This window comes from Mesorhizobium sp. M0854, assembly GCF_040319815.1.
Lineage (GTDB): Bacteria > Pseudomonadota > Alphaproteobacteria > Rhizobiales > Rhizobiaceae > Mesorhizobium.
This window is the reverse complement of the sequence record NZ_JAMYOL010000033.1, coordinates 1-57,671: the sequence shown is the minus strand read 5'-3', so window position 1 is coordinate 57,671 and position 57,671 is coordinate 1. Positions and strand designations below refer to the sequence as shown.

Here is a 57,671-nt window from a genome sequence, read left to right as displayed (position 1 = left end):
CCCGCAGACTTCTCCATCTGCGCTTGGATGGCCGCCACGCCGGTTTCGATCTCGTCGAAGACCAGAGCGTACTGCTCCTCGCTCAGCGCACCGGCCCGCAACCTTTCGGAGCGGCTGCCGAAGCGCGACCGCTCCAGCATCTTCACCACCGCCGTCAGTCGTGCGATCCGCTCCTCGGCGCTCTTGTTGACCAACTCGAGATGCGTATTGTGGGCTTCGAGATCGGCATTACGCTCTTCCAGACCGGCGGCTTTTTCGGCCATGGCAACAACCATCGCCTTGAGCGCGTCAACGTCGTCCGGGAGCGCGAGATCGGGTGCCGACATGGCCAAAATCAGAGCATATTCGCGGGCAATTTTCCCGCGTTTTCAGGCCCCTGATTCATCATGCCGCAGGGTTTTACCCAACCGATTGCGGCCGCCTGACGGTCTCCGTTCGAACCCGTTTCCAGTCCATTCCGTCAACCAGAGCCATGAGCTGAGCATGATTGAGCTGGACCCGGTGGTGGCCGATCCGCGGCCAGCAGAACTTCGCCTCATCCAGCCGCTTGGCATAAAGACACACGCCGCTGCCGTCCCACCAGACGATCTTGATCCTGTCCGCTCTTTTGGCGCGGAATACATAAAGTGCGCCGTTGAATGGATCCGAGCCGGCATCGCGCACCAGTGCCAAAAGGCCGTCGGGACCTTTTCTAAAATCGACGGGATGACTGGCGACCAACACCTTCACGCCAGCCGGGATCATGCCTGGCGAACCGCCCGGATAATCCGCACCAGCTGCTCCTCATTGATATCGGCACCGGCGCGAATGACCACGCCACCCAGCTCGATCTCCACCGACGCGGACGCTGTCGGCGTGACCTCGACAAAGCCGAGCCGCTCCGCATCCCTGTGTGGCGTGACCGCACCGCTCTTGATCGCCTTGCTCCGCCAGCCGAACAGCTGGGCCGGCGCCATCCCCGCTTGTCTGGCAATGGCCGATACATTCGCGCCCGGCTTCAGTGTCGCCTCGATCAGCCGCGACTTCGCTTCCGCCGACCAGCGCCGGCGCGGACGCTGCGGGCTTGCCTCCAGTCGGTTGGCAACCGCTTCAAGAACATGGAAACTTCTATCATCAGGCATAGGCGCAGACATAGAAATTGACACTGCAAGCTCCTCGGCTCCTTGCTTCAGTGTCAGTATGTCTCGCTCATCACCTCAAGCCGCGCCAGATGGGGTCAGCTTGGCGCTTACGATAAACAAGCCAAAGTACCTGAACTACTCCGACTTCGAGACCCTCTTGCTGGCGCCGCTCGACTTCATCGAGCGCAACCGCGTGCGGTGCACGGCCTTCGGGCAGCGCATCTCCTACGAAGACATCGCGCAGGCGGTCCCTCTGTTCGGCGATGCGCTTGCGGCGGAAGCTAGCCTCGGCCTGTCAGAATAATAAACCGGGCTGCTCGCCAGAGAAGAATCTCGAGCCTATGCCGCCGAGCAGGCAGTGGCCCGGAATGAGGAAATCAGAATCTGGGTCGGGACCGTCCAGCCGCCATGGGAATGTCGCACGGCGTGATTCGAGGGATTGTGCTTGCTGGACAGCTCTGCGGATTCGGAGACCCCGACCAGGCGGCAGCTTATTTGTAGTCCTGACCCAATAGCGGACTAACAGCTTTCGGCCCTGGCATACACGCATTTGATCGCCGCTGCAGGCGATGACCGCTGTTGGCGCATGCGCGATCTTGGAACTGCAGCAAAGGCGGACGCAGTAGGCAAACTTCGCCTAAGATCGCCACACCACCATCTGGCTGTCATGATCATGCCGACGACGGAGTCTCCCTGACAAATTGGCGATGTGGCTTGCCGCGGAATGCGGCGCTGCACCTGCGTCGAAGCTTCGGTCGGGGCCTTCATAAACCAGCCAGCCGAAACCTTGGTCGAGATCAACAGTCAGCTTCCGGTCCGACTCGTACACGAGGATCAGACTTCGCTTGTGGGGTGGCTGGCCAACTGTCAGCTTGACGTCGAGATTCCGACGGTCGCCATAGGCTCCCGCAAAAGCGTCCAACATGTCGTTGTCGGTGATGTCAGAGGCGACCTGATTCCGCGAATACCCCGAGTCCTTGTCCGATGCGGTCTCGATCGACAGAGGTATCGTCTCGCCTCCGGCGAGAACTGACACGGTATCAACGAGGAGACGAAGAACTAGCGGTGACCGCGCGAAGCGATCACGGTAGGAAACTTGGATAGGCCGGTCCTTCGCCGAGACACCGCAATCAGCTGCAGCCGTGCGGATAGCTTTCGACATCTTCTCGCCGAAGGCGCTGATAGGGCCGTCAAAGGTTCGATCAAGGATGACCACTGCGGCACCGCTCTTCGGCGCCAACCGTTCGGGGCTGACCGTCGCTACCCCAGGCTCAAGTTCCAGGGGCGCGCGTGCAACGGGAAGACTGTGGCTGGCGCCCCAGTCGGGTGCGGCCAATTGGATCGCTTCGTCCCGGCTCGCCCAGGCATGACCCCCCTGCCCATCCGTCGCATAGGCAAACAAGATGCCACTATTGCTAAAGCGTACGGTTTCCCCCTCGGCGATAACAACCTGATGCCTCGAACTGTAATCCCGGAGATAAAGAAGTTGAGACGCGTCGAGCGCGTCGACAGTGCCTCTAGGAAGGACGAGCGTGACTGCCCGGCCGTTGCCTGCCCAGCGCCGGAACAGAGAGGTCGGGGGCCAATCCTCCAGTGCTACCAAATCGCGCAACTGCGCCCAGAAAAAGAGTTTCGATTGGCCGTGACCGTTCAGCCATTCGTCGATCTCGGCGAGCGGTCGCCCGGATATGTCGGCACGCGGCGCGAAAACGTCCTCTGGGCTGATCATGTCCGGAAGGCAAAGATGCGCATCCATAAAGGTAATGGCCTTCATTCGGTCGAGTTCCTCCTCTTTCTCCGGCGCATCGGAGACGAGGACGCAAGATGAGCAGGCATGGGCACACTTGCGCGGACAGTCGAGTATTGCGCGAGCACTCTTCAAGATCGCACGGATGTCATCTGCCGCGCGTACCACATAGCCTGCACCTCCTGCGGCTCGGTCGTAGAGGAAGATGGAAAGCGTGGTGCTGGTCATGGCATTGCGCGACGCGCCAATGCCGTAACCCATCTCGTCCGGATCGATTCCCAGGTGCCGCGCAAGCGCTTCGCGCATGGCGATCGCGAGCGCATTTGCGGCACCAATGTCAGGTGTCGCTGCCGGTTGTAGTTCCAGAACATCCGTGTGAATCTCATAACCCAGATGCAGGCCAATCTTGATGGTGAACGGCTTTTCGTTTCCCTCGCAGGGCTCCATGAAATTCTCCGGCGAGCGAAGCGGCTTATGGTCATCAAGCCCCGAACACACCATTTCGCCTGGCTTCATCGGTTCCATGCGGCCGCAATACAGGCATAGCCCATAGCCGGAGGGTTGCGAGCCCGGCCCTTTCGTATGGTAGTATACGGTTCCACGGCGGTTGAGCCTCAAACGCCCCGCGGTCGGCTTGGTCAGGGCTTCCCATGGGGCGGATCCGGCCGAAATGCGCGGCGGCTCGGGTCGAACATAGGCGACTTGGTCGATATCGGCATGCGTCTCGATATGGCTGTCGCGAAGAAAGCCGGCTGGCTTCAGGTAATCGTCGACTTTAATCGCCGCGTCCGCGCAAGTCCGGCACTGTTCGGGCCACGAGCCGGCACCCGTCCATGAATCGCCGCAATGTGCGCAACGGGCAGCCCAGCGCAACGCTTGAATCTCACGCATGCCCTGTTCGCTTGAAGGGCGATGCCAATTCAGCGTGACCCCGCCAACACGATAGACTTGCCCGTCAACCACCGTCTCGGAACCCGGAGCGTAGTCACGGATGGCGATGTCGAGCGGTCGCTTCGGTCCGCCGTGACGCTGGCCGATTCTGCCATCCGGCACATCCTCGTCAGGGAGAGAACCGCCAAGCTCGAAAGAAACAATGTTGTTTGGAAAGCCATGCCCAGGCAGGAATCCTCGATCTGCGAGATCAGACAGCAGGAACTCGCCGCACAACCGTTTTAGATGGAGTTCAAGCGATTTCGCCGCACCGATTTCCGTCGCCCCCGGCAATTGTTCCTGAAGCGCACGCCACTCGTCGGCGAACTCGGATTCCACCGCTGCCATAGCTTCGGCGGTGAGCTCAGCAAGGTCCCGCCGACCGTCGAGCACGGTGCCCCGCACAAGGCGATGGAGCGCGGCTTCGTTGTCATTTGCCGTCGTAGCCAAACTCAGCCAATCTAGAAACCGCGCGACGGGCCGTTCCGCCTTGACAGCGCGAGCGGCGCGGGGTGCCTCTGGACAGCCTAAGAAATCGCCAGCAGCCATTTTCAGGGCGTTGCCGCTATTTGCCTCTAGGAAGCGACCGAGAAAGAAGGCTCCCACGTGGCGCAGCACGATAGGTCGGCTGTCCAGTGCTACTCTAGGCGCTGCGATTTCGCGCTTCAGATAGACCGCTGGATCGCGGAAAGCCTCACGATCCAGCGGTCTATCCTTCGCAAACGTGAAGGCGAGCGATAGAGGCTGACCACGCCGGCCAGCACGGCCGACACGCTGGCGGTAGTTGGCAATGGATGGCGGAACATTCGTCATCAAGACCCCGTTCACCGAGCCGATGTCGACGCCCATCTCCATCGTCGTCGAGCAATTCAGGAAGTTGATCTTTCCGGCTTTGAAAGCTTGCTCGTAGCGCCGCAACCGTGCCGGCGAGAGCTGAGCCGAATGTTCGGCGGACCGAGCATAGGGCGAGAACAGCGCGATGCGGTCGTGGAGGTCCGTCCAGAGACCTCGCGCCCGCAGTTCCGCAACAGTCGCGTCGTTTTCCGTGAATGCGCGGCGGATCGCCTCATCCCCGTGAACGGGACAGGACGGCAACGTAATAGGCTCGGCGCGATCCCTTGCAATGCGAGCATACGGGGTCAGCCCGAAAGGTGCGACGTCGACGATACGTCGCGTGACGGGACAGAGAAACGCGTTCTTGAGCGGTGCAATCTGCAGCAGGTCAAAATCCAGCGCACGCTCGCCGCTTTCATTCGCCGGGAAGAGTGGAAGGAGCTGGTTCCACGCTTTCTCCAGCCAATCGTTCATCTCCATCCGGTCTTCCTTCGAACCCGGATTGAGACCAAGGCCCAGGCGAAGCAACTCAACTACCTGAGGGATTTTCGCCGACGTGGAAGCACGTGGCCAGGCCTGTTGTCTTCTCGCCGGCTCAAGGCCTGGCGACGAGAGTTTCTTCGGAAATCCCTTGCGCGCAATCCAACGGAGAAGATCACGTGACACGGCGACCGCAAACGGTGACCGCACGGCGAATACCAAAATGCTGCCAAGCCAGGCCTTCCAATCCTCAAGCGTGGCGTCTCGTTGCAGGAACCCGCGCGGGGCGTCTACAATCCTCTCGACCGTTGGATAGACGAGCCGCGCCAGCCCCATGGTCTCAGGCGTGTTCGCCATGCGTGGACGTCGTAGCAGTTCACGCAGCAGGAGCGCGTTCGCCAACTGCGAAGCAGGCGACGACCCGGAGGCCTTGAAGATGTCAGCGCGATCACCCCAGACCTGCGGCAGCCATTCTCGTATTTCAATCCGGTCAGCCAAGCTCGCGCGAAGGTCGGGCCAGCTGATAGTCCCGCCGCCAGACTGCTGCGCAAGCTCCTTCTCCCAGCCAGCCACGAGGGATGCGAATAAGGCGTCGTCCTGCCATCCCTCGCGTTCCTTGACCCGAGCTATGTTCCCGCGAAGTTCTATCGTTTTCTCGCTCTCCCCGTCACCCGCAGCCTTCAGCTGAACAGCCTGGTAGATGAACGAGCGGGCGAAAGCTCGCTCCGACTCGATCTGCAGGCGGGCGGCCATGCGAGCGGTGCCTTGGCGGCTGTCGGTAAAGCTGATGAGTTGGCGCCCGCTGGCTGGAAGGTCCGGGGGTGTTTGCGGCAGAAGAGGCACGACCACCTTATCGGCAGGAGGCATGGCCGCAAGCAGCATTGGAGCCGCGTTGCCAATGATGAAAGGAGCGCCAAAGCGGAAAGGATAGAGCTTGTCACCTGACTTGTTTCTGGCGCTGCACGAGGGGCAAGGTCCCGTTCCATCGCCATGAGATGTTAGACGGTAACGGCCCTCGCTGCCTGAATCTGCCGTACGGCCAGTCGCCTTTTCTATGAAAAGGGGCAGCAGACCCGCATCTTGCAGCGAAAAACAGTGACGAACCGACGGCATGTCGAACGCGGACACTTCCTCGATAGCCTCATCCTCCCCATCAGCTTCGACTTCGCGGATCGCTTCGAAAAGGAACTCGTCAGAGGGCGGCAGATTGCGTGGCGGAGTTAGGCGATCGCCTTTCTCCTCGGCAATCATGAAGGCTTCGCCGCACTCATTGCATGTGAACAGCTCGGCGACGGGCATGCGGCATGACGGACAGGTTTCCTCGCGCTCGTAAAGAACCCTTCCGGCCGACCATCCTTCGCCGATTTTGGCAGGACAATCTGGATTGGTGCAGCACCAAAGGCCCGGTGAGGCGCGATGGAAGGAATGGACGCGCAGAGGCGCCAATGTTTCTCCATTTGCATTCTGGGCGCGCGCCAGCGCCATTGCCAGTGTTTCGCCGTTCACCCCAATCGCGCCGGCCAGTCGTTCGAGCTCTGCCGATGGAACCGATCGATCCTTAAGCCTTTCCACCAGCGACCACACAGGATTGTGGCTGCCTAGCACGTCGAAGAGAGCTTGCGGAGACAACGTCCCGAGATCGGCCACTTTTGGCGCGACGCCGCCCGCTCCTGGACGGCGCGGAAGCCGGCGATGTCCCGTGATCATGGTCACTTGGTCGAGCGGAATGCCGCCTATGTCTGCAAGGAAGCGGCGCAATTTATCTTCAACGTCGGCACCCTCGCCGATGGTCGCCGAAGTGGCAACGAAACGGACCGTCGTGGGGCCGACCTCGAAGGCTTCCATGACTCGACGTAAGAGCAACGCAACTTCTGCTGCCGCCGAGCCGACCAGTGTATGGGCCTCGTCCAGCACGATCCATTTCAGTCGACCGCGAGATGCTTCCAGAATTGGCCTGTCCTGCGGGCGGACGAGCATGTACTCAAGCATCGTGAGGTTCGTCACGAGAAGCGGAGGCGGATCTCTGCGAAGCGCCTGGCGGTCCGGCACATTCTGCGGCGCGCGCGACAATGCCTCTCGTTGTTCGTTTGCCTTCAGCTTCTCACGCAAGTTGCCGTTATATAGGCAGTAGCGGATGGCGCCATTGGCCGGCTTCGTCCAGGCGTCGAGGCGTTCCTGTTGGCTGGCGATCAATGCGTTGAGCGGGTAAAGCATGATGGCTTCGACACCACTCACACGCGCCCTTCTCCTGTAGAGGCTGTCGAGCATAGGGACGAAGAAGCATTCGGTCTTGCCCGAGCCCGTACCTGCGGAGATGATGGCGCTCCTTGGTTTCGGATCTCCTAATACGCGCCACGCCTCAAGTTGATGCTGATAAGGAGAGCGCTTCTGCGGAAAGGAATAGCCTTCGCCGCTGTTGTCTCCGGCAAGAGCTGCGACAGTTCCTTCATCGAGAAGTCTCCCAGACAGTGCCGCCAGCGTCTCGTCGGCTGTGACGAATGGAAAGGCGCCTTCCAGCACGGGTGGCGGTATGAGTGCGCCTTCATGGTGCGGGTTGGACAGCGTTTCTCTTAGATGAGCCGTCAACGCCGGATGCCGCAGACCTGATTGGGCTATCACGGCTTCCACCATGCGCTGGCGCAAGCGGCTTAGGGTCTCGAAGGGTCTGATGGTCATTTGGAAAGGAACTCGAGGCAATGAGGGTAAGCTGTCGCGATGTAGGTGCTATCGAAGTCCAGCGCGTTCCGGAGGCCCGCCGCCACATCCGGCGTCATCTCCAGTTTTCCGCAAGCAATGCCGGCGAGACAAAGCGGCATCAGTAGCATCGGGAAGTGATTGTAGTCGAAGCCCTGGAGCCCGGCCGGTGCGCCCAGTCGAGCAGCGTATTCAGCAAGGCTGCGTGGCAGATTGTCCACTTGGTCGTAGCGAAGGCGGACATAATTCTGGGCGACGGACCGAAGGTCTTGAGGCAGCGTCTTTCCAATGCCGATTGAACGTGACACACCGGCAAACCATAAGGTGCGCTCAGCCAGGGTTTCAAATCGCTTCTGCATCTGCATCGTGGCTTGTTTCGACGCTTGGGCGGAATCGAACACAGTCGACAATTCCTGCACAGCGCGATCCCATTCGGCGCCTGCGGCTTGTTTCCATGCGTCCACAGGCAAGGCCATCCAGAGGAACGGCAGATCGCGTTCCAGCGTCAGGATTGCCTCTAGTCTTTCGGGGCTCGCGGCCAACAGCAAACGACACAACAGCTTGGGACAGGAAGGCAACTCCCGCGTGAGGTCGAGCGCTCGCGGACTGAGCCCCTTAAGCGACGCGACAACACGGATAAGGTGAGAGAGCTCCGCGCTAGATGCCGTCCGATCGGCAATGCTCGAAAGCTCCTCCTGGATTGCCAGTCGCCGTTCGTCTTCCTTTGAGATCAATGAATTCGCCTGCAGGCGCGTTGTGGTCGAAGAGCTGCCACCGGCTACAGGAGCGTCAATCAGCCATGGACGTGTCACAACTGCGTCGCCTTTACGGCAATACACGAGATAGGGGCCATCCGGCTGGGTTGGCAGCTGGAATAGTCCGGAGCCGATCTGGGTGAGGGCCAGCTCGGTTTCAGGATGGAGGAGTGACCTTGCCACTGCGAACGCATCTGCAGCCAAACTCGCGAAGAGGGCCTTGCCGTCGTTGACAAACGGCACGGTTTGACTACGGCGGATGGTGCATAGCGGCCGATTGCGATCGTCCCTGATCACCACGCTGGGGCCACGTTCGGCCGACAGGCCCAGCAGGCTTTCGGCCAGCGCACCAAACTTGATCATTGGCGTCTCGCCTTCGACACGGCGGGCGATCAAAGCGCGCGCACTCGCCGCTCCTCGCAAATCGAGATCGACCGTCACCGCCCGACCGGTGAGGAGAACGGCTCCGCGCAAATTGGCAAGCGATAATTCTGGCGCGTCCTTGCGGATCCTGCCTGATGCGTCGACGAGGACGGTCTCGTTAGCCGCCAGGTCCAACATGGCCATGACCGCAGATCCATACGGATCGATCAACCTGATGCGCAGTTGCGCAGTGGGTTGTCCCTGCCATTGCGCGACCAAACCGGCGTCGAGGCGCTCGGTCTCGATTTGCGTGCCAAACGCATCGACTGCCCCAACCTGCCAGCCCTGCAATCCTTGCCAAGACACACGCGCGCCGCCAGTCTCGATGCGGCCCTCCAGACTAAAGCCCAGAGGCAGGGCAAGAACCCGAGCCCGCTCGATAAGAAATCCTTCGTCATCAAGCCATTGAACGGTAACGAGGCCTTCCGCGGCTCCTCGAGCATTGACCTCACGTCCTTCTCTGAGAAAGCGCAAGCGCGGTTCACCGCCGCTCCCGCGAGTTCGCGGCCGCAGAGGTGCGGCCACAGGTTCAATTGATCCGTCTTCGAAGGACAAACCAGAAACGAAGATTGTCTCCAAATCGAGCCGCCGCTCGTCGTCCGACGAAGCTCCGGCCTGCACACGATAGCGCTCTCCCTCTTCCGTCTCGACGAGCGCCATGCCCTCGACGCGCCAGAGCGCCCGCCCGTCGGATTGCCATAGGCACTCTACCCCACCACCGTCGTGGCCCAGCACCCTCGATTGTCCCGAAACCCATACATGGAGCACTTCGGCGGTCGAGCGGACAGATCCGGTACCAACGAGCTCGAGGCGATCCTCCCTCTCAGTTGACCTTAGCACGTGGCATGCGGAAGCGACGGCGCGGCCGCCTGGCCAGCAGACGGTTGGCAGCGTCCGGCCTTCTCGCGAGAGCGCGACCGTTGCCATTTCCGAGAAAGCAAAGGGGCCAACAAACCCAGGATGGCCGAGCGACTGTGACGTTACCTCGAACCTGCCCTTGGAGTCAGTTTCCGAGCGGTAGATCAGTGCGAATTCCCTTGAGGTCAGCCGCGCGGCGCTTCCTGCGAAATAAGCGCGGAATCGGCCCTCTTGCTGATCGCGCAGTGCATCGAACTGGAGCGGGCCGTCCGCGTGAACGACGAACCCTTCACGCCATCTGCCCTCCGGATCGCGTGCGAGCAGGCGTCTGAGGCCGATGCCTCCACTGCGAGACTTTGGCTCAACGGTCAGCAGGTCGTTGAACAGCCGACTGCATGCCGCCTGGTCTTCGGGAAGATAGATCGGAAGGCTCTCGCGCCAGCCTTTTGCATGAGCATCGAGCCAGCCAGCCGGATTGTTGTTCAGCTGGTCCTTTGGCAAGGCGCGACGGCACTCGATCAATCCTGCAATGAGCTCCGCAGCTAGGTCGAGAATGCCGTCGTCCTGGTAGCTGACCGGCAAACCTTCTGCATGTCTACGTGCGATGGTCAGGTAGTCGGCGTGGGCGGAAGGCCAAGGTAACGCGAGCGAGTCCGCCATGACATTCTCGAAGTAGGCGCGCACAGCATTTGCCCGCTCACCCACCAGCAGCGTCGACGGAAGCCCGCCATTGCGGGCGAGCGTCATCAAATACTCGTTACGGGTACGTTGAGGCCCTTCGGTTACGATGAGCTTCAGGCCCCACCAGCGAAGCCCGGCGAGAGCGATGTCATTCCGTTCGCTGACTGAAATCGTCTCCGGCACCACGCCAACATCCTGCCAGCGCCGCCATAAAGTGTCGGCCTGTCTCCGGAACCATTCAGACGTGACGAGCGCGAAAATTGCGCAAAGCGGGCGGTTCTTAGGGTCTAATAGTGCAGAATTCCTCTGTACCAGATCAAGACCACAACGATACTGAGCATCACTGATACGGTAGCGATGCAACGGGCGACCATCAGGCGCCTCAACTCCACTTTGTGTAAGGAGCTCGTTGAGAAAGCGGTGGGTAGGCGATACACGTACGCCGGCGCCGTCCGATGACGGGCCTCGCTCAAAATTCATGACGACAATTACACCCCCCGAATCAAGCCCAACTCAATGAACTGCTTCCCACGGAAGTTGTCTAGTATATTAATAGCATACGCACCTGACGTACTCTCACAATCGCTTCTTGATCAGAGCCTTGACTTGAATGGATGAGATCAGCCTCGTCCGCTTGTGTTGCATTCGCGTCAATTCGCCACCCCTGGCATAAGTCACGAAACAGTCGCGGCGGTTGATCGCGAGGAGATTGGCGTCCATTGTCCGAGGGAATCGTTCCGGGGGGAACATGACCAAGCCATTCTATTCAGAACCTATCCTGAATTCTCCATATCTGCCGCCGACCAGTCATCATGCGCTTGATGACGAGGGGCAGCCTTTGGACCTGCCGCCAATCGACGGAAGGAGGACGTCGAAGTACCTTGTTCCCGTGCCGCGCGGGAAACGTTCGAAGGCGACGGCCGCACAGCGGGCGCTCGATCTGGATGAGGCTGGGCACGAAGCAGGCAAGTATTCCCCGAATGCGCTGGTCAACGAGTTGCGGCGGCATCTGGAATCCTGGCGCGCCATTCCGAATCCTTCCGATTGGGGTGTGACGCCCACAACCCAGCGACTGCTCCAGCATTGGCGGCATCACAAGTTTTCCAATCAGCAGCCGTTCTTCTGTCAGGTTGAGGCAACCGAGACGGTCATTTGGCTGACCGAGGTCGCTCGAAATCGAAAACAGTATGCCCACATCTTCAGGTCTCTCGAGGCGGCAAACAGGGATTCGAATCCCGAACTGTTCCGGCTAGCGCTCAAGCTGGCGACAGGCGCGGGCAAGACGACAGTCATGGCGATGTTGATCGCCTGGCAAGCGATCAATGCCGCCCGCCAGCCTAATTCGAGCCTGTTCTCCCGCGGTTTTCTCCTTGTTGCCCCCGGGATCACGATCCGCGACCGGCTTCGCGTCCTCCTGCCGTCGGATCCCGACAACTATTATGTCACGCGCGAGTTGGTGCCGCCGGACATGATATTTGATCTCGGCAAGGCAAAGATCGTTATCACCAACTATCACGCCTTCCAGCGCCGCAAGGCGCATGACCTCAACCCTGTCGGCGAACGCCTCATGCAGGGACGCACGGGAGCCGCAATCGAGAAACAAGAAACCGAGGGTGAGATGCTGCAGCGCGCCTGCGGCGAACTCCTTCCCCTCAAGAACATCGTCGTCATCAATGATGAGGCGCACCATTGCTACCGGGAACGGCCTGGCACGGATGAAGAGGCGGAAGCCAAGGGCGAGGACAAGGAGGAGGCAAAGAAGAATAACGAGGCCGCTCGCCTCTGGATCTCCGGCATCGAAGCCCTGAAGCGCAAGGTCGGTCTTCGCGGTGTCTACGACCTGTCAGCGACGCCCTTCTTCCTGCGCGGCTCGGGCTATGATGAGGGAACGCTGTTTCCGTGGGTCGTGTCCGACTTCTCCCTGGTCGATGCGATCGAATGCGGTATCGTCAAGCTGCCCCGGGTGCCCGTCGCGGACAACGCGGTCAACGCGCCCACGCCGATCTACAGAAACCTCTGGGATCACATCGGCAAGAAGATGCCGAAGAAGGGCGCCGGCAAGTCAGGGGACCTGGATCCTCTTAGTTTGCCAAGTGAGCTTCAGACGCCCTTCATTCGCTTTATAGCCACTACAAGGAGACGTACGAGGACTGGGAACGCGTCCCAATCGACGTGCCGCCCGTGTTCATTGTGGTCTGCAACAACACTGCGAGTTCGAAGCTAGTCTATGAGTGGATCGCCGGATGGCAGCGCGAGCGCCAAGGCGGGATGCAAACCATCCACACGGGCCACCTCGACCTGTCCCGAAACTTCGACGAACGCACGGGCGAGCCCCTGCCCCGTATGAACACATTGCTGATCGATTCCGAGCAGCTTGAATCCGGCGAGGCTCTGGACCCGAATTTCCGCCAGATGGCCGAAGCCGAAATTGACCTGTTCCGGCGCGAGAAGCAGGAGCGAGAGGGAGCAGCAGCTGGAAGCATCTCGGACTCGGAACTCCTGCGCGAGGTGATGAACACGGTTGGCCAGAAGGGTCGACTTGGCGAGAAAATCCGCTGCGTCGTCTCCGTCTCGATGCTGACCGAAGGTTGGGACGCCAACACGGTGACCCACATCCTCGGCGTGCGCGCCTTCGGCACGCAGCTGCTGTGCGAACAAGTGATCGGGCGCGGCCTACGCCGCCAATCCTACGAGCTCAACCCGCAAGGCCTGTTCAACACCGAGTATGCCGACATCATGGGCATTCCGTTCGACTTCGCGACGGAGCCGCAGAAGGTCGTCCGTATCCCGCCAAAGAAGATTACCCGCGTGCAGGCAATGAAGGAGCGGGAGCGGCTCGCCATCCGATTCCCGCGGGTTGCAGGATACCGCACGGAACTGCCGCCGGACCGCATCTCGGCCTCCTTCTCGCAGGATTCGACGCTCACCCTCACTCCGGAAATGGTCGGACCGACCAGCGTGCGGCTTGAGGGACTCGTTGGTGAAGGCATCGACATGTCCCCTGCGGCGCTCGACGACATGCCCGCGAATACCGTCAGCATGCACCTGACCAAACGGCTGATCGAGCTCTACTTCCGCGACGGCGACCAGGATCCGCCCTATCACCTGTTCAGCCAGGTTCAGCCGATCACACGCCGATGGCTGCGCGAGCACGTCAAGACGGTCGGTGGAACTAGAATCGGCATGCTCACCTATGCGGAGCTGGCAGAAAAGGCCGCGAACTTGATTTACAGCGGTATCGCGCGGGAGGCCGGCGCGGACGGTGCCACGGTCCTCAAAGCGATGCTCGATCCCTACAACCCGGCCGGCACGACGAACTTCGTTGCCTTCAACACGACCAAGGCCAACCTCTGGAAGACCGCGCCGGACAAGTCGCACATCAACTACGTCGTCTGCGATTCCGACTGGGAGGCCGAGTTCGCCCGGGTGGTGGAATCACATCCGGGGACGCTCTCCTATGTCAAAAACCAGGCGCTCGGCTTCGAGGTGCCGTACCGCCTTGGCTCGACCACGCGGCGCTACCTGCCGGACTTCATCGTCCGGATCGACGATGGGCACGGTCCCGACGATCCGCTGCAGCTGGTTGTCGAGATCAAGGGGTTCCGCGGGGTCGACGCGCAAATCAAGGCCGAGACCATGGATTCGCTATGGGTGCCGGGGTCAACAATATCGGCACCTTCGGCCGTTGGGGCTTCGCCGAGTTCCGCGACGCCTTCGCCCTTGAGGAGGAGTGGAATAAATTGATCGATGCGCTGATGGTCGCAAAAGGAGAAAAACACAGTGTTTGACAGCACGAAGCAAACGCTCAAAACGCTGTTGGAGCAGGTGAATGACGGCAAGCTTCAGCTGCCTGATTTCCAGCGCGGATATGTCTGGAACGAAGATGCCGTGGTGAGCCTCCTTGCCAGCATCGCGAAAGCTTATCCCGTCGGTGCCCTTCTGACGCTCGAGCGCGGTGGATCGGTGAACTTCAAGTTCCGACCAGTCGAGGGGACAAAGACTGACAGCGAAAATCCCGAAGCGCTTCTGCTGGATGGTCAGCAACGAATGACCTCGCTCTATCAGTCAATCTATTCGGATCGGCCTGCGAGGGTGAAAAATACCCAGTCGGAAATCGTCGAACGCTACTTCTATCTCAATCTCAAAAAGGCGCTGGCTGACGGCGATTTTGAAGACGCGATTGAAACAGTTCCGCCGAGCCGCATTCGAATGAAGGCCTTTGCGCGGGAAATCGACCTTGACGTCTCCACCCCTGCCCTTGAGTTCGAACAGCACATGTTCCCGCTGAACCGATGTTTCGACGAAAAGGACTGGGTGTACGGATGGCGCGACCATTGGAAGGCGCAAGACGTCGATATCTACGAGATGGACAAGACGTTCGACCGGCAGATACTCGATCGAATCCAACGATACGAAATGCCCATCATCAAGCTCACCAAGGACAACGAGCGCGAAGCCGTCTGCACCATATTTGAAAAGGTTAATGTCGGCGGGGTCAAACTTGATGCGTTCGAACTCGTCACGGCGATCTTCGCGGGGACGGGCGAAGGTTTCGACCTTCGCGAGGACTGGTGGGGAACCAAGTCGCAACATGGGCGCCTCGGGCGCATCCGCGGCAATACCAAGCCCGATGGTGTCTTCGCGAAGCTGGCAAGCACAGACTTCCTCCAGGCCTGCACTTTGCTACACACCATGGACGTGCGTCGGCAGCGCGAGACCAATCCGATTCCAGGCGCTCAGTTGCCGCAGATCACGTGCAAGCGAGACGCCCTGCTAGCGTTGCCGCTTGGAGCCTATCAGCACTATGCGGACCGTATTGAAGCGGGGTTTATTGAGGCAGGCAAATTCCTCGCCGAACAGAACATCGTCTACCAGCGTGATCTTCCGTATCCGCCGCAGGTTGTTGCGTTGGCCGCGCTATTCGCAAGCGTTGGAACCACATTGGCCAACAATGCGACCATACGTGCCAACCTTGCGAAATGGTTCTGGGCCGGCGTCTTGGGCGAGCACTATGGCGGCGGAACGGAGACCAAGATTGCACGCGACGTGCCTCAACTGATCGGTTGGCTGGAGCATAACCAGTCCGCGCCGACCATTTTCCAGGACGTCACGTTCGTATCAAACAAGCTGATGCGTTTGCGACGGCGCCAATCAGCTGCCTATAAGGGTTTTCATGCCCTTTTGATGCGGGAAGGCTGCCGCGACTTCGTTTCTGGGAAACCCTTCGACCTCATGACTCTCTGGAGCGAAGCCGTCGATGTCCATCACATCTTCCCGCAATCATGGTGCCGTAGCCAGGGCAAGGCCATCGAGCAATACGATTCCATCGTGAACAAGACGCCGTTGTCGGCAGCCACAAACAGATACATCGTCCGGGGCGATGCCCCCTCCGTCTACCTGAAGCGGATCGAGCAGGATCACAAGATTTCGTCGCTGGAGCTGGATGCGATCCTCAAGACGCATCTCATTCCGGTGCAGCACCTGCGTGCGGACAACTTCGAGGCGTTTTTCGAAGAACGCATGGCGCTACTGGCCGGCATGGCTGGGAGCGCCATGGGAAAGGCCAGTGTCGACGCCGTCGCGTTCGAGGAGACCGCTGCGCCCGACGACGCGTTGTTTGATGAGATCGAAACAGCGGATGCGGCGTAGGAGCGGCCCAGGAATGACGATCGCGGCGGAGTGACCATGGTCAAATACGGCCCCTACAACGATTTGAAGACCGACGTGATAAAGCGTTTCTGGCAGCACATGATCCGGCGGCACCGCGAAGAGATTCGCCACGGCCTCGCACAGCCTCGTGGCGCGCGCTGGCACGCCATTCCGGAACTGGGTCTGGAGATCAGCATCACCACCGGCATCGACTTCGTCCGCGTCTTAGTCCGCACGATGGAAGGCGGGAAAGCGTCGAAACTGCGCGAGCGCCTGACGCACTGGCAGGAGGAACTGGTCCCCGCACTTGGCGCCCCGTTGAAAAGCTCAGGCGAGAGCGACAGGTTCTTCTCAAGCAGGCTTGATCTTGACATGAACGACGAAGGCAATTGGGACGCCGCGGCCGATTTTCTCTGGGACACCTCGCAGCGCTATGAAAAGGCCCTGCGCGAAACTCTGGGTGGGACCGAAGCATGACCGACCCACGCGAGCCCCACTTCGTGGCACAGGAACGCGCACGTCAATCGGCTTTCTTTAAAGCGCATCTTCCCGGCGAAGGAGGGTTTGAGGGAAGCGCCTATCGCCTTGCTCCTTCGAACCGCCTTTCGAACCTCAACCCCGGTATCCGCGACATTGCTGCGCGCTATTTTTCTGACAACGCCATTGCCTGGCATCAGCACGCCGCTCACGGGCTTTCCTCGCAGGTCTGCTGTCTGAATTTCCTGATGCCTCTCGCGACGCGTCCAGAATTGTTGGCGCGTCTGGTCCAGCAGGCCATCGGCGGTGAGCTTCCGGAAATGCTGGAGGTCGAGAAAGGACCGGACGGCGAACCCTGGTTCGTCGGCTTCGAATGGATCGGCCGCAAGGATTACCTCAACGAATGGCCCCGAACTGGATCGCCGAAGCGCGGCGCCAACGTCACCAGCGCCGATGCTGTTGTGCGCTTCCGACAGGCGCAGGCGGGCCGGGTCGAGACCTTGCTGATCGAGTGGAAGTACACCGAGTCCTACGGCGCTCCGCCCGAACCGAAGCGCGAAGCGGAGCGTCTTCGCCGATACCAGAACATTGCCTTCGCACCGTTCGGCCCGTTGCGCAGCAATGCCGACTTGAAACTTCCCGACCTGTTTTGGGAACCGTTCTATCAGCTATTCCGCCAGCAAATGCTGGCGTCTCGCATGGAAGCTGTCCAAGAGGATGGCGCGGAGCGTGCCCGTGTGCTCCACATCGCTCCCGCAGCGAACAGACGCCTGACCCGTGTCACCTCACCCGCAATGCGTCCGCTGGGCGACAACGCCTTCAAGTCTACCGCTCGCTGCTGATCGAAACCGACGACTTCATCAGCCGCTCGACTGAATCCCTGTTCTCGCCGCTTGTCGAAGATGCGTCGACAGACGATGCCTGGGCAAAATATCTTCGCAGTCGCTACGCCTTCCTGGCCGACCCGGCCAGATCCTCCTGGGATGAAATGACCACGGCATAAATACCACCTTCGACGGGACAGGACTGGGAATCTAAATATTCAGATGGGACCACACAGGGGGAAAATATGGCAAACTACAAGGATGGTGTAGTCCGGGACGGATCTACGATCGGTTCCGGCACCGCATTGGGCAATCTCAGGAATGGAGTCATCCGCAAAGGTGGGTCATTGCCCGGCTCGGGCGTCGCCATGGGCAATGTGAAGGACGGTGTGATCCGGAATGGCTCGTCCGTGGGATCTGGAACGGCGATCGGCAACATCAAGGATGGTATCGTGCGGAACGGATCGAGCAAAGGAAGTGGCTCGACTGTCGGAAAGGTCTCGGACTTCACGATCAAAGGCATCGAGCGCGAACGCGACGATGAGATCGTCGCCGTCTATCACTTCCTAATCAAGAAATTTCTCTGACGACCTGATTGGACTGCCTGATGGCCAAAACGCCAATACAAAAAGCCGTCGATGCCCTTACCCACGATGCCGCGCGGCGCATCAACGTGCCGACGGCCGAGATGGCGTCGCTGTTTGAGCAGCAGCAGGAGATTCTGGGCAATGTCGAGCGCGAGATGGCGATGCCGCGGCCTCGCCCGCTGACCAATGGCGAGACGCGTGAGCGCGATGGCGATCTCGACCCGCAGATCGTCTGGAACGGCGCGAAGATCCGCATCACGAAGGAGCAGATGCGTCAGCTTGCCGAGACGGGCGAGCTCGAGCTCGGCGATGCGCAGCTCGTCTGGCGCGGCAAGGATCGGCAGGACTGGTCCGACCTCGTGGTCAACGCGCCGCCGATCTACCGCCAGGAGGCGATCCACCCGAAGCACCTGATCGACGATCTCAGGCGCATGTCGGACCGCGCCCGCGAGAGTGGGGCCGAGCAGCCCAACCTCTTCGCTGATTTCAATGGCATCACCGATCCGGAGGCGCGTGCCGAGTTCTACCAGCACGCCCAGCACTGGACGAACCGCTTCATCCTCGGCGACAGCTTGCAGGTGATGGCAAGCCTCGCCGAGCGCGAGGCGATGCGCGGCAAGGTGCAGTGCATCTATTTCGACCCGCCCTACGGCATCAAGTTCAATTCGAACTGGCAGGTCTCCACCCTCGCGCGCGACGTGAAGGACGGGAAGAAAGAGGATGTCTCGCGCGAGCCGGAACAGGTGAAAGCCTTTCGCGACACATGGAAGGACGGCATCCACTCCTACCTCACCTATCTGCGCGACCGTTTGATGGTCGCCCGCGAACTATTGACGGAGAGCGGCTCGATTTTCGTCCAGATCGGCGACGAGAACGTGCACCGAGTGCGAGCGGTCATGGATGAAGTGTTCGGCGAGAAGAACCACATCACCACTCTTAGTGTCCAGAAGACATACGGGTTTTCGTCAGATGCGATCTCGAATGTAATCGACTATGTCATCTGGTTTGCGCGTAGCAAAGCTTCAGCCAAGATTCGCCCACTCTATCGAGCAAAGCCCTATGTAGTCGGTGAGGGCAATGCGACCTGGTTGCTTCTCGACGAAAACAGCCACCGCGGCGTGTCGGCAAAGGAGAAAGATGGGGAATCGATACCAACTGATGCGCGACCATATAACCCCGACAACCTTATCTCACAGGGGCGTGCCTCGGATCGTCAGCCGCTGGAGTACCGCGGCGTAAAGGATGACCCATGGAACAAGAACTCTCATTGGAAACCGAATTATCCAGTGGGAATGCAGCGTCTAATACGGGCAAACAGAGTACATGTGGCCGCAAACAGCTTTAGATACCGCCGGTTCCATTCAGATTTCGCCGTTTTGCCATACTCGAACATTTGGACAGACACCGGAACGGGCAACTTCACGGATGAGAAGGTATATGTAGTCCAGACGGGATCGAAGACCGTCGAAAGATGCATTTTGATGGCAACCGACCCTGGCGATCTCGTCCTCGACCCAACCTGCGGTTCCGGCACGACGGCCACGGTTGCTGAGCAATGGGGGCGGCGTTGGATCACCATCGACACTTCGAGGGTCGCTCTGGCGTTAGCGCGCACGAGGCTGATGTCGACACGTTATGCCTACTACCTTCTCGCCGACAGTGTGGAGGGCCGCGATAAGGAATATAAAGTTTCGGGCAAGGTTCAGCCCCAGACATCAAGCTCGGGCGACGTACGTCAGGGATTCGTCTACGACCGCGCGCCACATATTATGCTTAAGGACATTGCCAACAATGCCGCGATCGACGTGATCTGGGAGAAGTGGCAGGAGGTCCTGGAGCCATTGCGCCGTGAGCTAAACGAGAAATTGCAGAAGACGTTCGAGGAATGGGAAATCCCGCGCAACCTCGACCAGTGGCTGGAGACAAAGGACGGCATCGCCAAGGCCGGCCTTGTCAGCGCCCGGGTGCGGGAGCTGCACAAGGGCTGGTGGGAAGGCCGGATCGCGCGGCAGAAGGAGATAGACGACTCGATCGCCAAGGCCGCGGATGTCGAGATGCTCTACGACCGTCCCTATGAGGATAGGACCAAGGTGCGCGTTGCCGGCCCCTTCACGGTCGAGAGCCTGTCGCCGCACCGCGTCGTCACCTCGCGCGACGACACGCTGGCCGGCGAACTATCGGCCACCGAAGGCACCATGCAGCCCGCGCCGAAGAACGTGCCGGACCAGGATTTCGGCCAGATGGTGCTCGACCATTTGCGCTCCGCCGGTGTCCACCAGCAGGAGCGCCGAGACACGATCCAATTCAACTCGGTCGAACCCTGGCCGGGCAACTGGCTGGCGGCCGAAGGCCGCTACACGGATGGTGACGGGCGCGAGAAGCGCGCGGGAATCCTGATCGTCCGGAATTCGGTACTCTGACTCGCTCCAACATCACCGCTGCCGCGCGCGAAGCTTCCGAAACCCGTTTCGACGCGCTGATCGCTTGCGCGTTCAACTTCGAGGCCCAGGCGAGCGACCTCAACCGGCTCGGCCCCCTGCCGATCCTGAAGGCGCGTATGAACCCCGACCTGCACATGGCCGAAGACCTGAAGAATACGGGCAAGGGCAATCTCTTTGTCGTCTTCGGCGAGCCGGACATCGACCTGATCGAAACGCCCGAGGGCCAGCTCCAGGTGAAGGTCAACGGTGTCGATGTGTTCGATCCCTCGACCGGCGACATTCGTTCGACCGACACCAAGGGCATCGCGGCCTGGTTCGTCGACACCGACTATAACGAGGAGAGCTTCTTCGTCCGTCACGCCTACTTCCTCGGCGCCAATGACCCCTACAAGTCGCTGAAAGACGGCGCTGAAGGCCGAGATCGACGAGGACGCCTGGTCGACGATGTATTCGGATACATCTCGGCCGTTCCCACGGCCGCGGACGGGGAGGATTGCGGTGAAGGTCATCAATCACTTCGGGGATGAGGTATTGAAGGTTTTCGGGGTGTGAGGGATGGCGCGGATTGAACCATGATCCGGACGAAGGCTGCGAGTGGCGAACGATGCGCCAAGATTTGCTTTTCCACTCGTGACTGAACCCACAGACCGACAAGTAATGGAGAGAGAATGCGCAGAGAGATAGCCGACGCGATTTTGTCCGGTAACAACTTGAACTACCGTAAGTGGCTTGCTCAAGAAGCCGGTGGGTTGGCGTTGAGGATTGCCAACTTGGATGAAATCCCTCCCCTCGCCATCCTGCCTCTCGCAAAGATCGCCGCGTATGGCGAGGCCAATGCACGCCGATTGGCTATAGCGTGCGACATGGAATTAGATGATCTTCAAGACCACATCGACGCCCTCTGCGAGGTTGGTTTTGCCGAGGAAACTGCCAACGGCTTCAATATTACACCGTTGGGAGAAAGAGCATTTATCGCTGTTGGTAAGAATATGATTATTCGCGAGCGACTTGAACTAAAGGGGAGACTAGAACAAATCGGCAATTTGTACGATAAGATGAATAATGCTGATATTGAATTCCATTAACATGACCGTTTGCTCCGTCCTTCGACGACCTATCGGAACGCAACCGTGAGCAATGCCCCTTACAACGGCTACAGCTGGCAACAACGGTCGAGGATTATTCCCGCGCATCGCAAGTTGACAGGTCGGAACCAGCCTTTCGAAGCCGAGCCCTGTGCGATGTGTGGTGATCCCCACCGTCCACCGGGCGAATGGCATTCGGAGGACTATTCCGAGCCGTATGCCTTTCAACCGCCGCAGTCATACCCACTCTGCAAACCTTGCCATGCCAGGTTGCACAAACGCTTCAATGCCTTGCCTGGCGAGTGGGAACTGTTCTGCCTGCATGTTGAGGCGGGTGGATATGGCTCGGAGTTCGTCCAATTGCGAACTCTTCCAGAGCGGCGAGCGCTGGGTGAAGAGATCGCGTCCGGGCACAAGGTAGAGCTGCCAATCATCCGCGCCCGATCGCCTGGACCCTATTGGTGGCGGTCCTTGACGCTCGATCCGGAATCACTGCTGGCGCCTTGGGCACGGCCCCGGCCTTTGCGACCGAGGCCAGACGTCGCCGCGTTCCGCCTCGCATTCGAGGAGGCGGGACTCTCCGATCGCGACAGTGCGTTTCTTCGCGTACATGCCAACGCGCCACGCCGCACCGCTACAATGCGGATGCTTGCGCAAGAAGCCATGGGCAAAGACGATCCGAAGACGGCAAATCTGCTCTACGGCAAACTGGCGGGCCGTCTGACATCCTTGCTTCAATGGAAGCCGGACCTCCGCAACGACGGCTCGCCCGTCTGGATGAGCCTCCTCGCCGAGGGTTGGTATCCGCCAGATCGCGAATACGAATGGACGATGGTTCCATCGGCCGCTGAAGCAGCGAGGAGCCTGGTCGTTGGGAAGTCTGCTTGAGAAAATGGGATTAAGAATGCCGTTTCCAGACAGAGCGCTGGTTATCCGTGAGCCTTGGATAGGACTCATCCTGCGAGGCCGAAAGACATGGGAGATGCGTTCAAGGCCTACGCGCGTTCGCGGAACGATTGGGCTCGTTCGTGCGAAGAGCGGCCTGATTGTAGGAGTCGCAGACCTCGTTGACAGTGTGTCTCCGCTCAACCGGGTCAACTACATGAGCCACGGCGACCTCCACGCTATCCCCGCGTCGATGCTCGATGATGTTATGGCCAATGGTTGGATCTATCCCTGGGTTCTGGCGAACGTCCGTGCGCTGCCTTCGCCGGTTCCATACCGGCACAAGTCCGGCGCTGTCACTTTCGTTACGCTTGAGAGAGAAGACGTGGAGGCGGCGGCTCGCCAACTGAGTGTGCCGCTTGAGAAAATCCAGGCGGGTGGCTTTCTCCCTTCCGGGTCGCATCCCTCAGTGGATCACCCCATCAAGGAAGTCGGGAGCCTTGCGCCAACGACAGCGAGCGCTGGCGTTGGACGTATATCGAGCAAACCAAAGTCGCGCCCGACTGTCTCGGTGACCGTAACTCCGCTTACCGAACCACGCTCGTCGACCAGTCCTGTAGCTGCTGGGCATGCGATCACCCTTACGGACGGCGCAATTCGAAACGGCAACCTGAGTCTCAACTCCATACGTCACCTTATTCCAGCAGGTGGCGTAGGTGGAACCAACAAGCACGATTTGGGCCGTCCTTTCATCGTTCGCTTTGATCCAGGCGGCGTGCACGAAACAGATGTTGCGGGAGATAAGATGCTCCTTCGATGCCGCGCTGCAGTGCGCCACTTCTTCGGACAAGCAGGCGCAAAGGAAGGCGACATTGTCCGAGTCGATCGGCCGGATACCCGCACGCTCTCGTTCACGTTGCAGGGGCGATAACTGATGCCCACGATCCTCGCCGACAGTTTCACCGCCTCCCTCGCCAGGCTCGCCAATGACGAGCAGAAGCAGGCGCAGTTGACGGCTTATACACTGATGACCGAGCCGGATCGGCCCAGTCTTCAATTCCACCGCATCGACAAATCCAGGGATCCGAATTTCTGGTCCGTGCGGGTCAACCGCGATCTGCGCATCATCGTACACAAGACCGGTGGGAGCCTGATGCTCGCCTATGTCGACCATCATGACGACGCCTACACATGGGCGGAACGCCGTCGCATCGAGACGCACCCGGCGACCGGCGCCATCCAGATCGTGGAGGTACGCGAACGCGTCGAAGAGATCCCCTCACCTGCCGCCCCAGCCCAGACGGAAATGACCTTCGAAGCTCCGGCTGCAGTTCCGCCGATTTTCGGGCGGCTAGGAGAGGAACAAATCCTGTCTGTCGGTGTGCCGGAGGACTGGATCGCCGATGTCCAAAAGGCCACGGAGGAATCGTTCTTCACGCTTGCCGGACATCTCCCTCAGGAAGCGGCCGAGGCACTGCTGGAGTATGCCGCAACGGGTATTCTTCCGCCACCAGCGCTGCCGGTTGCAAATCCCCTGGCCCATCCCGACACGATGCGCCGGCTCCGGGTCCTGGAGGGCGTCGAAGAGCTTCAGGCGGCTCTCGATGCACCCTTTGAGAAATGGGCAGTCTTTCTTCATCCGCTTCAAAGGCAGGTCGTCGAGCGCGACTATTCCGGCCCGGTGCGCGTGGCCGGTTCGGCGGGGACGGGCAAAACCGTCGTGGCGCTGCATCGTGTCATGCGAATTCTGCGAAGTGATACCGAAGCTCGCGTGTTGCTCACCAGCTTCTCTGATCCTCTCGCCGAGTCCCTGGAAAGGAAGCTCGCAATCCTTGCGGGCGGCCGACAAGACATCACAGACCGCGTCACGGTGGCGTCGTTCCGGCGCATCGCCGAAGAGCTGTACGCTCTGACCACAGGTCGAAAGGCCCATGTGGCCGACCGGGAGACTGTTAGGAAGCTCGTCGAGATGGCCGCTGCCGACACCGGCGTCACCGGCTTCTCGTCTCGCTTCCTGCTTTCGGAGTGGGAAAACGTGGTCGACGCCTGGCATATCGAGAGCGCGGACGCTTACGCGGACGTGCCACGCATGGGCCGCAAGAACCGGCTCGGCCAAAAGCAGCGCGAGACATTATGGCAGGTCTTTTCGCGCGTTCGCGAAGGACTGCGTCAGCGAGCGCAGTTTACGCCAGCAGCGCTGTTCCAGCACGTAACTGCCACCTATGCGGGGCGGAAAGAGAAGCCCTTTTCCCATATAGTGGTGGACGAGGCCCAAGATCTTGGGGTGGCGGAACTTCGTTTCCTCGCTGCTATCGCGCCGGCGGCGCCAGAAGCGCTCTTTTTCGCGGGAGACATTGGGCAACGCATCTTCCAGCAACCGTTTTCCTGGCTTGGATTAGGCATCGACGTCCGTGGCCGTTCATTCACGCTCAAGGTGAATTACCGCACTTCCCAGCAGATCCGGCAGATGGCCGATCGGCTTCTTCCTCGGATGATCCGCGATGTGGACGGGCTGGAAGATGATCGCCGCGATACCGTGTCAGTGTTCGACGGCATCGAGCCGGAAGTGGTAATCGCCGATGACGAGGTGGCCGAGAGAGAAGCGGCGGCCACTTTCATCCGTAGCTCCTTGGACAACGGTATCGCGCCGCGAGAAATCGCTATTTTCGTTCGCTCTGCCGAGCAGCTTCCGAGGGCACGCGCAATCGCCGAGTCTGCCGGATTGTCGTTCAGGACTGCCACGACGCGTCGGCAGGACGAAGAATCTGCTCTCGTCGGCATCATGCACCTCGCGAAGGGGCTCGAATTCCGTGCCGTTGCCGTCGTCGCCTGCGATGAAGGCGTGCTGCCGCTCGCAGCCCGGGTGGCGGATGTCGCCGACGAATTCGAATTGGACGAGGTAATAGCCACGGAGCGTCAGTTGCTCTATGTCGCCGCGACGCGAGCGCGGGACCGTCTGTTCGTATCTGGCGCACAGCCGGGATCAGAATTTCTCGAAGGCTTCTCGTAGAAGTCGCTCAATTAGCAGCGCTGGGTGGAATCAGCATTTTTTGATTTCCGCTGAGAGCTGACCCGGGGATTGGACTGAACCCCTCGGGCTGGAGCACCGGGACACTGATACGCTCGATAGGCCTTGAACGGGGAAGGCTCATGAAGTCACGAGGTCCATCTTGGTCGACGTTTAATACATCGTTGCAGAACCCATCGTCTGCCGATAGGAAGCGACGAAGCACGGGGCGGTCGCATGGCTTTCACTACAGGATATTTCCTCATCGTAACGAAGTCGGCGGACTTCGACTCGAAGAAGCCGCTTAGGCTCGTACCTTTCAAGGAATACTGGTGCATCGAGGATAAGAACTGGGGCGTCGGCGATATCTTCGTTTGCGAGCGTGAAGATGCGGCCCGGCGGCTCTTTGATTTCAAGAAAATCTGCAGCCGCAAGTATGGCCACGAGACCTCCATGCGGTTCGCCCGGACGCTCACGCGAGCCGGAGCGGCCAAGAAGGGTTTTGCTGGTGAAGGCGAGATCATTGAGTATTTCCGCCCCACACGGGAGGAGGCGGAGCAGTATGCGAAGGAGGACAGGGAAATGGAATTTACCCTGGCCCGTGAGGACCTCGCCAGGTATCGCGAAATGATCGACACGGCGCACAGGCGCTTTCCGAAAATAGATCAGTCCGCCATTCCGGCTCCGTGGCCGGACGATCCCACGCGGGAGGTAATCCACGTCGACCACTACGTCTGCGGGCTGGCCAGGTGCGGAGCCATTTCAGAGGCCGAGATGGTAGAGTTCCGGAAGTCGCTGAAAACCGGATACTCGGATCATCGATTCACCGCACTGGCTGACGAGATCGTCATGGTGCCGAACGACTAGGCTGCCCCCGCTGAGGGTGCCGGCGTCGCACAGCCTGTCGGCAACACATAATGAATGATAATCTTGCATTATCAGTAGCTTAGTCTCTTGTCATTGCCCACGACAAGGGCGGCAACCTCTCGATCCTCGCTTCAGATTACTCCCCAGGCGCGAAACCTTCCTCTGCCCGTCATCTCGCGCAGGCCAAGCTCGCCGATCAGATTGAGCGCCCCCTGTTTTGTCACCTTTAGCCGCTCCTGGATCATGCCCGTCGAGACGAGCGGCCGCGAGAGTACCAGCTCGACCAGGTCGGGCAATTTTGAGCTGGCGCGCCGTTGTTTGAGCCGGCGCTCCATCTGGCTTTTCGCCATCACCAGCCGGTCGTGCTCCTTCAGCCCCACGAGTGCGGCCTCATGGATCGCATCGAGGGAGGCCAGCAGCCGATCGCCGCGATTGCGCGCCCGCCTCCGCTCACGCGGAATGCTTTTGGCGCCGAGATGCAGGCTGGCGAGATGGCTGGCGGCAAGACCCTCCTGGCGCAGCAGTGCAGCCACGAGCAGTGGCCCGAGCCACGTGGCATGCTGCAGCACCTCGATGTCCGACCAGGCTTCGAGCAGGACCGCAGCGCGCAGGACGACTGGTTGCTCCCGCGTTTCCGCGAGCACAGCCAACCATTCGGCCAGCCGTTCTTCCTCATTCCAGTCGAGATCGTAGATCAGGCCGTTTTGCGGCTCCGGCCGGTCGTCCGGCCGCGCCGCTTTCACCCGCACGTCGGCGCCGCTCAGAATCTTCGACGAGCGCGCCAGGACGGCATCGATCTCGGCAAATTCTTCGGCCAGCCGGTTAGCCTCGGCGTCATCGCGATCGTCGGCTTCCACAGAGGCAGTTCCAGCCCCCTCCCCGTCCCGGCTTTTTTGGCCCGCCGCCGGCATGGCGCCGCCGCGACCGGTCAGCGCCAAAAGCCCGTCGCGGCTGAGCGCCCAGTCCGGCTTTTGCGCAAAAATCCGCCGGCGGGTTCGCAGCACCGCGTGCGCCCGGGTGAGTTCGTGGGTCGGGGTGCGGATGTCCATGTGGGCATCGTGCAGCACGAGGTCCTCGAGGTGGACGAGTTCGCCCGCGAGCCAGAGCGCGGAAGCCGCGTCGGCAAAATGCTGGCGCTCGACAAAGCCGTCGCGGACCGGCGATCGGGCGACCCGCTCGTCGAGGCGGACCAAAACCTCGGTGGCGCGGGCAACCGGCCCGATCAGGGTTTCCAGGGGCGGTTTGTCGAGCGTGTAAGCCATTGTTTTCATGATGGCTGATTCGCGTTGGTCAAGCTAGTAAGGGTCTCACTGGACTTACGTCGTGTTTCTTCAGGGAGAAAGATCACTATCGATAATGACCTCTTATCGATAGTGATGGTTTTTGACCCGCAAATCAGCCAGAATCGTCCTCCAGATGACCGCCGGCGTCGTACGGTCGGCGTTCTGGGCGGCCATTTCTGGCCAATAGACCAATAGAGAAGCACCCGGCATGCCCGAGCAAAAAACCGTCCGCCTGCCCGATCCCGCTTCCGTCGAAACCGTGCTCGCAGCTCTGCAGCCGCAGTCGGCCGACGCCGAACTCGCCCCGGCCCTGAACAAGGCTTTTGCGGGCTTCGCCTTTACCGTCGCGAGGATCAAAGACCCCTACTGGTGCAACCCACATGCTGTCGTCGCTGCCGACGGCATGCGCCGCGGCGACCATCGCGCCTGGTGTCGAGCGCGCTCTGGCCGATGTCGGCGGCGACCTCACCGCCTTCTGGAACCGGCATCGCGAGAGCGGCGAAAAATTCACCGAATGGCGGGGAGTGAGCGCATTTGCCTTCGCGCCCACCGGCCCCGGCACCGCCGACTTCGTCCAAATTTCGCTCGGCCGCGAGAGGGAACATCTGGCCGGCCCGGTGGTCGATCGCGACTATCGCCCCACCAGCGCCGACCAGCTGTTCGAACCGACCTGGGTTTCTCGCGAGTCCGCGGTTGAGGCGCGTCAGCTCGCCGGACCGGTCTACCGGCTGCGCGGCCGCACCGGCGGCGGCATCGTCCACATGAGGAGTTTTTTGGCGCGCCGCCGCATTGAGCGCGAGCAACGCGAAGCAAGTCGGCCCGAACTCGAAAACCGCGTCATCCACGAGGTCGGCTCCGTGGGTGTGAGGGACATTCCGTTCCTGGACGCCAACCCGGACTGGTTCGATTTTTTTCCGCGTGAAAACCGCTTTTTTGCCGACTGGGCGCGATCCAGCTCCGCGGCTGCACGCATCTTTGACCACTGGGCCTTCGACATCCACGATTTTGAGGGACGCGGCCAAAAACGCGAGATCGGGTTTATTCCGCGGCCGCTGAAACATCCGGCCGAAAAGTTACTCGCTGGAGAGGGGGTGTCCGTGCACCGGCTGATGGAGCGGATCGAGGCGATCGACGAAGAAGTCGGCCTGCCCTTCGCCTGGCTTTTTCTGATGACCCACGGCCACTGGGTCGATCCGGATGTCGGCTACATCATCGCCGACGGCCTGCGCGCCGGGCGTGTGCGCCTGCCGGACAAGGACGCGGCCGTGCTGCTTGCCTGGGCCGACCGGCCCTATCTTTTCTGAGGGGCGTCATGGACCTTCGCCTGCCAAAACTCGCATCCGACCAGAAACTGCGTCGCGCCGAGGCGCTCGACGCGCTGGAGTCGGTGCTGCCCTTCGACCGCCGCGACTTTTTGGCCGACATCCTCACCGACGACGACGTCGAGACGCTGCGCCACCTGGCAAAGGAGGGGATGGGGGAGAATTCGCTGCGGGCGCTGGCCTCCGACCTCGGCTACCTCGAAGCCTGGTCGCTTGCCGCGACCGGTTTTTCGCTCCCCTGGCCGGCGCCGGAGGCGCTTTTGATCAAATTCGTCGCTCATCACCTGTGGGATCCGGCCAAACGGGAGACCGATCCAGCCCACGGCATGCCCGCCGAAGTCGCGATAACGCTGAAAGCTGAAGGGCTTCTGCGCAGCGACGGTCCGCACGCGCCCGCCACCGTGCGCCGGCGGCTGTCGAGCTGGTCGACCTTGACCAAATGGCGCGGTTTGCGCGGAAAATTCAACGCCCCTGGACTGCAAAGCGCGCTAAAACTGGCGGTGCGCGCCAGCGCCCGCCCGCGCGGCCGCAAGAGCAGGAAGGCGGTGACCGCCGATATTTTGGCCGCCCTTCTGAAAGCCTGTGCCGGCGACCGTCTCGTCGACCTGCGCGACCGCGCGCTTCTCATCACCGCCTTCGCATCCGGCGGCCGCCGCCGCAGCGAAATTTCGTCCCTGCGTGTCGAGCAGCTGGTTGAGGAAGAGCCTGTGCCGGCCGATCCGAAGGACCCGGACGGACCAAAGCTGCCCTGCCTAAAAATCCGGCTTGGCCGCACCAAGACGACACAGGCCGACACCGACGCTTTCGTACTGCTCGTCGGCCGCCCGGTGCTGGCCCTGAAGGACTGGCTCGAGCGCGCCGGCATCAGCGAGGGCGCCGTGTTTCGCGGCATCGACCGCTGGGGAAATTTGGAGAAGCGGGCCCTCACCCCGCAGGCCGTCAACCTGATCCTGAAACGCCGCGTCGCCGAGGCTGGGCTCGACCCGGCGGCGTTTTCCGCCCATGGCCTGCGCTCCGGCTATCTCACCGAAACCGCCCGCCGCGGCATTCCGCTGCCCGAAGCCATGCAGCAGTCGCAGCACCGCTCGGTCCAGCAAGCCTCGAACTATTACAATGACGCCGAGCGGACGCTCGGGCGGGCGGCAAGACTCATCGTTTAGAGAGAAACTGCCGGTTGCGGCGCCGACCTCCATCGCTATCCGCCGCTCGGCGGCAAAGCCCATCATCTCGCGCAAAAGATCAGCGTCAGGGGTCTTCACCACGAGTGTGCGCCGGTTCATCATGTCGTCGGTCATCGGTGGGTCGTTCGAATCAGGTTGGTGTGAGCAACGCGACCTTGCCGGCGAACATCGATGCCCCCGCTACGCCGCTCGCTACAGCGCCGTTGGAGGGCGCGCGCGCGAGCGACTTCGTCACCGCCGGGTACACCATGCGGCGGGGCACGATCGAGAACAACTCAACTCGTGGTACCGACCTGTGATGTGTGGGCTCCACGCCAATTTATATGGGACGCCGAACGTCAATGCCCGTCAGCTTCAAAGACATACTGTTAGCTTTCGAATTCGTCAATTTTGGGGGCACGGGAGAACACCAGGCCTTTCTGTGCAAGCAGTCAGGCGCGTTCTACTGGCATTCCGAATTCACCGGTGATTTGGACGAATTGCCGGATGATATCGACGACAGCGACAAATACGCCCAAATACCTGACAAGAAAGAACTCGACCTGGGCAAGCCGCTCGTACTGGACTTCGCCCGCCAATTTCTGCCTGACAACGTCGGTGACGTTCAAGAAATCTTCAGCAAAAGAGGCGCGTACGCAAGATTCAAGGATCTGTTGCAGCGAAGGGGTGCACTCGATCGGTGGTACGCTTTCGAAGCGAATGCGGAAGAAAGAGCGTTGCGGATGTGGTGCGATCACAATTCGATCGAGGTCGGTGACTGATATCGCCCCGAAAGCGTCGCGCGCCACCAGCAGCCGAAAACGTCCCTGCCCTTCGCGGATGCTTCATCGCCAGGACAGCTGGTCCTTTGGCAGCCGGCCGCTCGGGTCGAATACAGTTACCTTGTGCGGAAGATGCGGACCCCAGTCCCAAAGCACCAGGTTGCGATCCTCGGTCTCGGCACCGGGAGCAAAACTCGGAACCAGAATGCCGGCAATGCCTTGAGGCCGCAGTCGGTCATAGATCGACCATGACGCTGGGCGATTTCCATCGCTGAGAGCCGTCGCCCAGGCGCAGGCCATGTCCTCGAACGTGACGGAGAATTCTCCCCTCGTCTGCTCTGTCGTCAGGTCCGCAATGTCGTCGCAATCGACTTCGTAGGAGCATAGCACGCAAGGGTCGATCCGATGCGCGAAACCCTGGTTGGCTTCCTTGACCGCTGTCATGACGGTCAGCGCCAGATAGAGCGCCGGCACACCCTTGGGATTGAAGCGCGCACCTCTGCTCGCCGCTCCATCACCGGAAGTCGGCTTGAATGCCCAACGTGGATCGTGCGCCCTGTAGCAGGTTCCAGCAAACCTCAAGCAAAGCCGCCAACGGCCATGTGGTCGAGATAATCACGGACCGCAGCGGCCTTGCCCTCCTTCACAAGCGCTTCGGCGGTGCGTCCGCCGAATGCCGGAAGCGGCTGGGCTCGATACCAGGCCATCGCCTGTTCCTTGCCGCCCGCCCAATCCGCCACCCGACTGATGATCTCGAGCATTTCACGCAGGCGTCCCTGTGTCTTTACCGTCCGGCTGCGCTCAGACCGGTAGAGGGTCTCGCGAGCAAGACCGGCGGTCTGGGCCAACTGGCCCTTGGACATGCCAAAACCATCCGCGACCTGCTCGATTGCGATCTTCCCGCTCCGGTCCATATAGGACAAGACGAGAGGTTCGTTCTGCACGGGAATCTTGAGTGCCTGGCTCATAGGATCACTCCACCATATAAACAGCCACGTTTCTTGTGCAAAAAATATGGCATTTTTCGATAGTTTTCAAGTCCAGAAATCGAACCCGCTTGAGCGCCTGCAAGCGGATACCAAGGGGGAGCTGCTCAATGGTCCGCTTCGTCAGTTGAGAACCTGCTCCATCGAGCCCTAAGGCTTGGTCTCGTCGCAGAACCAGTCATCTCGTGACCTAGATCCGAGAGACTTCATCGCCGCCGCAGGGACCGCCGTCAGTTTATAGTCCGCGGCTGACGCTCAACATCTCCGAGCCGCTTGTACGCCACCCAGGCATCCGCAGGGACGGCGCTGCCGGCCCGCGCCAGCCAAGCCGCGCGATCGGCCTCGGTAAGTGAGTTCCACCACACCATCCCGGCGGTTTCATCGGGCGTGGGTTCCCGGTCGTGCTCGTTTCTCATGTCCTCGATCCTCGCATAGGGCTTTCTTGCCGCCAAGCGCTGCAGCCACGATCCACGCCCTATCGCGCGGATCAAACCCTGAGCCCTCGCTCGGCAAATCCCGGTACCCACACACTTATCCGGTCATCCGCGCCGTTGCCCCGTTGGCCTTCAGCGCCGCCATCAGCATCGGTCCGACCGAAAACTGCCCCGCCCGCGCTTTTTTGGTCAGCACCCGCAGATAGCCGCCTGCGGAGTTGATGTGCTGTGCCCTTTGCACAATGCAGGCAATCACCATTGCGGCGACCTCCTGGCCCATCACATGGCAGGCTTCCTCATATGCTGACGGCGAAACGCCAAGGTAGCCCCGCACCTGGGCCGCGGTGATCATCAAATCGCGCCAGTTGCCGATCCCGTCGACGGCGTAATCCGAAAATTCCGGGCAGGCCTTCAGCACAAGCCCTAGCGGATAGGTTTTCGGGGGCTCTGCGGTCCTCGTCCTTGGCTCGGCCGTCGACCCGCTTTTCTCTAAAGCCGGTTCAAATTCAAAAATAGAGTCGGTATTTGAATCAGATTGCTGCCGCTCGTTTTGGTAGTCATTGCCGCTCGGATTCGTGGATTTCATGTGAAATTCCAGCAGCTTATCCACTTCGTCATGCAATGCGGCCAGATCGCCCACGATCGGCTCGAGCTCGACAACGGAAGCTCGGCGCGGAATTGCCTCCACAACGGCGCGGAAACGCTTCCACAGGCCTCCCCAGTCGCCTGGCACATCTTCCTCAACCGCCGCCTCGACCAACTTCTGGATATCCCGGCGGTGCAAAGTGATCCGCTCACGCATAAGCCTGAGCGCCCTGTTGTGGGCGCGAACACGCTCAGCCGCCGCCTCGAACTCGTGAGCACGGGCCAGCAGCGGCGCCAGTGAGAAGCCAAATGCTTCCTCGATCTCCCCTCCCCGGCCCTTGCGCGCATAACGCTTGCCGTTCGGGCTGTCGCGACGGACGATCAGCCCGCAGTCCACAAGGGCTGCCAGGTGCCGTCTGACTGTGGGTTCGGGCATCCCATGAGCTCTAAGGGACAGCTGTGCGTTCGAGGGAAACACGATGAGGCCGTTTTCCTCACTCAGCTCGCTGTCAGGATAGAATGATAGCAGCGCATTCAGGACGGCCAGGGCGCGATCGCCAATGCCGACGATGCTTTTGCCCTCGCAGAGGTCGCGGTAGACCTGCCATTTCTCAACGACCCTGTCCTTGGGGATTTCACGTGAATCGTTTTGCGCTGCCAATATGGCAAGCGACATCGGCCGCCGCCCAAAGGGCGTCGTTGCAATACCAGTTTCCATTTCTTCCTTCGCCTTCAATTAGGCAAAAGAAATTTGCTCGCCGAATCGACGCCTAGACTCTTGACAGTGATTCGCGAAAATGTGATTCTCAGCTTGCTTAAGGATGAGAAGGGCTTCCGCGACGGTGACGTTCGGGGGCCTTTTTCTTTTGCGGGTTTAGTCTCCTGTTGCCTCTTCTTTCGACGTTCTGAATGCCTCGTAAAGGCTGTCCAGGTTCTCCGAAATGTATTCGCCGAACTCGGCCGCGTCTTTCGCTTTCAGCGCCAGACTGAAGGCCTTTCCATTGTTTCTAATCGTCGCGGCGACCGATTTGTCAGCCGGTGCCCAGGTTCTGTCGTTTCGCGGAGCTAGCCCTTTCCTGATTGCCTTATTGGATTTCGCTCCATTCAGAAAATCAAAGAGCAGGTTGAAACGCTCGTCAGAATCCGCAGCCGCGAAATCTTCACTGGCCACATAGCTCTTGGCAATTGGCGTCTTCTTGGGGTTCTCGACGAGTTTCCGAAGATCCAACCACCGGTCGCGTCCAATCCCTTTGGCCGGCCCAATCGCATCAATGACGACCGCGGGGATAGCTTTCGGAATCGTCAGCATCTTAGAGAGGGTCTGGTAGTCGACCGACAGAGCAGATTGGATGGTTTCGCGGCTGAAACCAAGCCCGTCCAGTTGCTGGGCGAACAGAACACGCTCGATAAACGTAAGATTGGCGCGGGCGGAGTTTTCCTGCCCCTGTGCGACAACGTGGTCGATGTCTGCCAGCGTCTTCACCACGGCGCGGACAGGCCTCCCGAGTTGTTTGGCAACTCTCACGCGTCGGTGTCCGAAAACGGCCATGTAGCGGCCTTCGGTGCTGGGATGGGGTCTTACAAGGATTGGGGTATCCTGTCCCCTCTCCCTCACTGCCTCCAGCAGTTCGTGGTATGCGTCGTCCTGATCAACGCTCATGCGGTCGGGCACAAATGACCTGTCGACAAGGTCGGGATCAAGTTCAATAACCGTTTCGCCTTCGGCGAGTTTGGAGGCCTGCCTGGCCAATTCATCGATCGACGATGAGATGGACCTCGCCGCTCCGAATTTGCGAAACCCGGAAGCTGGCTCGCCATCTTCTGCCGTTTCGGGCGCGGATTCCCGCATCAAATTGTCGAAAACGTTCTTTCTTGCCATTTCAGCGTCCCGAAATTTGGGTCATTCATCTGATTTCATTGTAATAAAACCTGACTTAGACGGCCGTCTATTTCGTACGTCCCCAAGCCCCGTGGATCAGTTCTCTGATTTCCGCGTTAACCGCTTCCATCGACTCCATGGCACGGTCGTACGTTGCCCTAATCATCCCGGATTTCTCGACCTCATAAAGCGTCTGCTTCGTTAGCCCAGCATCCGAAATCGCGGTCGATTTCAACATCGGCGTCTTGAGCATTTGTGACGCGAGCATTGACTGCATGAATCCGACCATCTGGGCTTGCGGGACGTCGGTCGGTTCGTATCGAGTGATCAAATATCTGAACCAATCTAAATCTACGTCGCCGCCCGCCTGGCGAATTGTCTTCAGGATGTCGCCGAGCATCAGAAGGAACTGCGACATGGACATCAGGTCGAGCATCTGCGGATGTACAGTGATCAGCACCGAACTCGCCGCCGACAAAGCGGTCAGCGTCAAATAGCCCAGCTGGGGCGGACAATCGATTACGACCACGTCGTATCGGTCATCGACCTCCCGCAATACTTTTTCGATGCGATTCCAAAACGTCTTCCCGACGACGGAATTCTTGTCCTGCATCGCCAGTGGAGTGTCATACTCATATTCCTGCAATTCTAGCGATGCAGGGACAAGTTCCAGGCCTGGAAAGTTTGTCGGCAAGATCACGTCGGTGATGGGCTTCCGCTCGTCGTCGTAACGGATCGCTTCGTAGATCGATGGATTCTTGTCGAGTTCGGGTTGGATGCCGTACAGGGCCGACAGCGAAGCCTGTGGGTCGAGGTCGATGGCCAATACACGGTGCCCCGTTAGCGCCAGATGTTGCGCAAGGTGTGCGGCCGTCGTTGTCTTTCCGCTGCCCCCCTTGAAATTAACAACGGCAACGACCTGCAGTTTCTCGTCCCTGCGGCGGTGAGGAACGTATTTCTTCACATCGGCTCGGCCGTGACGGTCGAGCCATTGACGCAGCTCCATGATCTGCTCTGCCGAATATGTCCGGCGACCTCCGGCATGTATAGTTGGCTCGACACCCTTGCCTTCAAGGTGCAGCTTCTTGAGATTGCTAGTCGAGACCCCGAGAAAATGCGCCGCTTCCCCGAGTGAAAATTGCCGCAAGGTCTTCCTGGCGTTCGGTGGGAAGGTCTCGAAACGAAGCTGGTTCAGCTTCCTGGAAATCTCGCGGCCTTGTGCCAGAATGGTGTCGTCGAAGAGGGGTTTCGACACGGGCGCTAAAACGTTCATGCTTTCCGGAACCTCAAGTGACGGCATTTCGCCGAAATTCTTTCGAATGCCGTCATTATGTCCGATTCGTTTGTCCCGACAAGAAATTTTAAGTTAACAAAAGGTTAACGCTAACTGGCGGCAGAAGGTCATACGGAATTGTTTATTTGAATTTGAAACTCGGCGCGGTCAACGCGTCTGTCCCGGGCAGGTAGCGAAATGCGATCCAACGATTTTCGATGAGGCATTTCTTCGAATCGCACCGCCTACCTGCTCGCCGCTTCACCCCGCTCGATCCCTGATGTCTTCGAGGCGATGTACGCCAAGCCCGAAGTCGCCCGTTTTCAAAGCTGGGAGACCTGCACCGAACTGGGAGACCTGCACCGAAGATGACGGATGCGCATTCCTGGAATCGACGCGCTGCGCAATCCAGGCAATCCGGGATGGTTCCAGTTTGCTCTTGAGCGCAATGAAGATCGAAGGATTGTCGGCGATAGCGGCCTCAAGACATTCGAGGCGGATACTCGGCTGGCGCAGATCGGGTCCACCAGAGGGCAGCAATATTGGAATCACAGTTACGCTACCGAAGCGGCCCGCAGTTTGATCGAATGCGCCTTCTACAATTTCCTCCATTCACCGCAACATTGCGTCCCGTCGACTGGCGCTGTCCCCGTTCTCGAAGAATCCGGCTTGGTGAAAGAGGATCATCTCCGGCTATCTGAGTGGTTCAAAGGCGGGTGGACAGACGACGCAATCTATGCGCTCTCGTCCGCTGGAGCAGGCTTGCGGTAGCGCTCTGAATATTCGAACTGAGACGCTTCGGTCTTGTTGGGCTCCTTTCGACCTCGCGTACAACAAGGTACTGTCAGCTTTCCGATTGTTTTAATTAATTTTTTTGCCATTTAGACGGCAGTCTATTAGAGGCGGCGTCGCGAGTCCGCCGCGCAAATGGCAACAAAGAGAGAGGGGAGGGCGGCGCTCGTCGACGAGCGGCCGTTTTAACCGTCAGCGGGTTCGTGCACCGTCAAACCGAGACGCCTGGCGCGATCGAGCAGATGCTTGACCGACGAGGCCGCCCATTGCCAGCCGCCGCGCGGCGTCCGCTCCCGCATTGCCTCGAGCTGGTGCCGCGATCGCCCGCAGACTGAGATCCGGATCGGCAATGGCAATGCCGGCAACGAGTGTCATCAATCGATCCTCCGGCTGTCGTCGCGGCGCGCGCTGGACAAGTTCAGGCTTTGCGAGGCCTTCCCGCACCAGGCGGTACACCGATCGGCGAAGCCGTTCCACCGTCCAGCTTTGCCCCTTTTGATTCAAAACCCGGACGACATCGTCCCAATTATGCTGGGGGCGCAGCCGTCGCACGATCGGCAACCAGCTTTGTGCCGAGGCGATGAGATCGCCGACATAGGCGCTGTCCCGCGCCGCGGCGACGGCGCGGATGCTTTCTGGCCGTCGCTCGCGCAGCCCAGGATTGCCAGGCAGACGACCACGTGCCTTGGCCGCGGCGATGCCGCCTTTCGTACGCTCGGCGATGAGCGCCCGCTCCAGCTGGGCGACAGCACCGAGCACCTGCAGCGAGAACATCCCCTGCGGCGTCGACGTGTCGATCCGGTCGCGCAGCGAACGGAAATGCGCGCCCGCTTTTCCAACGTCTCGATGACCTCGAGCAGATGGCTGACCGACCGGGCGAGGCGGTCGAGCCTGACGATGACCAGAACGTCGCCGGCGCGAATCTGGCGCATCAGCTTGGTCAGCACCGGCCGCGAGCGCGATGCGCCCGATCCTTGCTCGTGGTGGATAACCGCGCAACCGGCTTGTCGGAGCTCGTCGGCCTGCGCATCGGTTACCTGATCCTCGGTCGAGACCCGCGCATAGCCGATGAGGCGGCGCGGTCTTACGGCGGGGGAGAGGGCCCTTGACCATGGCGGGCTTTCAAGTGTTTTCACGGCGTTTGTACAATATCAACGGCTGTGGTCAACCGCTCAGTTGCAGGCGTGTCTTATCGAGACTCATAAATGGCCGTAGGGGGGCTTTCTGGGGTTTGGACCTCCACGAGGCCGCAAAACTCACCAAATCGCATCCTACGCCATCCGTGGCCGAAAGCGCGCGAAGTGGGGCGGTTTACGACCGGCCTCGCCTTGCAGGGAGTTTTTCAGGGTCTTCGAGGCTGAGGTTTCCGGCGCCTCATTGGACGGGCCGGGCCGTCACCATGCACGTAGTCTCACGAAAACCGATTCAGAGGTGAGTCTCATCCCTGTTCGGCAGCCTGCGCACCAGGCAGTGAATCGGAAATCGTGAGACTACGTGACAAAGCCAGGTGGACCGGCCGTGTGCATCAATAGGTCTGTAAACTCAGGAACTTAAGGCTAGGGGGGTTCGTCGCCATGCAGGTAGTCTCACCAAAACCGATTCAAAAAGGCGGCGAGACTCACGATTTCCGGTCAGCCGACAAGACTGGCGCCAAGCGGCCGAGCGGGATGGCGCTGAAACTGCTGTCCGTGGTGCACAAGCACGGGCTGGAGGTGCTGCAGTAGCGGCTTTTCCGGTATGTCCGATAAGCAAGTTATCGTTCGTTGCCAGCGCACGACAGGCGCGGCGGTTGTTCCGTATGTCGGTTGCCAAAAGCGCCGCCATGATTCATCGTGCTGTCGATGATTCTGCGGCCCAAACCCTCTCCGCGGCACCACGCCACGCTTGCCGGTTCCCCTTCGACCTTGCCGATGGCAACGGTGCCGACGTGGCTGCGCCGCGCCATCCCGGATGCGCAAAGCCTTGCTGGAAAAGATGTTGAGGACGTTGCGTTTGCCGCCGGCGCCGCCATCGGCGCCCTCGACGCGGTGATCCGCCGGCAGCAGCGGTGGGCCGGCGCCTGGCGGCAGCGGCTGGCGCTTGTCGCTGCCGCGGCAACGGCGAAGCAGGGCGGCCGCGTCGAGGATGAAGCAGCACTTCGCGACGCCGTGCTGCTCACGCGGCCGGGCGATTTTTTGTCCGTCGGTCCCGCCGGGCTTTTGCTGCTCGCCTGGCGCCGGCTGGCAGCCCGGCCCCGGGGACGAATTGCTGACGGAGCAAAACCTCGCCGCGGTGTTGGAAGAGTTCGGCTACGCCCCCGACGATGAGGTGGTTAGCGATCTGGCGGATGATATCCGGCAACTCGCGGCCGGCGCTGGCATGGTCGCAACGCTGACCGGCACATTCATGGCCGCCGAACGCCACGGCTTTGCGCGCGCCGTGGGGACCTGGCTCGCCGATGCGCTGCTGGCACAGCGGATGGGCTGGCCACACGCGGTGCCGCTGCTGGGCGCCGAAGCGGCCTTGGGCGCAAGCGACCGCCCGCGTCGATCGGCAGCCAGCTCCGTGGCGACAAGCATTGGGACAAATCCTGAGCGTGCGAAAAATCTGCTTGCCGCGCAGGCGCGCGCCGCGTTGCGCGCAATCGATCTTTCCGCCGAGCTCGAGCGCCGCGCGGACCGGCTGCTTGCCATTACGCCGAAACTCAGGGCCAAGGCAGCGGACGCTGTTGTCGACAAGCTCTTGTCCGACGATGCGATCGTTGCCTCGGAAAAGATCGCCGGCATGAGCGACCGTGGGCTGCGTTCGACCGTCTGGTCGAACTCGGCGCCGTGCGCGAACTGTCCGGCCGTCCGAGTTTTCGTATTTACGGTTGTGATCGATGGTCGAGGCGGCGCGCGCGAGAAGGGGGAAAGGTCGATCAGATGACCGTCGATCAGCTGACCAGCTGTTTGACCGGGAGCTGGATCACCTGCCGCCGGAGGCGCGTTGGCGTGAGTGGATGCACCGCGTCGAGGCAACGATTTTTGCGGCCAGCGAGCCCGTCAACCGCGAAACGCTCGCCCGAGTCGTTGGCAAGACCTGCAGCATTGATCTCCTCATCGACGACATCCGCGAGGAACTGCGCGGCCGGCCCTATGACCTGGTCGCCGTCGCCGGCGGTTTTCGGCACCTGACCCGGCCGGCCTATGCCGACGCCATCCGCAGTGCATTTGGCACCGCCGGTGGCGGCAACGGGCGTGCCGTGGACCTGACGCAGCCAGACGTGCTGGTTCTGATGTGCATCGCTTATTTCCAGCCGATCACCCGTGCCGAACTGTCGTCGTTTTTTGCGAAAGAGATTTCCCGCGATCTGATCGGCCATCTGCGCGGCGCGAAGCTGATTGCGTCCGGTCCGCGCAGTCCGACACCGGGTGCGCCTTATACCTACGTCACCACAAAAGAGTTCCTGCTGGAGTTCGGTCTCGACACGCTGCGCGACCTGCCGGATTTCGAGGCGCTCGAGGATGCCGGACTGCTGAGCAAGGAGAAGCTGCTTGCGGGCGACATCATGCCAGGGTTTTCAGATAGCGATCGGGATGACGTTTCAGAGCCCGACATCTGAAAGCAGATCCGACCCGACCTCGGGGTTTACAGCCCATATCGCCTCTGTCCCGCCTTGGCGCAAGTCGGCCTGGGTCCGTCAAACGAGCGCGCATCAAGCTGCCGTTGCGCGATCCGACCAACGAGGATGGCTATTCCAACGCCGCATCAACAGGGGAAGGAGTCAACCTTCGATGGTCTGAGCGAGATTTGTAAGTCAGCTAGCTCCGCCACGGCGTCAGATCTGAACGTCGAACACAGTTCGATCAAGTCATCTTGCCGGGGCTGGCCAAAGGCCAACCGATAGGTAGCCAGAGACTTTTTCAGATTCCCGTAGCGCTCCACCTCCCGACTAAACGGAGGGATCAGGACCATGCGCTCGATTTTAGCGTCACCGGGGTCGTGCCAGGACCCGGCGCAATTGCCCGATAATGACAGCTGGTCGCTGATCGGCAGGATAATCGGGCTTCTTCTTGCTTCTCGCCAGTTCAGATGCCTCGCGGATTCGCTGGATAAATTCAGCCCCAACAGCAGCCTTGAACTTCTGGAAGATTTCTTCGGAAGTTTTCTGGCTGCGCATCCAATCGGTCCAGCCAGGCCAATTTTCGGCGATGACACCTCCACGGAAGATGCGCTGCACGCCGCCATGCCGGATACCGAGCCTCTTCCTCAGCATCTCATAAATGAGGGCGCGCTCCTTCGCTGTACCAAGCGATCACTTGAGATCAAGCGCTGTCCCTGGCGTCAGGCTGATAAGATTGATAGGCCGTGAAGCGATTCCACCCTCCTGTCCAATCTCGAGCGGCAGCAGCGTGAGGCGGGTGTTTAGCGGTTTGGTCGCCGAACCGATCACATCACATTGAGAGACTTTATGTTCTGTTCGGCGATTGCTTGATTAGAGCAAATGCAGATCACGTCGATCCGATCGACTTTGCCCGTCAGCTCTTCGATCGCCTTCGCAATGACGCCCCGTGCAACCATGGTTTTTCCGAGGCCGACTTCTTCGGCGACGAGAAATTGCCGTATAGCCGACGCATCCGTAATAGACGTCGGAAAACATAGTCCACCGTGGCTCGCTGGAAGGGCTTGAGAAGCTTTAAATGCTCTTCGGCACGATAGGTCATTGGCGTACACCCTTCGAAGCCACGAGCGGTACAAAGCTGGCCCACAGCTTGAGGAACTCCGTTGGGACGATACTTGTGCCGCCATCCGGATGTTCAAGGCGCTTGATGAGCTGGCCGATCTCGATGAGCTCACCGCTACCGAGGCTCAGCGCTCGAACCATCGGCTCGAGAAGGGAAGCACCACCATGGCCGAGCCGTCTCAGCCATTGCCCTTCCCCCGCGGTTTCGCTTTCCAGGAAGCTGCCTTCGCCGAGACTGGCAACGAATCCTGGCGCTTCAAGAGCCGCTCTCAAAGCTGAAGTCCGAAAGCTAATCAGTCGCGCCCGATCGGGCTGTGCAACCCCGACCAGCTTCGCCTCATCGGGCGCTTACCGGCGTGCCTCTCAGCACCGAAAGCTGGGGTCCCTTTTGCGCGAAAAAACAGGGTCCCGATTCCACGGTCATTGACAATCATTGCGCTTCTGCAGCCGGTAAGACTGAACTTCCCGTGGGCGGCTATCATATCCCGATGTTCTTCTATGGACCGGGCCTGGTTAAGCCCGGGCATATCAGCACGCTTGTCAGCCAGATCGATCTCCCGCCGACGATCCTCCGTGCACTGGGTGCGAATGGCGAAAGCCATTTCTTCGGCAGGGCAAAAGACGGGTTCAAGCCCGACAACGAGTGCGCCTTCATCAGCAACTATCAGTCGCTCGGGTACATGAAGAACGGGACTTTGTTCGTCCTGCGTCCGAAGGGTGTGGTCGAGAGCTATCCGTGGATCCGACCACCCTCGCTTCACGTCCCGCCCCAGTGGACGCACAGCTGCGTGACGAGGCGATTGCCTACTATCAGACGGCGTCGCGCGACTTCAAAACAGGCGCACTCCGCGCCGCTTGGCAGGACGTGCCGACGAGATTCACGAATTGGAAATGATCGAATGAATGAGTCCCGCGCGATGGACCTGTCGCACTAGCGCTCCCTTGGTGCCGCGCTCGTTTTCGCATCGCATGTCATTGAAGCGCGGGGGCGACAGCACTATGACCCCGCTTATGACACGAGCAAGGCATATGACACGTCGGCAACGGCAAGGCATTTCGTTTGGGTGGCCCTTGTCGCTGCCCTCAGTGTCGCGTTCAGCCTTGTGCTCGCTTGCGCCACGCCATTCCCGGCCATCGCTACGGTGGCCGGGGCAAACCTCTCCCGTCGTGGTGCCCTGCTGCAACAGGTGTGTCGTGGCTCGCCAATCAGGCGGTCGGTTACCTCCTACTCGGCTATCCGACGACATGGGATAGTCTTGCATGGGGCGGGGCGATCGGTCTCGCCGCCCTGCTTGCGGCTTTGCGGTGCTGGTGCTGCGCGACCGGGTCGGGGCCCGCCTTGTCGCCTATGTCGCCAGAATCCGCAACGGCGTTGCTGTTTCTCGCATCCTTCGTGGGCCGAGGCCGCCTGATGGCGATGATAACCTACGTCTTCACCATCAATCACGTCGCGAAAATGCTCGGAGAGGACCCCGAACTCCTGGAGGCGATCGTCTGTAACGACGACAATCTGTCCTACGGCAGTCTCATCAGCGTTTACGACGGCACGGGCGCCCATGCCCGCCGCTCGACCAATGACTGGAAACGATTTCCTCGAAGACTTCGTCTCAGACCCAGACATCATCGCACGCATCAAAGCGAAATCTCCGCGGTAACAATCGGGCGCTGACACAAGACCACACTGCCGCAAGCTGCTCAGCGCGTTCCAGATGCTGTTCCAGATGCTGTTCCTGACAGGCCGGTTCTCTCGGCAGAATGCTTGGCCGAAATATATCCTCCATGCAGGCAGAGCTCCCTCAGGAGACCTATATTCGACTCTATCCCTAAGTATCCGACCTACCCGCACTGGCCCCTACCAGTGTCGGGTTTGTCGAATCCGCGACACGGTGACGTCTGGCTGGCGTGCCGCCGCGCTATCAGTGAAGCCATTGAATAACATCCAGAACAGTTCTCTGGGTCGCTTCCTGTGCGGTTGGCACGACTCTTGATGTTGGTTGTACGGCGGCAAAAGCCGCTAAATGGCAGACTGGTTCATCTTATTTGATCTCTAGGAAAGGAGACAGCAATGAAGGTCGATCTGTCAGACTATGGTGTGACTGAATTGGCTCCGGAAGAAGCATCCACAATTTCGGGCGGGTGGGCTTTTTTTGCGGCGATAGCTTTCGCGGTGGCGGGATTAATAGGCGTTGTGGCTGCGACTATACTGGATTGGAAGACACACGGTTAGAACATTAGTGTGCAAGCTAAATACCCTTTCTCCTGAAGTTGCCAGCTACACTGCAGAGAGCATTCTCTCCCGACGATCAGGACGATCTTTGATCATCTATCGGCTGATTTTGCTCTCTGTGGTTGCGACGTTGGTGTCGCTGCCACTCATCACCATAGCGATCTCGGTCCAAAGTGCCGGTATCATTCGCCCCACCGTCGAGAAGACGCCCCTGGTCGCACCCGTCTCCGGACGCATCTCCCGTATCCTTGCCGTTGAGAACGATCTGGTTGCCCAGGGGCAGGAGATTCTCGCCCTTGATGATGAGGTGGTTGAGGAAAAGCTCAGGGCGTATAAAGGCGATATTCGCGCTAAGAGTGATCTTGCCCGTGACCTCGAAACCCTGATCTCCTCCGGCACGAAGGCCAAGGACCCGATCCTCCTCCTGACCGAGTCCGCCAAGGCGGAGCGGGCGCATTTTCTCAATCTGCTGCGGGAGAACCAATATGCCAGCAGTAATGCCGCGGCGGAACTCGACCGCGCTAAGCGACTGCTCTCCGCTGCTGCGACCCCCGCAAAGGCCGTTGACGAGAAGGCTTTCGCCCTCCAGAACATTGAGGTTCAGGGGGAGATCCTTGCCCGGCGCAAATCCGCCGAATGGAACCAGCAGCTCTTCGACCTTAACCTGCGCCTCAAGGAACTCACGGCCGCCGTGCATCAGCTCGAGAAGGAACGGGATCTCACCCACATTCGGGCCTCCGTGTCAGGCGCACTCGAGCAATTCACCGGCCTGACCCCCGGCAGCTACATCCAGGCCGGGCAAACCGTTGCTTGGGTTTCGCCGGACGACGAACTGGTGGCGGAAATCTACGTCTCCCCCAAAGACATCGGCTTAGTGCGGGAGGGCCAGTCGGTGCGGCTCCAAGTGGATGCATTCAACTACAATCAATGGGGTCTCATCGATGCGACAGTGCTCGGCGTAGCGCAGGACTTCACCCTCCACGACATGAGCCCGGTCTTCAAGGTCCGCTGCGCACTCTCTCGCACCCATCTCGCACTCAAGAACGGGGTCATCGGTCATCTGAAGAAGGGCATGACCGTGCGGGCCCGCTTCCTCGTGGCAGAACGCACTCTTCTGCAACTCCTCTACAATGAGGCCGACGATTGGCTCAATCCCCTCCTGGCGGGCCACTAATCCTTCCCTATCCAAACAGCCAGCGAGCCGCCATGTCGAGCAAGGTTATCAAGTTCAAGCAGCACGACATCACCGATTGTGGAGCTGCCAGTCTTGCTTCTGTCGCAGCCTTCTATGGTCACAAGCTGCCATTGTCGCGCATCCGCCAGTATGCCTCGACCGACCGCTCCGGCACTACCGTACTGGGCCTCACGGAAGCGGCCCGGAAGCTGGGCTTTGTCGCCAAGGGAGTGAAGGGTGGCTTCGACAGCCTGTACAAGATCCCCAAGCCCGCTATCGCGCACGTCGTCGTCAAGGGGGTCCTTCACCACTTCGTCGTCATCCAGGCGATCGACGCGAGGTGGGTCACCGTCATGGACCCAGCCTATGGCGAAATCCGCAAGCTGACGCACGAGGAATTCAAGACGCAATGGACTGGCGTCCTGGTGCTCCTGGTTCCGGCAGCCACCTTCAAGCGCCGCGACGAGACCATTACGCCGCTTGCCCGGTTCGCGCGTCTGCTTGCGCCACAAAGGGCGGTGATGGCCCAGGCTCTCGCCGGGGCGCTCGTGACGACGGTCCTCGGGCTCTCGACGGCAATCTACGTCCAGAAGATCGTCGATCATGTGATCACAGCGGGCAACCGCAACCTGCTCAACCTGATGAGCCTCGTCATGCTGGTGATCCTGGTGGCGCAGATCCTGATCAATCTCCTCCGGAACCGGCTTATCCTGCAAACGGGGCAGAAGATCGATGTCCACTTGATCCTCGGCTACTACAAGCACATTCTAAACCTGCCCCAGAAGTTCTTCGACAGCATGCGCATGGGCGAAATCATCGCCCGGATGAACGACGCGGTGAAGATCAGGAGCTTCCTGAACGACGTCTCGATCAACATATTCGTTGACGTGCTAATGATTCTATTTTCGTTCGGGCTGATGTGCATCTACTCGTGGAAGATCGCCTTGGTCGTGGCGGTCTCCATTCCGCTGTATCTCTTGGTCTATTGGACCATCAACCGGCTGAATAGGAAGCACCAGCGCGCGATTATGGAGGATGCCGCCAACCTGGAGGCGGAGCTGGTGGAATCCCTCGGAGCTGTCTCCACAATCAAGACCTCCGGCGTGGAGAGTTTCGCCAACTTCAAGATGGAGATCCGTTTCATCAAGATGCTGCACTCCGTCTACAGTTCCGGTCTCATCTCGATCTTCGGGGATAATGCCTCGACTTTCCTCTCGACCCTATTCACCATCGTGCTGATGTGGTTCGGAACGACGCTTGCCCTGGATCAAACCGTCACGCCCGGCGAGTTACTGTCCTGTTATACGTTACTCGGCTATGTCATCCGGCCGGTCGCCAATCTGATCCAGACTAATCGGATCGTTCAGGATGGCTTCATCGCAGCGGATCGCCTGTTTGAGATCTTCGACCTGGAGCAGGAGACAAGCGGCGGCGGCATCGATGCCACAAAGTCCGACCTTGGTGATATTCGCCTGGAGAACGTCACGTTCCGCCATGGTTCGCAGCCGGAGCTTTTCCACGATCTCAGCGTCACCTTCCGCCGGGGCGAGATGACGGCCGTGGTGGGGGAAAGCGGCTCGGGCAAGAGCACCCTTGCGGCGTTGCTGCAGAATGTCTACCCGCTTGAGGGAGGACGCATCCGGATCGGTCCCTTTGCCCTCCAGGATCTCTCAACAGTGTCCGTGCGCAAGGCTATCGCTGCTGTGCCGCAATCGGTCGATGTGTTCTCGGGCTCGGTGGTCGGGAACATCGCCCTTGGCGAGTTCGAGCCGGACATCGAGAAGATCCTGCACATCTGCGATCAAATAGGGCTACGAGAGCTGATCGAGCACTGGCCCGGCGGTCTCCAGACCTATTTGGGCGAGAATGGTATACGCCTCTCCGGCGGCGAGAAGCAGCAGCTTGCGTTGGCTCGGGCTCTGTACCGGGATCCGGAGATCCTGATCCTCGACGAAGCGACTTCCTCTCTCGACTCGATAGCCGAGGGGTTTGTCCTGCGAATCATTGAAGATCTTCGTCGGGCCGGTAAGACCATAATCGTCATCGCTCATCGACTCAGCACCATTCGTAGGGCCGACAAGATCGTGGTCTTCGACAAGGGACAGCTTATTGAGGAGGGGAGGCATGCTGATCTGCTGGCAACTGAAGGTGCTTACGCACGCTTGTGGCGGGCGCAAACCGGATCCAGCTAACCACGACGGTGCCGTAGCGCATCGATCACCGCCAGCTCCGGTCATCGAGACCTAGGAGCGTGGCCTGCAGCATCACGTATGAGCTGACGCGGATCGCATCGTCGCACTCGGTGAATAGCGTCTCGCCTGCCCTGCATAATCGCAACATTCCTCCGCATCGTCTGTAATGCGGCTTGAGCTCGGGGGTCATTCTCGTCAGATTGCCAAGTGCCCAAATACTCACCATCCCGAGTGACGACAGAACCATTACCGAGCAAGTTAATCTTCCAGCGAAGCATTGAACGACGTGTCCCTTTTTGCATGTAGCGAGCCTTGATAGCGTCGAGACGTTGCGTCGGCGGGTCTCGCTCGAAAAGGTCGTGGCCAAGAAGCTACGCATCGCGATCGAAGAGCGGCGGCCGAACGTGTCCGTTCGCGAGCTCTACATGACAGTTCCTTTCACTGGCCGCCGGGTTCGCTGTTCACCGGTTGACATCCGATGGCAAGCGTTCCAACGCGGCGGCGATCTGGCGCTTCGCTGCTGAGGGCAGAGGCAGGATGGGACGCGGGGGGTCGGCGCGGCAAATGTCGAGCAATTCGGCGATTGCATAGACGACGCGAAGGCTCGAGAACTCCTTGAAGAGGCTCCAGAGCGGCGCAAGCGTGGCATCGATCCGTCGTGCTTCGGCCGCATCGCCCTGTTGCGCCGCCGTGACGATCTTCACGCAGACCTCGGGCAGGATGCCGGCGAGGACGCTGTACCATGTGTCGGCGCCGGCGATCATGGCCTCTGCGGCGTTCCAGTCGCCGCTGTAGCCGATCGAGAACCCTTCCGGCACAGTGCGCCTCTGGTCGGCCAGATGGCTCTTGATCGCATCGCCCTTGCCTGTCGGATTCTTGATAGCGACAATCCCAGCCACCTTTGCCAGGCGGCTGACAAGGGGTGGACTGAAATGGAAATGCGTCGTTCCTGGATTGTCGTAGACGACGATCGGCAGGCCACTTTCGCGCGCCACAGTGGAGAAATGTTCGAACACCTCGTCCTCAGTAAGCGGGGTGTAGGAGGCGGCCGCAAGCAGCCCCGCGGCAGCTCCAAGGGCCTTGGCGTCCTGCGCGAATCTCACTGCTTCATCGGTGCGCAACGCGCCCACACCCACCACGACCGGCGTTCGCCCGGCGATTTCGTCCAAGGTCTCGGCGAGCGTCCGTCGCCGTTCCTCGCGCGACAGATACATATAGGTGCCGGTGCTGCCGAGAAGACCGATGGAGTTGTCGGCCGAATTGAGAAACTGACCCCCCCTATTGCCTCACCGAGGCAATAGGGGGGGTCAAATCCTCACTTCGCTTGACAGGAGTCGACCTGAGCGGCGCCAAGCCGAGCAATCAGCCTGCGCAGAGCAACGGTATCGACGCGGCCGTCACGATCGGCGGGCGTGATGGGAAACGCGGAAAGACCGCTCAGGAATGCCATGGCAAGGCTCCAGGTTTGTGCGTGAGCGCAGGACTGGCCGGACGACAGGTCATCACAAGGCGTCCAGAGCCCGCCGCAGGTCGGCGATTAGGTCATCGACGTCTTCAAGACCCACCGAGAGACGCATGAGGTCCTCGCCGACTCCATCGGCCAGATGCGCATCCTTGCGGATCGGCTGACGAGCACGGGTCAGGCTTGCCGGATGATAGATGAGGCTGTCGGCATCGCCGAGGCTGACAGCCCGGGTGACCAGGTTGAGCCGGTCCATCATCCGGCGCGCGCCCTCGAACCCAGCGTGGAGGCCAAAGGCCAACATGCCCGACCCTTGGGACATCTGCTTTCGCGCCGTCACCTGATCAGGGTGCGAGTCGAGGAAGGGATAACTCACCCATGCCACCGCCGGGTGCGCCTCGAGCGCCTGAGCCACCGCAAGGGCCGTGGCGCTGTGCCGTTCCATGCGCACCATGACGCGGTGACGCGCCAGGTGAGGTTTACGCGCAGCTGCATGCCTCCGCCCGGTACTGGGGCTCCAGCCGCGGGCCTGTGCTCCCTATCAAGCACGTACGAAAGGGAAGGACGAACGCGGAGTGGGCCACGTCAAGAAGATCGCGATCGCCGGGCGGCGGTTCGAGAGCTGGGCGGCGTTCGAGGCGCATCTGGACCGGTGGACGCGCGTGGTCGCCGACCAGCGCGAACACGGCACGACCGGTGTCGCGCCGGTGGAACGCTTTGCCGATGAAGCTCGCACGCTTCGCCCCCTGGCTGGGCGTGCCCCGTTCGGTCAGTTGCGGGACCTGGTCCGCAAGGTTCAGGCCGACTGCGCGATCGATCTCGACACCAACAGCTACTCGGTCCCTTGGCGCCTGATCGGCGAGAGCGTCCAGGTCGTGGTGCTGGCAGGCCGGGTGATCATCCGTCATGCCGGCCAGGTGGTGGCCGACCATGCGCTGTGCCGAGGACGACGGCAACGAATCGTGGACCGAACTCATTTTGTCGGCGTTGCCGGCTTCGAAGGCTCGGTACGCGCCGACCCGGTCGAGATCGCGCCGGCCGCGTTGCTGCGGCCGCTTGCGGAATACGAGGCGGTTGCTGGAGGGGCTTGGTGATGACGAACGTAGATCACGCGACCAGATCGACACGCTGAGCGTGCCGCCGCTCGCCGGCATGGCGAGCCTGTCCGATAGGCGTGAGCCCGGCTAGCCGCCGACCGCGAATGTTGCGGATGATCCGCGCGGCTGGGTTCGAGCCCCCGCAAGCGCCGCGTGTGGTCGGCATCGACAGCTGGGCCTGGCGCAAGGGTCAGCGCTAGGGTGGATTCCAATGGACTGGACCCAATGGGCGCTGATCGGGCTTTTGAGCATGACGATGCTGATCGGTAGAGACAAAGGTCAGCCGCACCGGCCGCCGGCTCTCTTCGCGCGTCTGACCGCATCCAGATAACCGGACAGCATTGTGTCCGCTATCGCTTGGCAGTTTGTCAGATTGGCTTCACTGCGCTGCAAATCCTCGATTCTCTAAGCGGCTGAAAAAGCCATAAATTTTATCGCTATCTGTCTACTAGCAGGCCTCTCTGATTGGGTGGCACGAGATTTGCTTCGTTAGCCAAGAGGCCGCGGAGCCGTATTCGTGTTGCGAGGCACAGCGAAGGAAGGAAACAACTTGCCAGATCTGCGACCGAAAACGCTTTATGTGGCCGGCAATATCACCAACGGCATTCTAAAAGATGCCAACTCGAGCGGCGGTGCCGCGCAGAAGTGGTCACATCACGGTAGTGCGCGCCCGAGATCGAGTTAGATAAGAACGAATGCTTCGCTTCTCTGCGCGCGGCAATAGCGGACATGGATTTACATGTCCTTACCGGCATGCCTCCGGTCCAAATAACCATTGCTTGCCTTTCATCGTCGGGGGCGGGCGGAAGCCGCGCTTCTAGGTCAGAACAACGGCCTCCAGCTTCCGCAATAATGACTTTAACCTGTATTCCTGCAATCACAGTTAAGAATAGGATAGCACTATGATTGTGCGTAGCCTGCACGATGTTGAAGCGACCGATCACTTCGTCGATTGGGGCAATGGTACTAGCCACCGCCTCCTGACGGATAAGGACGGCATGGGCTTTAGCATCTGCCACACCGTAGTGCGCGCTAACACCGTCTCGCTTCTGCAATACCGCAATCATCTCGAAGCCTGCTACTGCATCGCCGGAGAGGGCGAGGTCGAGGACATGGACGGTAATGTCTTCCCCATTCGCAAGGGCGACATCTATGTGCTTGACAAGCATGACAAGCATCTTCTGCGCGGGGGCCGGGACAAGGACCTGATCCTCGTCAGCATCTTCAACCCGCCCCTGAACGGAACCGAGCGCCACAAGCTCAACGACCCTGCAGGCTCGACATATTGAGCAAGGCGAACAAACGCCAAATCTCATTTAAACCGCCGCTCATTGCGAGGAACATTCACCTTAGCGACCCAACAACAAAATTTGTTCTCTATCTTGCTCATATCGGCTGTTCAGTTACATGTGTAAAGACTCGGAAGTCCGGCGCGTAACGCAGATCCTGCGTCGATGAATCGAATGTGAAGTGGTGATGACCTGCCATTAAACTTTCATCAAGCGGCGATTTGCGCAGCATTTCCGGTGCTCCGATACCATTCTCTGGACCGCCGGGATTAAAGTTTTCCGGTAGTCAGGCCCTCACCACCGCAAGGCAATATCGGTATCTCCGATGAAGCACTGACCTAGAGGCTGCGAATACTGATCCTGATCAATGATGTCGCAGCGGACATGCTGCCCGCAAATCCTTTTGCCGCTTGAGCAGAAGCTGGGCAAGATTCTGCTCAAGCGGCAAAACGATTCTCGCCTCAGGCGGGTCAAAGCTCAGATGGACGTTATCGATCAACCGCATCATGATGATGCGGTTGATGCGTATTTCAGACGATCGTGAGCACGGATTTCACGGGATCATGAGCAACGATTTCAGGCCATCGTGAGCAACGATTTCAGATGATCGTGAGCACCTTTTCGTGGGTGCGGGATGCTTCGTCCGACAACTCAACCGGTCTACGGGATTGCCTCGTTCAACCAACGAGGAAGCCTGATGCCAACCCAGAGATTGTCGATGCGCCGGATCAGAGAAGTTCTACGTTTAAGGCATGTCCAGGGCCTACCCGAACGGGTCATCGCGCGCATGATCGGGGTGAGCAATGGCGTCGTGCATGGCTATCTGCGGCGCGCCCATCTTGCCGGGCTGAGCGGATGGATGACGAAGGCCTTGAGCTGCTCCTCTTTCCGGCGCCGAGGGCGGCATCGCAAAGCCCCCGTCGGCCGGTGCCCGATTGGAGCTATGTGGAGAAGGAGTTGCGCCGCCGCAGCGTAACGCGGGTGCTGTTGTGGGAAGAGTATCGCGCCGCCAACCGCGACGGCTTTGGCTATACGTGGTTTTGCACGACCTTTGAGGCCTGGAAGGGGCGCACGCGCCCGACGATGCGCCAGACGCACCTAGGCGGCGAGAAGGTGTTTGTCGATTTCGCCGGCGACACCATCGACATCTTCGACGCCGTCACCGGCGAAGCGCACGCCATGAAGCTGTTCGTCGCGGCGATGGGCGCCTCGAACTACACCTACGCCGAGGCGTGCCCGAGCGAGAGCCTGCCCGACTGGATCGGTGTTCACACGAACCTTTTCACCTTTCTGGATGGCGTGCCGAAGTTCGTGATCTGCGATAATCTCAAGGCCGCCGTCACCAACCCCGATCGCTACGATCCCGGTCTCAACCGGACCTATGCCGAGATGGCGAGCCATTACGGCACCGCAATTCTCGCAGCCAGGCCGAGACGCCCGAAGGATAAGGCAAAAGTCGAAGTTGCCGTGCAAATTGCCCAGCGCTGGGTCCTGGCGCGGCTGCGCAACCAGCGCTTCTTTTCCCTGGCGGCGCTGAATGCCGTCATCCGCGTGCTCGTCGCCGAACTCAATGCCCGCCAGATGCGTGGCTTCGGCTCCAGCCGAGCCGAACTCTTCGCCGAGATCGATAGGCCGAAGCTGGGAGAACTGCCGGACCAGCCATACGTCTTTGCGCGCTGGAAGCGCTGCCGCGTCGCACCCGACTATCATGTCGAGGTCGATGGGCACTGGTATTCCACGCCCTACCGCCTCATCCGCGAGCTCGTCGATGTGCGCATCGCCGACAACACCGTCGAGATCTTCCACAAGGGTCAGCGCGTCGCCAGCCACGCCCGTGCGCCCAACCGGCGCGGCCATACGACCGTTGCCGATCACATGCCGAGCGCGCATCGCCGCTACGGCAAGTGGACGCCGGGAGGATTGATCGCAGCCGGCGAGAAGATCGGTCCTTCCACCGCCGCCTTCTTCCAGGCTGTCATCGCTGACCGGCCGCATCCCGAACAAGGCTTTCGCACTTGCCTCGGCATTCTGGCGCTGACCAAGAGCTACGGCAACGCGCGCGTCGATGCAGCCTGCCAACGTGGCATTCTCATCAAGGCACGCTCCGTCGCCTCGATCCGTTCGATCCTCAAGAACGGCCTTGATCGCGCTTTCCTCGACGAGACGCCCGATCACCAACCCCTGCGCCACGGCAATATCCGCGGTCAGGGCTATTTCCACTGAACCAGGGAGATTCCATGCTCACCCATCCCACCCATGAACGGCTGGTCGCACTCGGTTTGTCCGGAATGGCCAAAGCCTTCGAGGAGCAACGACGATCGCCGGATCTCGATGCTCTGTCGTTCGAGGAGCGCATCGGGCTCCTTGTCGACCGCGAAGCCGCCGAGCGCGACACCAAACGTCTCACGGCCCGCCTCAAATTCGCCGCGCTGCGCCAAAGCGCATGCGTGGAAGATGTCGATTTGCGTACCCCGCGCGGCATCGACCGCGCCGTCTTCGCCAGGCTCGTCGGCGGCGACTGGATCGACCGTCACGAGAACTTGCTGGTCACCGGCGCAACCGGCCTGGGCAAGAGTTGGATTGCCTGCGCGCTCGGTCACAAAGCCTGCCGCGACAATCGATCGGTGCTCTATCATCGCGTCCCGCGCCTCTTCGAGGCGCTCGCGCTGGCTCGAGGTGACGGACGCTATGGTCGCCTGCTCAAGACCCTCGGGCGCGTTCAACTCCTCCTTCTCGACGACTGGGGCCTGTCTGTTCTCAACGCGTCCGAACGGCGCGACCTCCTGGAGATCCTCGACGATCGCCACGGTCGCGCATCGACCATCGTCACCAGCCAAATTCCCGTGGAACTCTGGCAAGACGTCATAGGCGATCCCACCCTCGGTGACGCGATTCTGGATCGACTCGTTCACAACGCCCACCGCCTTCAACTCGCCGGAGAAAGCATGCAAAAACACAACGCCCGCACCCACGCTCTTGACGGCGTCTCAAACGCCTGAACAATAACTAGGTCGGCCGAAGCGACCCTCATGATCGCGTAAAATACGTGCTCACGATCGCCTGAAATGGCTGCTCACAATCAGCGAAATGCGCAGTTGATCCAGGCCGATGATAGCCTGAAAGCTCGCTTCGCCCTCCTTGTCTCCATTCTCGGAATTTCCACTGCGACGGCCTTCACGCCAATCATCGAAATGCCAGAACTCGGAGACTCGACGAAAGCCGCAACCTCCTTATGAGGTCTCGCTCCGATGAGCCGACAATCCGGACGATGGACCGAACGCGCTTTCATTGCTGGCGGAAGGGCCATCGTCCGACAAGCGCTCTATATGCCAGCACTTGTTGCAGCCCGCTTCAATCCGATCTCAAGGCCAAGTACAAAGGCTTGTGCCGATTGATAGCGCGCTCAACGGCACGATGTCTGGCGATGTCGGATAAATGACAAAGCAGTATTATTGCTATCATATTGATTGAGAATGACTTCACCTTTTGGCACGATACGTGCGTAGTCTTCTAACAAGGCGCATAGACTGAGGAGAAGTCGCGCGATGATCACGCACACCGGAAACTCAGACGAGGGTAGGGTGGCAGCTGCGATACTGCCGGCGACGATATTTGGTGACCTGGGAGCTTGGCGGGGATTGGGAAGATCTGGCTCCGCCGCGCAAGAGCTTCGTTACCGTCAATTGACGCGAGATTACACTAGCGATCGTAGGCCCCCCGAGCAGATTCGAACCAGTGTGAGCGATTACGGAGGGCGGCGCCTAGGACGGGAACTGCCCAGCTTGGTGGGTGAACTGCGGGAGGGATGAAGATGGCACCTCGGTCTTCTTCGGCGCGCGGAAGTGCCTGCGTACCAGGCGATCAGGATAGGCATCCTGCAGCGCGATCAATCTGCTCGAGTGTCTTTGTTGGCGGTGGTACGCTTGCAGTTAGATGCGCTCAGCTGGCAACGGAGATGGGCCACGTCATTGGTGCGGCCCTGTGTGGCGACGCCACATTCGCAGAGTGGGCGACTCGTGCCAACATCCCCTGCATGGAAAGTGCTGAAGAGCTCTCCTCTTTTTTGAAGGCTGAGCCGGTGGATTGGATTTTCTCCGTTGCCAATCCGTTGATATTGCCACCGGACGTGTTTGGGCGCGTGCGTCAAGGTGCTTTCAATTACCACGACGGTCCATTGCCACGATATGCGGGAACGCACGCGACGTCCTGGGCGCTGCTGGCGCAAGAGACCGAATATGCCATCACGTGGCATCGGCTCGATGATGGTGTTGATACGGGTGACGTCGTGGTTCAGCGCCAGGTGCTGATTGCGCCCACCGATACGGCACTGACCCTGAACCTTAAATGCTATGAAGCCGCGATCGAGGGCTTCCGCGAGCTCTTAACTGGCCTCGAGAATGGGAAGCTTACTGCCTATTCGCAGGCGCTGGTGAACAGAAGCTATTTTCCGAAACGTCGACGCCCAGATGCGGCAGGCTGTCTGCGATGGGATCAATCCGCGCAAGAGTTGTCAGCGATGACGCGGGCCCTAGGCTTTGGGCCATATCATCCCAATCCAATGTGTCTGCCCAAGGCTCTCGTTGGCGATGAGGCTGTCACAGTCAGACGCCTGGAGGTGTTGGCTCAACGCTCGGGCGTTCCGGCAGGTTCGTTGCTTGAAGTCCACTCCAGCCATTGGCGTGTGGCGACGGGTACAGAGGATGTCGATGTTTGCTTTGGCGGCCCCAATGGCCAGGTGCTGGACGCGCGAGCCCTCGCTAGGCACTCCAATCTGGATGAAGATGGTCGCCTTCCGATCTTGAGCGATGAACAGGCGCGGAGCATAACTACCACCCATGAATTACTGGCGCCTCGGGAGGATTTTTGGCGACAGCGGCTCGAGCAGTTTAGAAGATTGCATCCTCCTTTCTTGTCGTCGTCCGTGGCTGTGGCACAGCCTAGGTGGCAGTCGAGTTCGTGGTTCATTCCGAGTGCTTTGGCTAAGCTGTCCCCACTCGATCGCACGGACTACTTGGTAACGGCTTGGCTGATCTATCTCGCCCGCATCACGGGTGAAACAGAGCTTCAACTGGGATGGACGCCTGCATCGGATGAATCACAAGCTGGCTCCAAAGCGGTGGAGGTGTTGATCGCCTCTGTCGTCCCGATGGAAGTTACCATTGATCTTGCACATGATTTTGAAGAAATGCGCAAAACGGTGGCGGCCGAATTCGCTCAGTTGAGGGCGCACGCTAGCTTTGCCCGGGATCTTATCGCGCGCTGCCCGACATTGCGAGGTGTGGAGGCGCTACGGTTGCAGCAGCCCTGGCCGATTGGCATCACAATCACGACAGACAGCGGTTCCGTCGCTGGCGATCTGAAGACGAGCCACAGAGCTGGCCCAGCCCTATGCGGCGATTTGCTGACCTTTGAGGTTTGCGCTCTGGATGGGAGCTTTCGCTGGCATTTTGATGCCAGTCTATTAGCGCCGAAGCAGATCGACCGCATGACGCAGCATTTGCAGACTTTGTTACATGGTGTGACGGTCGACGCGGGGCAGCCGGTCGGCCGCATCGACATCCTCCCGGCCGACGAACGCACGTATCTACTGGAGCAGTTGAACCGGACGGCGGCGCCTTATCGGTCGGAGCGGTACATCCATGAGCTGTTCGAGGCGCAGGTGCGCCAGGCGCCGGGGGCGGTGGCGGTGGTCCATGAGAACGAGCGCCTGAGCTATGGCGAGCTCAATGCGCGGGCCAACCGGCTGGCGCATCATCTGATCGCCCTCGGGGTCAGGCCGGATCAGCCGGTGGCGATATGCCTGGAGCGCAGCCTGGCGATGGTGGTGGGTATTTTGGCGATCCTCAAGGCGGGCGGCGCCTATCTGCCGCTGGATCCGGCCTATCCGTCGGCGCGGCTGCGGCAGATTGTCGAAGATGCAGAACCGCAACTGCTGCTTTGCGATGCCGCCGGCCGGACGGCACTGGGCACCGAGGCGCTGGCCGATGTCAGCGTGGTCGATCTGGATATGGCCACTCCGGTCTGGGCCGCGCGATCGCCTTTGGACCCGGAGCCGCGCACGCTTGGCCTCACCTCGCGCCATCTCGCCTATGTCATCTACACCTCCGGCTCAACCGGAACCCCAAAGGGCGTCGAAATGTCTCACGGCTCGCTTGTGAATTCGCTCTCGCCCTCACCGGGGAATGGAGCGCCAAAACGCACACTTCAATTCGCGACCCTGAACTTCGATGTGTCATCCCAGGAGTTGTTCATTTGTTGGAAGGACGGTGGACTGCTCGTGCTCGTGCGGGAAGAAACCCGTAGCGACTTCTCCGACTTGGTCGAATTCGTGAAGAGGGAGGCGATCGAGCGCCTTTTCCTCCCGTTCGTAGCATTGAACCATTTTGCGGAGGTCTGGGGGGCGCAGCAAGTGCTGCTGTCCTCTTTAAGCGAGATCTATACAGCCGGTGAGCAATTGCAAGCCACTCCATTGCTTAGGGCGTTCTTTGAAGCACATCCAAAGGCGAGATTGATCAATCAATACGGGTCCACAGAAATCAACGTCATTGCCGAGCACCGCCTTGCAGCTGACCCATCAAGCTGGCCCCAATTGCCTCCCGTCGGCCGTCCGATTGCGAACACGCGGGTGTATCTTCTGGACGGCCATGGCGCGCCGGTTCCATTCGGGGCGGTGGGCGAGCTTTA

The 57,671-nt window shown here is 60.1% G+C and carries 44 protein-coding genes and 9 pseudogenes (1 of these 53 running past the window's edge); 36 read left to right on the top strand and 17 right to left on the bottom strand.

Annotated elements, in window-relative coordinates:
* From NKH99_RS28645 to NKH99_RS28635, 3 genes are all read right to left on the bottom strand, one after another.
* Positions 1–326, bottom strand: part of the annotated coding region (locus NKH99_RS28645) for an IS66 family transposase (protein ID WP_502900116.1) (this coding region is incomplete at its 3' end). 2 nt of the annotated region lie to the left of the window's left edge; 326 of its 328 annotated nt are in view.
* A gap of 73 nt (positions 327–399) precedes the next feature.
* A complete protein-coding gene (gene tnpB / locus NKH99_RS28640; RefSeq protein ID WP_023675163.1) occupies positions 400–744 on the bottom strand; it encodes an IS66 family insertion sequence element accessory protein TnpB in 345 nt (114 codons plus the stop codon).
* The gene (locus NKH99_RS28635; RefSeq protein ID WP_245274633.1) at positions 741–1,121 is read right to left on the bottom strand and encodes a transposase; all 381 of its coding nucleotides are present in this window, start codon (positions 1,119–1,121) and stop codon (positions 741–743) included. Before NKH99_RS28635 ends, tnpB begins: the two co-directional genes overlap by 4 nt.
* A gap of 100 nt (positions 1,122–1,221) precedes the next feature.
* Between NKH99_RS28635 and NKH99_RS28630 the strand changes: the two genes are divergently transcribed.
* Positions 1,222–1,425 (top strand): hypothetical protein, encoded by a 204-nt coding sequence (locus NKH99_RS28630; protein WP_353017080.1) that lies wholly within the window; start codon positions 1,222–1,224, stop codon positions 1,423–1,425.
* A gap of 333 nt (positions 1,426–1,758) precedes the next feature.
* On the opposite strand, the gene NKH99_RS28625 is transcribed toward NKH99_RS28630, so the two are convergent.
* Both NKH99_RS28625 and NKH99_RS28620 read right to left on the bottom strand, forming a co-directional pair.
* Complete coding sequence (locus NKH99_RS28625; RefSeq protein WP_353017078.1) at positions 1,759–7,788, bottom strand: DEAD/DEAH box helicase; 6,030 nt, start codon at positions 7,786–7,788, stop codon at positions 1,759–1,761.
* Entirely contained in the window at positions 7,785–11,003 is a 3,219-nt protein-coding gene (locus tag NKH99_RS28620) for an STY4851/ECs_5259 family protein (RefSeq protein ID WP_353017076.1), read from the bottom strand. The genes NKH99_RS28625 and NKH99_RS28620 overlap by 4 nt, the downstream gene beginning before the upstream one ends.
* Positions 11,004–11,271: 268 nt before the next feature.
* Between NKH99_RS28620 and NKH99_RS28615 the strand changes: the two are divergent.
* The 13 genes and pseudogenes from NKH99_RS28615 to NKH99_RS28560 all read left to right on the top strand — a co-directional run bounded on the left by NKH99_RS28615 (position 11,272) and on the right by NKH99_RS28560 (position 26,345).
* A pseudogene (locus NKH99_RS28615) lies at positions 11,272–14,311 on the top strand (BPTD_3080 family restriction endonuclease).
* Complete coding sequence (locus NKH99_RS28610; protein ID WP_353017073.1) at positions 14,304–16,172, top strand: GmrSD restriction endonuclease domain-containing protein; 1,869 nt, start codon at positions 14,304–14,306, stop codon at positions 16,170–16,172. The pseudogene NKH99_RS28615 and the gene NKH99_RS28610 overlap by 8 nt, the downstream one beginning before the upstream one ends.
* A gap of 36 nt (positions 16,173–16,208) precedes the next feature.
* Complete coding sequence (locus NKH99_RS28605) at positions 16,209–16,649, top strand: hypothetical protein (RefSeq protein WP_353017071.1); 441 nt, start codon at positions 16,209–16,211, stop codon at positions 16,647–16,649.
* A complete protein-coding gene (locus NKH99_RS28600) occupies positions 16,646–17,491 on the top strand; it encodes a PGN_0703 family putative restriction endonuclease (protein WP_353017069.1) in 846 nt (281 codons plus the stop codon). The genes NKH99_RS28605 and NKH99_RS28600 overlap by 4 nt, the downstream gene beginning before the upstream one ends.
* A 227-nt stretch (positions 17,492–17,718) precedes the next feature.
* Complete coding sequence (locus NKH99_RS28595) at positions 17,719–18,060, top strand: hypothetical protein (protein ID WP_353017067.1); 342 nt, start codon at positions 17,719–17,721, stop codon at positions 18,058–18,060.
* A gap of 20 nt (positions 18,061–18,080) precedes the next feature.
* Positions 18,081–20,480 (top strand): site-specific DNA-methyltransferase, encoded by a 2,400-nt coding sequence (locus NKH99_RS28590; RefSeq protein WP_353017064.1) that lies wholly within the window; start codon positions 18,081–18,083, stop codon positions 20,478–20,480.
* A gap of 137 nt (positions 20,481–20,617) precedes the next feature.
* Entirely contained in the window at positions 20,618–21,028 is a 411-nt protein-coding gene (locus NKH99_RS28585; protein ID WP_353017062.1) for a hypothetical protein, read from the top strand.
* 141 nt (positions 21,029–21,169) lie between these two features.
* Entirely contained in the window at positions 21,170–21,586 is a 417-nt protein-coding gene (locus NKH99_RS28580; RefSeq protein WP_353017059.1) for a hypothetical protein, read from the top strand.
* A 45-nt stretch (positions 21,587–21,631) separates the two neighbouring features.
* The gene (locus NKH99_RS28575; RefSeq protein WP_353017057.1) at positions 21,632–22,474 is read left to right on the top strand and encodes a hypothetical protein; all 843 of its coding nucleotides are present in this window, start codon (positions 21,632–21,634) and stop codon (positions 22,472–22,474) included.
* 4 nt (positions 22,475–22,478) lie between these two features.
* Positions 22,479–22,685, top strand: a pseudogene (locus NKH99_RS32820) (ASCH domain-containing protein); the annotation flags it as partial.
* Positions 22,686–22,688: 3 nt separating this feature from the next.
* Positions 22,689–23,402, top strand: a complete 714-nt coding sequence (locus NKH99_RS28570; protein WP_353017055.1) for a hypothetical protein — start codon at positions 22,689–22,691, stop codon at positions 23,400–23,402.
* A 3-nt stretch (positions 23,403–23,405) separates the two neighbouring features.
* Complete coding sequence (locus NKH99_RS28565; protein ID WP_353017053.1) at positions 23,406–25,481, top strand: 3'-5' exonuclease; 2,076 nt, start codon at positions 23,406–23,408, stop codon at positions 25,479–25,481.
* A gap of 234 nt (positions 25,482–25,715) precedes the next feature.
* Positions 25,716–26,345: a hypothetical protein gene (locus NKH99_RS28560; RefSeq protein WP_353017051.1), complete on the top strand. Its 630-nt coding sequence runs from the start codon at positions 25,716–25,718 to the stop codon at positions 26,343–26,345.
* A gap of 131 nt (positions 26,346–26,476) precedes the next feature.
* Here NKH99_RS28560 and NKH99_RS28555 read toward each other — a convergent pair whose 3' ends face one another.
* Positions 26,477–27,607 carry an RHE_PE00001 family protein gene (locus NKH99_RS28555; RefSeq protein ID WP_353017049.1) on the bottom strand — a complete coding sequence of 377 codons (1,131 nt, stop codon included), beginning with the start codon at positions 27,605–27,607 and terminating at the stop codon, positions 26,477–26,479.
* Between the two features lie 401 nt (positions 27,608–28,008).
* Here NKH99_RS28555 and NKH99_RS28550 point away from each other — a divergent pair, with 401 nt between their 5' ends.
* Both NKH99_RS28550 and NKH99_RS28545 read left to right on the top strand, forming a co-directional pair.
* Positions 28,009–28,932, top strand: a complete 924-nt coding sequence (locus NKH99_RS28550) for a hypothetical protein (RefSeq protein ID WP_353017047.1) — start codon at positions 28,009–28,011, stop codon at positions 28,930–28,932.
* 8 nt (positions 28,933–28,940) lie between these two features.
* Positions 28,941–30,110, top strand: coding sequence for a site-specific integrase (locus NKH99_RS28545; protein ID WP_353017044.1), 1,170 nt, complete (start codon positions 28,941–28,943; stop codon positions 30,108–30,110).
* Positions 30,111–30,116: 6 nt separating this feature from the next.
* Here NKH99_RS28545 and NKH99_RS28540 read toward each other — a convergent pair.
* Positions 30,117–30,245, bottom strand: a pseudogene (locus tag NKH99_RS28540) (IS256 family transposase); the annotation flags it as partial.
* 227 nt (positions 30,246–30,472) lie between these two features.
* On the opposite strand from NKH99_RS28540, the gene NKH99_RS28535 reads away from it, so the two are divergent.
* Positions 30,473–30,892, top strand: a complete 420-nt coding sequence (locus NKH99_RS28535) for a DUF3159 domain-containing protein (RefSeq protein ID WP_353017041.1) — start codon at positions 30,473–30,475, stop codon at positions 30,890–30,892.
* A gap of 63 nt (positions 30,893–30,955) precedes the next feature.
* Here the strand turns inward: NKH99_RS28535 and NKH99_RS28530 are convergent, their stop codons facing one another.
* From NKH99_RS28530 to repA, 5 genes are all read right to left on the bottom strand, one after another.
* Complete coding sequence (locus tag NKH99_RS28530; RefSeq protein ID WP_352784120.1) at positions 30,956–31,474, bottom strand: RES family NAD+ phosphorylase; 519 nt, start codon at positions 31,472–31,474, stop codon at positions 30,956–30,958.
* Positions 31,471–31,860: an antitoxin Xre/MbcA/ParS toxin-binding domain-containing protein gene (locus NKH99_RS28525; RefSeq protein WP_352496412.1), complete on the bottom strand. Its 390-nt coding sequence runs from the start codon at positions 31,858–31,860 to the stop codon at positions 31,471–31,473. The genes NKH99_RS28530 and NKH99_RS28525 overlap by 4 nt, the downstream gene beginning before the upstream one ends.
* Before the next feature lie 549 nt (positions 31,861–32,409).
* A complete protein-coding gene (gene repC / locus NKH99_RS28520) occupies positions 32,410–33,615 on the bottom strand; it encodes a plasmid replication protein RepC (RefSeq protein WP_353017082.1) in 1,206 nt (401 codons plus the stop codon).
* A gap of 156 nt (positions 33,616–33,771) precedes the next feature.
* Complete coding sequence (gene repB, locus NKH99_RS28515) at positions 33,772–34,776, bottom strand: plasmid partitioning protein RepB (RefSeq protein WP_353017037.1); 1,005 nt, start codon at positions 34,774–34,776, stop codon at positions 33,772–33,774.
* A gap of 67 nt (positions 34,777–34,843) precedes the next feature.
* Positions 34,844–36,049 carry a plasmid partitioning protein RepA gene (gene repA, locus NKH99_RS28510; RefSeq protein WP_352496428.1) on the bottom strand — a complete coding sequence of 402 codons (1,206 nt, stop codon included), beginning with the start codon at positions 36,047–36,049 and terminating at the stop codon, positions 34,844–34,846.
* Between the two features lie 375 nt (positions 36,050–36,424).
* Here repA and NKH99_RS28505 point away from each other — a divergent pair, with 375 nt between their 5' ends.
* The gene (locus tag NKH99_RS28505; RefSeq protein ID WP_353017034.1) at positions 36,425–36,820 is read left to right on the top strand and encodes a GNAT family N-acetyltransferase; all 396 of its coding nucleotides are present in this window, start codon (positions 36,425–36,427) and stop codon (positions 36,818–36,820) included.
* 206 nt (positions 36,821–37,026) lie between these two features.
* Here NKH99_RS28505 and NKH99_RS28500 read toward each other — a convergent pair.
* Positions 37,027–37,977 (bottom strand): annotated as a pseudogene (locus NKH99_RS28500) (recombinase family protein).
* A gap of 504 nt (positions 37,978–38,481) precedes the next feature.
* Between NKH99_RS28500 and NKH99_RS28495 the strand changes: the two are divergent.
* From NKH99_RS28495 to NKH99_RS28480, 5 genes and pseudogenes are all read left to right on the top strand, one after another.
* Positions 38,482–38,565, top strand: a pseudogene (locus tag NKH99_RS28495) (helix-turn-helix domain-containing protein); the annotation flags it as partial.
* A 117-nt stretch (positions 38,566–38,682) separates the two neighbouring features.
* Positions 38,683–39,147 carry a DUF1403 family protein gene (locus tag NKH99_RS32815; protein ID WP_502900115.1) on the top strand — a complete coding sequence of 155 codons (465 nt, stop codon included), beginning with the start codon at positions 38,683–38,685 and terminating at the stop codon, positions 39,145–39,147.
* Complete coding sequence (locus NKH99_RS32810) at positions 39,116–39,748, top strand: DUF1403 family protein (protein WP_502900117.1); 633 nt, start codon at positions 39,116–39,118, stop codon at positions 39,746–39,748. The genes NKH99_RS32815 and NKH99_RS32810 overlap by 32 nt, the downstream gene beginning before the upstream one ends.
* Positions 39,702–40,424, top strand: coding sequence for an SMC-Scp complex subunit ScpB (scpB, locus tag NKH99_RS28485; protein WP_353017031.1), 723 nt, complete (start codon positions 39,702–39,704; stop codon positions 40,422–40,424). The genes NKH99_RS32810 and scpB overlap by 47 nt, the downstream gene beginning before the upstream one ends.
* A 351-nt stretch (positions 40,425–40,775) precedes the next feature.
* Positions 40,776–41,174, top strand: coding sequence for a hypothetical protein (locus NKH99_RS28480; protein WP_353017028.1), 399 nt, complete (start codon positions 40,776–40,778; stop codon positions 41,172–41,174).
* A gap of 77 nt (positions 41,175–41,251) precedes the next feature.
* Here NKH99_RS28480 and NKH99_RS28475 read toward each other — a convergent pair whose 3' ends face one another.
* Positions 41,252–41,383: a hypothetical protein gene (locus NKH99_RS28475; protein WP_352943067.1), complete on the bottom strand. Its 132-nt coding sequence runs from the start codon at positions 41,381–41,383 to the stop codon at positions 41,252–41,254.
* A gap of 232 nt (positions 41,384–41,615) precedes the next feature.
* On the opposite strand from NKH99_RS28475, the gene NKH99_RS28470 reads away from it, so the two are divergent.
* The 6 genes and pseudogenes from NKH99_RS28470 (at position 41,616) to NKH99_RS28445 (ending at position 47,139) form a co-directional block, all read left to right on the top strand.
* Positions 41,616–41,825, top strand: a complete 210-nt coding sequence (locus tag NKH99_RS28470; protein ID WP_352785590.1) for a hypothetical protein — start codon at positions 41,616–41,618, stop codon at positions 41,823–41,825.
* 35 nt (positions 41,826–41,860) lie between these two features.
* A complete protein-coding gene (locus NKH99_RS28465; RefSeq protein WP_353017024.1) occupies positions 41,861–42,481 on the top strand; it encodes a sulfatase-like hydrolase/transferase in 621 nt (206 codons plus the stop codon).
* Positions 42,482–42,957: 476 nt separating this feature from the next.
* Positions 42,958–43,201, top strand: a pseudogene (locus NKH99_RS28460) (hypothetical protein).
* A gap of 410 nt (positions 43,202–43,611) precedes the next feature.
* A complete protein-coding gene (locus tag NKH99_RS28455) occupies positions 43,612–43,773 on the top strand; it encodes a hypothetical protein (protein ID WP_352785595.1) in 162 nt (53 codons plus the stop codon).
* A gap of 88 nt (positions 43,774–43,861) precedes the next feature.
* A complete protein-coding gene (locus NKH99_RS28450) occupies positions 43,862–44,947 on the top strand; it encodes an HlyD family secretion protein (protein WP_352785597.1) in 1,086 nt (361 codons plus the stop codon).
* A gap of 32 nt (positions 44,948–44,979) precedes the next feature.
* Positions 44,980–47,139 carry a peptidase domain-containing ABC transporter gene (locus tag NKH99_RS28445; RefSeq protein ID WP_353017020.1) on the top strand — a complete coding sequence of 720 codons (2,160 nt, stop codon included), beginning with the start codon at positions 44,980–44,982 and terminating at the stop codon, positions 47,137–47,139.
* Positions 47,140–47,600: 461 nt separating this feature from the next.
* Here the strand turns inward: NKH99_RS28445 and NKH99_RS28440 are convergent.
* Both NKH99_RS28440 and NKH99_RS28435 read right to left on the bottom strand, forming a co-directional pair.
* A pseudogene (locus NKH99_RS28440) lies at positions 47,601–48,589 on the bottom strand (dihydrodipicolinate synthase family protein).
* Positions 48,590–48,641: 52 nt separating this feature from the next.
* A complete protein-coding gene (locus tag NKH99_RS28435; RefSeq protein ID WP_353017018.1) occupies positions 48,642–49,046 on the bottom strand; it encodes a PLP-dependent transferase in 405 nt (134 codons plus the stop codon).
* A gap of 3 nt (positions 49,047–49,049) precedes the next feature.
* Here NKH99_RS28435 and NKH99_RS28430 point away from each other — a divergent pair.
* Both NKH99_RS28430 and NKH99_RS28425 read left to right on the top strand, forming a co-directional pair.
* Positions 49,050–49,695 (top strand): annotated as a pseudogene (locus tag NKH99_RS28430) (Mu transposase domain-containing protein); the annotation flags it as partial.
* Between the two features lie 905 nt (positions 49,696–50,600).
* A complete protein-coding gene (locus NKH99_RS28425) occupies positions 50,601–50,987 on the top strand; it encodes an ectoine synthase (RefSeq protein ID WP_353017016.1) in 387 nt (128 codons plus the stop codon).
* 97 nt (positions 50,988–51,084) lie between these two features.
* Here the strand turns inward: NKH99_RS28425 and NKH99_RS28420 are convergent, their stop codons facing one another.
* Positions 51,085–51,219, bottom strand: coding sequence for a hypothetical protein (locus NKH99_RS28420; RefSeq protein ID WP_353017013.1), 135 nt, complete (start codon positions 51,217–51,219; stop codon positions 51,085–51,087).
* A 465-nt stretch (positions 51,220–51,684) separates the two neighbouring features.
* Between NKH99_RS28420 and istA the strand changes: the two are divergent.
* The 5 genes and pseudogenes from istA to NKH99_RS28390 form a co-directional block, all read left to right on the top strand.
* Positions 51,685–53,210: pseudogene (gene istA / locus NKH99_RS28410) on the top strand (IS21 family transposase).
* 14 nt (positions 53,211–53,224) lie between these two features.
* On the top strand, positions 53,225–53,986 hold the full coding sequence (gene istB, locus NKH99_RS28405; RefSeq protein WP_353017010.1) for an IS21-like element helper ATPase IstB: 762 nt from the start codon (positions 53,225–53,227) through the stop codon (positions 53,984–53,986).
* A gap of 66 nt (positions 53,987–54,052) precedes the next feature.
* A complete protein-coding gene (locus tag NKH99_RS28400; protein WP_353017007.1) occupies positions 54,053–54,223 on the top strand; it encodes a hypothetical protein in 171 nt (56 codons plus the stop codon).
* A gap of 12 nt (positions 54,224–54,235) precedes the next feature.
* Positions 54,236–54,382: a transposase gene (locus NKH99_RS28395; RefSeq protein WP_352873354.1), complete on the top strand. Its 147-nt coding sequence runs from the start codon at positions 54,236–54,238 to the stop codon at positions 54,380–54,382.
* Positions 54,383–55,020: 638 nt separating this feature from the next.
* A partial coding sequence (locus NKH99_RS28390; RefSeq protein WP_353017003.1) for an AMP-binding protein occupies positions 55,021–57,671 on the top strand: 2,651 nt, incomplete at its 3' end.

Coding starts and splice junctions, on each gene's coding strand:
- NKH99_RS28400 (WP_353017007.1), top strand. CDS start 54,053: ATGGCTGCTCACAATCAGCGAAATGCGCAGTTGATCCAGGCCGATGAT.
- repC (WP_353017082.1), bottom strand. CDS start 33,615: ATGGAAACTGGTATTGCAACGACGCCCTTTGGGCGGCGGCCGATGTCG.
- NKH99_RS28455 (WP_352785595.1), top strand. CDS start 43,612: ATGAAGGTCGATCTGTCAGACTATGGTGTGACTGAATTGGCTCCGGAA.
- tnpB (WP_023675163.1), bottom strand. CDS start 744: ATGATCCCGGCTGGCGTGAAGGTGTTGGTCGCCAGTCATCCCGTCGAT.
- repB (WP_353017037.1), bottom strand. CDS start 34,776: ATGGCAAGAAAGAACGTTTTCGACAATTTGATGCGGGAATCCGCGCCC.
- NKH99_RS28505 (WP_353017034.1), top strand. CDS start 36,425: ATGCGCATTCCTGGAATCGACGCGCTGCGCAATCCAGGCAATCCGGGA.
- NKH99_RS28565 (WP_353017053.1), top strand. CDS start 23,406: ATGCCCACGATCCTCGCCGACAGTTTCACCGCCTCCCTCGCCAGGCTC.
- scpB (WP_353017031.1), top strand. CDS start 39,702: ATGGTCGAGGCGGCGCGCGCGAGAAGGGGGAAAGGTCGATCAGATGAC.
- repA (WP_352496428.1), bottom strand. CDS start 36,049: ATGAACGTTTTAGCGCCCGTGTCGAAACCCCTCTTCGACGACACCATT.
- NKH99_RS32815 (WP_502900115.1), top strand. CDS start 38,683: ATGATTCTGCGGCCCAAACCCTCTCCGCGGCACCACGCCACGCTTGCC.
- NKH99_RS28595 (WP_353017067.1), top strand. CDS start 17,719: ATGGCAAACTACAAGGATGGTGTAGTCCGGGACGGATCTACGATCGGT.
- NKH99_RS28435 (WP_353017018.1), bottom strand. CDS start 49,046: ATGGAACGGCACAGCGCCACGGCCCTTGCGGTGGCTCAGGCGCTCGAG.
- NKH99_RS28550 (WP_353017047.1), top strand. CDS start 28,009: ATGCTGTCGTCGCTGCCGACGGCATGCGCCGCGGCGACCATCGCGCCT.
- NKH99_RS28555 (WP_353017049.1), bottom strand. CDS start 27,607: ATGGCTTACACGCTCGACAAACCGCCCCTGGAAACCCTGATCGGGCCG.
- NKH99_RS28425 (WP_353017016.1), top strand. CDS start 50,601: ATGATTGTGCGTAGCCTGCACGATGTTGAAGCGACCGATCACTTCGTC.
- NKH99_RS28605 (WP_353017071.1), top strand. CDS start 16,209: ATGGTCAAATACGGCCCCTACAACGATTTGAAGACCGACGTGATAAAG.
- NKH99_RS28580 (WP_353017059.1), top strand. CDS start 21,170: ATGCGCAGAGAGATAGCCGACGCGATTTTGTCCGGTAACAACTTGAAC.
- NKH99_RS28600 (WP_353017069.1), top strand. CDS start 16,646: ATGACCGACCCACGCGAGCCCCACTTCGTGGCACAGGAACGCGCACGT.
- istB (WP_353017010.1), top strand. CDS start 53,225: ATGCTCACCCATCCCACCCATGAACGGCTGGTCGCACTCGGTTTGTCC.
- NKH99_RS28590 (WP_353017064.1), top strand. CDS start 18,081: ATGGCCAAAACGCCAATACAAAAAGCCGTCGATGCCCTTACCCACGAT.
- NKH99_RS28470 (WP_352785590.1), top strand. CDS start 41,616: ATGTTCAAGGCGCTTGATGAGCTGGCCGATCTCGATGAGCTCACCGCT.
- NKH99_RS28625 (WP_353017078.1), bottom strand. CDS start 7,788: ATGACCATCAGACCCTTCGAGACCCTAAGCCGCTTGCGCCAGCGCATG.
- NKH99_RS28395 (WP_352873354.1), top strand. CDS start 54,236: ATGAGCCGACAATCCGGACGATGGACCGAACGCGCTTTCATTGCTGGC.
- NKH99_RS28545 (WP_353017044.1), top strand. CDS start 28,941: ATGGACCTTCGCCTGCCAAAACTCGCATCCGACCAGAAACTGCGTCGC.
- NKH99_RS28560 (WP_353017051.1), top strand. CDS start 25,716: ATGGCTTTCACTACAGGATATTTCCTCATCGTAACGAAGTCGGCGGAC.
- NKH99_RS28535 (WP_353017041.1), top strand. CDS start 30,473: ATGCCCGTCAGCTTCAAAGACATACTGTTAGCTTTCGAATTCGTCAAT.
- NKH99_RS28635 (WP_245274633.1), bottom strand. CDS start 1,121: ATGCCTGATGATAGAAGTTTCCATGTTCTTGAAGCGGTTGCCAACCGA.
- NKH99_RS28620 (WP_353017076.1), bottom strand. CDS start 11,003: ATGAATTTTGAGCGAGGCCCGTCATCGGACGGCGCCGGCGTACGTGTA.
- NKH99_RS28420 (WP_353017013.1), bottom strand. CDS start 51,219: ATGCTGCGCAAATCGCCGCTTGATGAAAGTTTAATGGCAGGTCATCAC.
- NKH99_RS28475 (WP_352943067.1), bottom strand. CDS start 41,383: ATGGTTGCACGGGGCGTCATTGCGAAGGCGATCGAAGAGCTGACGGGC.
- NKH99_RS28525 (WP_352496412.1), bottom strand. CDS start 31,860: ATGAGCCAGGCACTCAAGATTCCCGTGCAGAACGAACCTCTCGTCTTG.
- NKH99_RS28480 (WP_353017028.1), top strand. CDS start 40,776: ATGCGCTCGATTTTAGCGTCACCGGGGTCGTGCCAGGACCCGGCGCAA.
- NKH99_RS28570 (WP_353017055.1), top strand. CDS start 22,689: ATGAGCCACGGCGACCTCCACGCTATCCCCGCGTCGATGCTCGATGAT.
- NKH99_RS28445 (WP_353017020.1), top strand. CDS start 44,980: ATGTCGAGCAAGGTTATCAAGTTCAAGCAGCACGACATCACCGATTGT.
- NKH99_RS28585 (WP_353017062.1), top strand. CDS start 20,618: ATGAACCCCGACCTGCACATGGCCGAAGACCTGAAGAATACGGGCAAG.